Source organism: Faunimonas sp. B44 (assembly GCF_052655945.1).
In genome coordinates this window covers 1-54,672 of the sequence record NZ_JBQYEX010000009.1, presented here as the reverse complement: position 1 = coordinate 54,672, position 54,672 = coordinate 1, and the positions used below count along the sequence as shown (strand labels likewise).

The window sequence follows — 54,672 nt, the reverse complement described above, 5'->3', positions numbered from 1 at the left end:
CGAGCTGCTGGTTCGGCGCCCGGCGCCTGGACCCTTCGGCGGTCGCCCTCGTGAACAATGTCGCATGGGGCGAGGCGGAGGGCTCGGGAACATGAAGGTTCTGTTTGACGCTCTCCGGCGCGGTGAAGTTCTCACTGACGAAGAGGCCGTGACTGCTGCCGCAGCCTACGGACTCAAGATGACGGCTTCGATGTCTCCGGCTGACGCGCGCGCGGCGGTCACGCTCCGCGAAGTGGAGAGGATGTTCGCCGAGAACCACGTCCTCGAGCTCAACCAAGCGAACATGCGGGAAAAGGCGCTGGCGGCTCGCATCGCCGCGCTCGAAAAGATGGCCGAGAAGCCGCGGAAGCGGGTGCCGGCCGGCCGGGGAGCCTCGACGTGACCACGACGACCGCCGACATAGTCCAGGTCGACGCCGTGCTCTGCGAGGATGGCCGCTGCGTCATGCTGATGGGACACGTCGACGGCGAGGACGCTGCTTTCGTCGCGACCTTCCCGCTCCCGGTCCCGATCACCGAAGACGAGTTCCTCCACGCCGAATGGGCTGCGCTTCAGAACGTGCCGTGGAGGCGAACGTGAGAACGTCGTGGTCGCACGAGCCGAAGCCCGGACAGGTCGAGCGGGTTCGCGGCCGAAAGGGCGTGAAGCTCCGGCAGCGGATCAAGCAGGAGGAACCGCTCTGCCGTGAGTGCCTGGCGCGCGGTCACGTCTCGCCGGCCGAGCACGTCGACCACATCGTGCCGCTGGCGCAAGGCGGCACGAACGAGCGGGGGGGGCTGTCGAAAGTCTGTGGTCGTCGGTTGGACACCTGCGGGCGTCCCGGCAAAATCATAAACTGCCAGAATTTCGAGGAGACCGAACCAAATGGGCACACGAGGCCGCCGCTCTTCCGCTGAACTCACCCTCGCGCCCGTCGTCCTCGCCGAGCGGCGCCCCTCGCCGCCGCCGTCACTGACCGATGCCGAGGCGGCGGTGTGGGTGGATGTCGTCGGCGCGATGCCCGCAACCTGGTTCACGAAAGCCGCCCGGCCGGTCCTCGTGAACTACGTCCGGCACGTCGTCCGCGGTGAACTCCTGGCTCAGCAGGTGGCGGCGTTCGATCCTGACTGGCTCGGCGTCGAGGGCGGGCTTGACCGCCTCGACAAGCTGCTCAGGATGGCCGAGCGCGAGACGAAGGCGGCGACGGCATGCGCGCGCGCCTTGCGGCTAACCCCGCAATCGCAGATCCTTCCCCGCACCGCAGGTACGGCGGTCGCCCGGCAACCCGACGGCCCTAGACCCTGGGAATAGGAGGCACGATGCTCGCATCAATCTTCAGCTACGGCCTCGCGCTCGCGGCGGCGATATTCTTGCTTGGGATCGCGACCGGCCTGCTGTGAGCGTGACGCTGTAACCGAAGTCACCCGCAACGGTTCGCTCGCCACGTCGACACTGGCGATTTCCGCGGATAGGTCCCCTTGGCAACCTCGCTGTGAGCGTCAGTCCGTCTGCCGCGCAGTCGACCCGCGTTGTCGGCCGAGGTGTGGACCGAGAAAATCGTCCCCATGAGCCGGATTCAGACCATGCGTTACCCATGCGCAAGGAGACGCGGCACTAACTCCTCATTGAGGACTGCCGTCCAGTAGTCGCCATTCATGTGTATACCGTCCCCGCGGTCGAACTCGGGCCTGGTCGCGAGGTCGTCGGTGACCAAGTAGATCGGTGGTTCGATAAGAACGAGGCGTTGCGCCTTGCAGAACGCGCGGATGCGCTGGAAATAGGCCTGCTTCATCCACAGCGGGGTCGCGCGGTGCTCGGCCCGCGTCGGGTGAGGGTCGTGGATCAGGTAGACGGGACACGAGGCGAGCTGCAGAATCTGATCGAGCGGCTCGTTGTAAAATGGCGAGTCGTCCCAAACCCTTTTGCCATTCAGAGTGTCCCATTTCTTCTTGCCGGTCAGGGTTATGGGGATGTGCCGCAGGATCTCCTCGACCACGGCCGTCGATAATTCGGTCGGTCCACTGTACGCGCGCATGATCTGAACGTACTGCCCGACGAACACGATCGCATCGTAGTTCGTGAGGTCGCGAGGACGATCGCCAACGCCGCCGCCCTGCACGACCGAGCCGCTGACGACGAACTGTCGCCCCGCAGCAGTCGCCTCTTCGAAGCGTGGACCAGCAGTTTCCATAAAGTCTGGTTCCCAGTCGGACAATTCGGCGCCGTGGATCGCGCTGATTATCGCCTTTGCATTCGCGAGATGCGAACCGCCGCACCACAGGAGGCGCTTCATGGCCCGAACGCCTCCAGGAGGGCCTCTTCGCAGACGACATCATCCTCGTCGTCAGGCACGACCGGCGCAGTGGTTTCGGCCGAGACGGGCCGGGACGCCGCGCCGTGGGAGGCTAAAAAGGTGCTCATCACCACGTCGACACCCGCAGGGGTGACAGAACGCAGGTTGGAAGCGAAGAAGCCGCCCCGCGCGGCGGGGTTCGTGATGATCTCGTATGAGGGGAAGTAGTCCACCCGCTGGATGGACTCCGTGAGGGTCGCGGCGACGGAGCGGAGACGCGCCTTCGACAGCGTCGTAGCAGCGAGCACGTGTTGTCCGCTTGCTGTTGCTGTCAGAGGGACCGGCGAGACGGTAAGGAGCACGTTGAAAGGGCGCTTCCCGCGAAGGTCCAAGACGAGCCGCATGAACAGTCGGAAGTCCCGCACCATCTCCGCATGGTCGAAGTTCACGAATTCGAATCGGCTCGGATCAAACCGGCCGGCGATCACGCCTGGCGCAGTCGGAAAGACCGTCCCGGTTTTCTTGTCGCGCCAGGCCTCGGTGAGGCCGAGCGTGAACACGAAGAACTGCATCCGGGAGAACATCTCCCGGACCGCGGCAAGGTGATGAACACGCTGGGCAACAACCTCCTCGGCTGTCGGCAGGCCGTTCGGCTCCACGGCAGGCCGCAACGCATCGTAGAAGCGCCCTTCCTTCTCCCAGACGATTTCCTCGGCTCGGCGGGCACCGGTGGCCTCCTCGGCGAGCTGGAGTAGCTGCCGCACCGTATAGATGTTGCCGTAGCGGGCGGAGTATGTGGCGTAGCCGTATCGGGCACACTGGTCCGCCAGCAGGCCTCGGGGCGGCGGCTCCGTGTCGAGCACGCGATGGCCGGCTTTGCCAAGCGCGCGCGCAACGTGCTGCGCGAAGCAGCTACCGGCCGTGGCGACGGGCATCTTCGAAGTGAGGCGGACCTTCGGCGTGTAGATGTTCGCGATCTCGGCTGCAGGCGTCCCCGCGACAGCGGTCGACCAGAATGCAGCGGACGGCAGGTCGGCGTAGGGGTGCGGGCTCTTCACAACCTGATCCATGACGATCGCCTCCGTTGTAACTATGCTCGTCGATACCGGGACGGCACTCTTGCCGATCGAGCCGCCTTTTGTCGACGCCGCCCCCTCAATCCACGAGACCAACTTGGTGAACCCCATGATGCACATGAAGCGCTCGCCCGCGAGCGGCTGTAGGTCGAAGCGCGAGGAATGGCAATTAGGCCGGGCACTCCCGAGGGGACCATTGGCGCGTGCGCAGAAGGGAGCTTGGGCGCCTTCTTGTTAGCCGGACGTTAGCCTGTCGATGTCAGGCCGCCGCCCAGGCGGCAACAGTATCATCTAACCTGCTGGATTTGTTGGTGACCCCGACAGGATTCGAACCTGTGACCCTCAGATTAGGAATCTGATGCTCTATCCTACTGAGCTACGGGGCCTCAGCAGCGTGGGCCATAGGTAAAGAAGGCGTCGCCGCCTGACAAGGCGAAGGCGGTTTCCGCCCGGCGGGGAAAAAGGCATTGCGAATGCCCGCTTGGTGTCAGGTCGCGGCCCTCAAACCGCGCGAGGGTTCGCCCGCATCGGCGTCCGCCATCGCATTGCGGAAATAAGCGATTGTCCGCTTGAGGCCCGCCTCGAGCTCGACCGTCGGCTCCCAGCCGAGGAGCTCGCGGGCGCGGGCGATGTCCGGCCGGCGCTGGCGCGGATCGTCCTGCGGCAAGGGCCGGAGCACGATCTCAGAGGCGGAGCCCGTATACCGGATCGCGAGCTCGGCGAGTTCCCGGATGGTGAACTCGCGCGGATTGCCGAGATTGATGGGGCCGGTCACGTCTGCGGGGGATTCCATCAGCCGGATCAGGCCCTCGATCAGGTCAGAGACGTAGCAGAAAGAACGCGTCTGCTTCCCGCTGCCGTAGACCGTGATAGGCTCGCCCCGCAGCGCCTGCACGACGAAGTTCGAGACGACGCGGCCGTCGTTCGGGTGCATGCGCGGGCCGTAGGTGTTGAAGATGCGGGCAACCTTGATGTTGACCCCGTGCTGGCGGTTGTAGTCGAAGAACAGGGTTTCGGCGCAGCGCTTGCCCTCGTCGTAGCAGGAGCGCGGGCCGATCGGGTTGACACGGCCCCAGTAATCCTCGGTCTGCGGGTGGACCTCGGGGTCGCCGTAGACCTCGCTGGTGGAGGCCTGCAGGATGGGCGCCTTCAGGCGTTTCGCGAGCCCCAGCATGTTGATGGCGCCGTGGATGCTCGTCTTGGTGGTCTGCACCGGGTCGTGCTGGTAGTGGACCGGGCTTGCGGGACAAGCCAGATTGTAGATCTCGTCGACCTCGACGAAGAGCGGGAAGGTTATGTCGTGGCGCATCACCTCGAAGCGCGGGTCGGAGAGGAGATGCGTTACGTTGAGCCGCGAGCCCGTGAAGAAGTTGTCCACGCAGAGCACCTCGTGCCCGCGCGCGAGCAGCGCCTCGCAGAGATGCGAGCCGAGGAAGCCGGCGCCGCCGGTGACCAGCACCCGCTTGTGTGATCGCTGCATGGAGAATGCCTTTCCGAGCCGGCCGAGACGAAACCACCATAGGAACGCCGCTGGGGTGGAGCAATGTTCCCTCAGCCGGCGCAAGACGTCGTCCGGCGGCTTCGCGGCGGCGGGCCGGCGAGCCGCGATCGGCGCGGCGCTGTGCATCCTGGGACTTGTCAGCGGTCCGCACGCGGCGGTCTCGTCGCCGGTCGAGTGCGCCGCCGGACTCGCCCGCGGACTCGCCGTCGACGCAGCAGACGCGCGCACGCTGCGCCTCGAGGACGGCCGCCTTCTGCGCCTCGAGGGAATCGAGCCGTTCTCGCTGCTCGAGCCCGATCTCGCGGATGCGGAGCAGAAAGCCGCCCGAGCGCTCGCCGAGCTCGGCCTCGGGCCGGTGCGCTACCGGGCGGTCGCCCGCAAGCCGGACCGCTACGGCCGGACGCGCGCGCTGGTCTTCACCGCCGACGGCTTCCTCAACGCGCGCCTGGCGGAGGAAGGCCTCTTCGTCGCGGTCCCGCCGCTCGACCACAATGCCTGCGTCGCCGAGACGATGGCGGCGGAGGAGCGTGGCCGGCGGGCGAAGAAGGGCTTCTGGGAGAACGGGGCGCGCCGTTTCGTGCGGCGCCCGAGCGACGTCCGAGGCGGCGTGACGGACTTCGTCATCGTGGAAGGCATGATACGGTCTGTTGGAGCCCGCCCCCGGCGTACCTATCTGAATTTCACCGGCGCCCGCGAAGCAGGGCTCTCGGCGGTGATCGAGGGGAAGGACCGTGACCGTTTCGGAAGCGCGGAGGCGATCGACCGGCTTGCCGGCCGCGTCGTCCGCGTGCGCGGATTCCTCTCCGGCGCCGAGCGGCCGGCGCTTTCTGTGCGCTCGCCGCTACAGGTCGAGACTTTCGGCGCCGCCGCTCCCGGCGAGGGTTACGGAGACCTTGATTCGCGTCCGGAAGGAGGGCAAGGCAACCCGCATGGGTTCTAGACTGCTCCTCCTGCTGGCGTCTGCGCTCGCGCTTGCCGGGTGCCAGATGGCCGCCACGCCGTCCGTGCCTCAGCACGTGGAGGCGGTCGCCGTCACGCCGAAGCGCCTGCCGTCGCGCGTCGAGGAAGTGATCGGCCAGCGCGAGAACCCGCGCGTCGTGGCCGAGTATGGCGGCGTCTATTCCAATCCCAAGGTCGAGGCCGCCCTGGTCGGCGTCGTCTCGCGCCTGGTCGCCGCGTCCGACGATCCGTCCCGGCGCTACAAGGTGACCATCCTCAACTCGCCGATCGCCAATGCCTTCGCCCTGCCGGGCGGCTATCTCTACGTCACGCGCGGCCTGCTGGCGCTCACCAACGACAGTTCGGAGCTCGCCGCCGTGCTCGCCCACGAGATCGCCCACGTGATCGCGAACCACGCGCTGGCGCGCGCACGCATCATCGAGCAGGCGGACATCGTGGAGAAGGTGGCGACCGACGTCCTCAGCGACCCCTCGGCGCAGCAGGCGGCGCGCAGCCGATCGCGGCTCGGCCTCGCCCAGTTCTCGCGCGACCAGGAGGTCGAGGCTGACCGGATCGGGATCATGATCTCCGGCCGGGCCGGGTTCGACCCCTTCGCGGCCTCGCGTTTCCTCAACAGCCTGGAGCGGTATGCCGAGTTCCGCTCGGCCATCGGCAGCCGCAACGACGCCAAGAGCTTCCTCGCGTCCCATCCGGCAGCGCTGGAACGCCGCGAGCTCGCCATCAAGGCGGCCCGCCAGTTCGGCGCTCCGGGGATCGGCAAGCAGGACCGCGACGCCTACCTGATGGCGCTCGACGGGATCATCTACGGCGACGATCCGGCGGAAGGCTTCACGCGCGGCCGCGAATACCTGCATCCGCGACTCTCCATAGGCTTCCGCGTGCCTACGGCGTTCCGGCTGGAGAACACCAAGGAGGCGGTTCTGGCGGCGGCCGGCCAGAACACCGCGATGCGGTTCGACGGCGTGACCGCCGACCCCAACACCTCGCCGGCCGACTACCTCGCCTCCGGCTGGGTGAACGGGCTGGTCGAAGGCTCGATCCGCGAGACGACCGTGAACGGCCTGCCGGCCGCAACCGCCGAGGCCCAGGCGGGCGACTGGTTCTTCCGGATCGGCGCGATCCGCGTCGGGACCAGCATGTACCGCATGATCTTCGCCGACCGCTCGAGCGACGAGACGATCGCCGCCGCGCTCGACGAGACGCTCGGCACGTTCAAGCGGCTCACGCCCGCCGACGTGGCGCGGCTACGTCCCCTCACGATCAGCATCGTGACCGCGAAGTCCGGCGACACGGTCGCGAGCCTCGCCGCCCGCATGCAGGGAACCGAGCGCCGGCTCGAGCTCTTCAGGCTCCTGAACGGGCTGGACGCCCAGGCCACGATCGAGCCTGGCCAGAAGGTGAAGCTGACCGTCGGCTGACCGCCCTCAGGCGCCGTCCTCAGGCACCGACCGGCTTCAGGCACCCTCCTCAGGCACCGGCCGGCGCGCCCGCCGCGAACGGCGCGAACTCGACCGCGACGCGCTCGTAGACGGGCCGCTTGAACGGAATCACCAGCGCGGGGACGCGCGCGAGCGGCTCCCACCGCCAGTCGCTGAACTCGGCCTTGTGGCCGCCGGGCGCCGCGACGTCGATCTCGTCCTCGTCGCCCTCGAAGCGGAAGGCGAACCATTTCTGCGTCTGGCCACGATAACGGCCGCCCCAGACGCTGGCCGCGGCGGCTCCCGGCAGGTCGTAGCAGAGCCAGTCCGGCGCCTCCCGGAGCAGCGCGACGGACCTGATGCCGGTCTCCTCGAACAGCTCGCGGACGGCGGCCTCGTAGGGGCTCTCGCCCGGGTCGATGCCGCCTTGCGGCATCTGCCACTGGAACCGGCTGCCGTCGGTCTCGACGCTCCCTTTCCGCCGGCCGATGAAGACCCGACCGGCCGGGTTGAACACCGCCAACCCGACGCAGCGCCGGTACGACGGATGAAGCGGATCGACCGTCATTCCGATTGGGCTAGGGCAGCGCTGATCGGGACGAAGGTGATGCCCCGCGCTTCGGCCTGCGGGATCCATTCGGCCAGGCCGGCGATGGAAGCGGGAAAGGCACTGGCGATGCCGACGGCAAGGCCGCGCTGACGGGCAAGCCGCTCCAGGTCGAGAAGCTGCCGCGCAATCGCCGCCGGCGAGCGGTCGGCATCGACGATCCGGTCCGCCACCACCACCGGCGCATCGATCTCCTCGCCGAGGTCGCGCGCGAGGCTGTGCGGCGACGACCCGTCGTCGACATAGGCGAGACCGCGGCCGGCGACCTCGCCGAGCAGCGACCGCATGGCCATCTCGTCGCTGGTGAACCGGGCGCCCATGTAGTTCATGACGGCGGTGTAGCTGGTGATCCGGCTCATCACCCAGTGCAGGTCGCGCATGTTCGACTCGATGTCGGCGCCCGTCAGGAGCGTGTGCTCGCCGGGATCGGTGTCAGGGTAGCCGACCGGCTCGAGCGGCACCTGCAGGGCGACCTCGTGCCCGGCCTCCCGCGCGCGCGTGACCCAGCGCCCGAGGCTGCTGCCGTAGGGCGCGAAGGCGAGCGTGACGTCCTCGGGAAGGCGCTGGATCGCGTCCTGCGTGCCGGTCTGGCTGATACCGAGGCCGCCCAGCACGATCGCGATGCGCGGGCCCTGGACCGCGGCCGCGGGCCGCGAATAGGCGTCGATGGGGCGGAGGCCGTCCTCGGCGATCTGCGGCAGGGGCCCGAACCGGCTCTCCTCGATCAGGCGGTCGAGGGGCTGCGAACCCGCGCGCACGAGCCCCGGCGACGGCGAGCCGGCGAATGCCACGGCGAGGCGACCGGCATCGGCGGCCGGCGGCTCGGGTCGATGCGTGGCGCGGCGCGGCTGGCCCAGGGCGGCGGTGGTCGGCGGTTCGGCCTCGGTGATCGGCACGGCGATCCTGAATCGGCCGCCTTCCGGCTCGTCGACCACGGCGACCCAGACCAGCGCGATCGCGGCGACAAGGCCGGCAAGGGTCAGGATGACGGGAACGATCGCACCGCCGACCGGCCGGCGGGTCCGGCGGCCGGGATGCCGTAACGGCCGATTGAGATCGTTAGCCTGCATTCACCCCTGACAAGGATCCGGCGGGCGATTCGCCCGCCGGCCGATTCGTCAGTTAGGTATACCCTGTGACGGGCTCGCCGGGAATCGGCTGTTCACCTGGATGCCGCGGAGAAGGTCGAAGGCGTAGATCAGCTGCTTGTCGTCCTTCGGATCGGGCGGGATGTAGGCCGACGATCCGCCGCCCCCGGCCTCGTTCTCGCCGTCTTCCTCCGCGGCGGCATCGGCCTGGTCCTGCGCCGCAGCCTCCTCGTTCGCCTTCTTCTCGAGCGCCTTGCGCTCCTCCTCGCTGAGGAGGTGGCCCCGAAGACGCGCCTCGCTCGTGGTGTCGACCTTGCCCTTCAGCTCGTCCGGGATGTCCTGCACGATCTCGATGTCGGGATCGATGCCCTTCGCCTGGATGGAGCGTCCCGCGGGCGTGTAGTAGCGCGCCGTGGTGAGGCGGATCGCCCCGTCGCGGCCGAGCGGGATGATCGTCTGGACGGAGCCCTTGCCGAAGGACCGCGTCCCGACCACCGTGGCACGGCGATGATCCTGCAGGGCGCCGGCCACGATCTCGGACGCGGAGGCCGAACCGCCGTTGACCAGCACGACGATCGGCTTGCCGCTCGTCAGGTCGCCGGCACGCGCCGAGAAGCGCTGCGCATCCTCGGCCTTGCGGCCGCGGGTCGAAACGACCTCGCCCTTGTCGAGGAAGGCGTCGGTGACGGACACCGCCTGGTCGAGAAGCCCGCCGGGATTGTTCCGCAGGTCGACGACGAAGCCCTTCAGCTTGTCTGCCGGCACGCTCTTCCTGATGTCGGCGAGCGCCGTTTCCAGCCCTTCGGAGGTCTGTTCGTTGAACTGGCTGATGCGGACGTAGCCGACATCGTCCTCGACGCGGTACTTGACCGACTTGATGCGGATGATGTCGCGCGTGACCTTCACCTTGAGCGGCTCGTCGGCGCCCTCGCGCCGCACCGTCAGGGTGATGGCGGAGTTCACCGGCCCGCGCATCTTGTCCACCGCCTCGCGCAGCGTGAGGCCCTGGACCTGCTCGCCGTCGAGATGGGTGATGATGTCGCCGGCCAGCACGCCCGCCCGCTGGGCCGGCGTGTCGTCGATCGGGGTCACGACCTTGATGAGATCATTCTCCATCGTGACCTCGATCCCGAGCCCGCCGAACTCGCCGCGGGTCTGCACCTGCATGTCCCGGAAGTTCTTGGCGTTCAGGTAGCTCGAATGGGGATCGAGCGAGGTCAGCATGCCGTCGATCGCCTTCTCGATCAGCTGCGCCTCGTCGGGCTGCTCGACGTAGTTGTTGCGGATGCGCTCGAACACGTCCCCGAACAGGTTGAGCTGCCGGTAGGTGTCCGTTCCCGCAGCGGTCGCATTGCCGAGGCCGGCGACCTGCGAGGCGCTTCCGACGGCGAGGGCGCCGATCACCGCGCCGGCGGCCAGGAGTCCAACTTTCCGCATCATCCTCTCACCTCGTCGTCGCCGTCCCGCCTCCACCAAGGCGTGGGATCGATCGCGCCACCATCCTTACGGAATTCCACATATAGTAATGGTTGGGCAGAATTCGGGTCGAAGTCACCGATGCTCGCAAGTTTTTGCGATCCCATCACTGCGACCGGTTCTCCCGAGAGAACGAACTGACCCAGTGCCGCATCGATCCGTTCCATGCCGGCCAGGACGATATGATAGCCGTCGCCGGCATTCAGTATCAAGACCTGTCCGTAGGTCCGGAACGGGCCGGCATAGACTACCCAGCCGTCGGCCGGCGCCACCACGCTCGAGCCCGGCCGGGCGGCGAGCGAAAGGCCCTGCGCCTTCCCGCCCAGACCGTCCGGAGCGCCGAAGGTCAGGCGGGTCTCGCCCGTCACGGGCTTGGCGAGAAGCCCCTTGGCGTCGGCGAAGCGCACGGTCGGCGCCATCCGGCTCGTGTCCTCCATTCGCCGGCGCGCTTCGGCCTGATCCTTCGGCTTGCTGAGCGCGGCGGTCTTCGCCGCCTCGTCGCGCGCCGAGGCGGCCGCGCCGACCTCCTTCTCGATCGTCCCGATCAGCTGGTTCAGGCTCTCGGCCTTGGCGGCGAGCGCGCCGGCCTTCTCCTGCTCGGCCCTGAGGGCGGCCTCGGTCTGCCGGCGCTGGTCCCGCTTGGTGCGCACCAGCAGGTCGATCCGGCTGCGCTCCTCCCCGAGTGCGGCATAGCGGGCCCTCAGCCGGTCGCGGTCCTGCTGGATCCGGGCGGTCAGTTGCGTCAGTTCCTGCAGATCGGCCGCCAGCGCCTCGGCCTCGACGCGGATGTCCGGAAGCACCGCGCTCGCCAGGATCGACCCGCGGATCGCCGCCAGGGCGTCTTCGGGGCGCGAGACCAGGGCCGGCGGCGGGGTGCGCCCCATCCGCTGCAGGGCCATCAGCACCTCGACGAGGACGCCGCGCCGGTTCTTGAGCGACTGGCGCACGCCGTCTTCGTTGGCGTGCAGCCGCTCGAGGCGCTCCTCGATCGCGGCGATCTCCGATTCCGTCCGCCTCAGCCGCTCGGCAGTCGCGATCAGATCGGCGCTGAGGCGGGCGCGATCGTCCTCGATGCCCGCGATCTCCTCCTGGAGCGCGGCCTGCCGCTTCTCCGAAACCTCGATCGAGCGGCGGATCGATTCCAGCTCCGACTGCCGAACGCGCTTGCGCTCCTCGGCCGTCAGCGCGGCCGCGTCGCTGCCGTCCGGCACGGCTGCCCCGCCCGCAGGGGCCGGATCCGGCGCGGTCCGCGCGGCCTGCGCATGCACGATGCCCGCGACTGGCGCGAGGAGCAGCGCGCCGGCCAAAACGGACAGGACTGGCAGCAGCGGGAGCCGATTCGTCATCTCGTCCAGTTTGCCACCGATTCGATGTGCCGCGTACGGGGCCTGCATTCACGCCCGATGATACGGGTGCCCGGCGATGATCGTCACCGCACGATAGAGCTGTTCGGCGAGCAGAATGCGCACGATCTGGTGCGGCCAGGTCATGCGCCCGAACGAAAGCGTCAGGTCGGCCCGCTTCAGGACGGCGGGGCCGAGGCCGTCGGCGCCGCCGATGACGAACCGCACGCGCTTGCAGCCGGCGTCCGACTGCCTGCGCAACAGAGCGGCGAAGGCCTCGCTCCCCAAGGCCTCGCCCGCCTCGTCGAGGCAGACGAGGAAATCCTCGGCGGCGACGGCGGCGGCGAGCGCGTCGGCTTCCTGCGCCTTGCGGTCGTCGGGCCGGGTGGCGCGGGATTCCGCGAGCTCCGTCACGGCGAAGCCGCGGAAGCCGAAGGCACGGCCGGCCGCGCGGGCGCGGTCGAGATAGCGCCCGCAGAGATCCGCCTCCGGGCCGGACTTCAGCCGCCCGACGGCGAGGAGCGCGATCTCCATCCGCTCAGGCGGTCGCCCGGCGCTCCGAATAGGGCTCGGCCGCCCACATCTTCTCGATGTTGTAGAACTCTCGGACCTCGGGCCGGAAGACGTGGACGATCACCTCGCCGACATCGATCAGGACCCAGTCGCAATGCGGCAGGCCTTCGACCCGGACGGGCCCGAAGCCGGCGGCCTTGAGGTCCTTCACGAGGTGGTCGGCGATCGCCCCGACATGGCGGTGCGAGCGCCCGGAGGTCACGACCATGTGATCCCCGAGGGAGGATTTCGCAGCGATGTCGATCTGGATCGTGTCTTCGGCCTTGGCATCCTCGAGGCTGGCGAGGATGGTTGCCAGAGGGCTGTCCGGGGCATTCAGCGCGCCCGGTATTGCCGCAGAAGGCGTATGGTTCAGGACGCCTTCCTCAGATTGGGCAGTAGTCAGGGTCTGGTCCTCTTTCGTCGTACCCTTGAACGTGGCACCGCGCCACTGCGGTAAGATAGGTGTTCACCCGTGAACAATTCAAGACGCTGAAGTTCAATCGAGCGTTGCTGCTGCGCGCAGTGCCGTCGAGGACACAGGCGTGCGCGGGCCGTTGAGGAATGTCCAGGCCGGCGGCGCGAGATCGGCGAGGACGTGGCTCGCCGCCTCCGGGATGCGCGCGCGGGCGTATTTCTGCGCGGCGCGGGCCGAGAGCGCGGCGGCGAGCGTGCCGGGACGGTTGACCACCGCGACCGGCATGGTCTCGAAGATCGCGTCGTAGCGCTCCCAGCGGTCGAACTGCACGAGGTTGTCGCTGCCCATCACCCAGACGAAGCGGGTCAGCGGGAAGCGGGCGGCGAGCCAGGCCACGAGATCCGCCGTGTAGCGCGTCCCGATCTCGGCCTCCATGCCGGTCACGGCGATCAGCGGGCTGCGCGCCACCGCCGCCGCCCGCGCCATGCGCGCCTCGAGCGAAGGCAGCCCGCCGACCTCTTTCAGCGGATTGCCGGGCGTGACGACCCACCAGATGCGGTCGAGCGACAGGCGGCGGAACGCCATCAGGCTGACGTGCCGGTGGCCTTCGTGCGGCGGGTTGAACGAGCCGCCGTAGAGCCCGATGCGCTGGCCTGCGCCGTGCGGCGGCGGCCCGCGAAAGATCCGGCTCGCGCGCGTCGGCGTGTTCAAGGACGGGTCTGGCCCGTCCCGCGCACGCGGTACTTGAAGCTCGTCAGCTGCTCGACGCCGACCGGCCCCCGCGCGTGCATCTTGCCGGTGGCGATGCCGATCTCCGCGCCCATCCCGAACTCGCCGCCATCGGCGAACTGGGTGGAGGCGTTGTGCAGGACGATCGCCGAATCGACCTCGCTCATGAAGCGCTCGGCGGCGGCCGCGTCGTCGGTCACGATCGCGTCGGTGTGGTGCGATCCGTGGGTGGCGACGTGCCGGATCGCCGCGTCGAGCCCGTGAACGACCTTCACCGCGATGATTGCGTCGAGGTATTCGGCGTGCCAGTCCGTCTCGCTCGCCGCCTTCGCCTGCGGCAGCGCGGCACGCGTCCGCTCGTCGCCGCGGATCTCGCAGCCGGCGGCGGACAAGGCTTCCACGAGCGGCTTCAGATGCGTGTCCGCGATCGCCGCGTCGACGAGCAGCGTCTCGGCGGCGCCGCAGATGCCCGTTCGCCGCATCTTGGCGTTGACGACGATCCGCTTCGCCATGTCGAGGTCGGCAGGCCCATGCACATAGACGTGGCAGACGCCCTCCAGATGCGCGAAGACCGGCACGCGCGCCTCCTCCTGGACGCGCGCCACGAGGCTCTTGCCGCCGCGCGGCACGATCACGTCGATGGCGCCGTCGAGGCCGCGCAGCATCGCGCCGACGGCGGCGCGGTCGGTGGTGGGGACGAGCTGGATCGCCGCCTCCGGCAATCCGGCCGCCCGCAGCCCCTCGACGAGGCAGGCATGGATCGCGGCGGACGTCCGGTGCGTATCGGAGCCGCCGCGCAGGATGACCGCATTGCCCGCCTTGAGGCAGAGCCCGCCGGCATCGGCCGTGACGTTGGGGCGGCTCTCGAAGATCACGCCGACGACGCCGATCGGCGTGCGCACGCGCTCGATGCGGAGCCCGTTCGAGCGATCCCATGCGGCGATCACGCTGCCGACCGGATCGGGGAGCGCGGCGATCGCCTCCAGCGAAGCGGCGATCCCTTCGATGCGGCCCGGGTCGAGCGTGCCGCGGTCGATCATGGCGCCGCTCGCGCCGCCGGCGCGCATCGCGGCGACGTCCCCGGCATTGGCCGCCAGCAGCGCGGCCTGGCTGCGCCGGAGCGCCGCGGCCGCTTCCTTCAGCGCGCGGTCCTTGGCTTCGGTCGGGGCCGTGGCGAGCGTCGCGGCCGCCCGCCTCGCATCGGCGCCGATCCGGCGCATGACCGCTTCGACGGCTTCCGTTTCGGCTATGGCGTGAGCGCCGCGGCTCGCTTGCATCGTCATCTCGAGGGCCGGTCTTCGCTGTTGCGGCCCCTATAGCGCAGCGCGCCGGCGCTGTCGCGTCCGGCGCGCGGCCTGCCTTCGCGGATGCTTCAGCGGTGCGCGTGCTGCTGGTGACCGCCGCCCTTGTGGTGGGCGCAGCTGACCGTCGGATTGAACTGGGCGAAGACGCCGTCCGGATTGTCCCGCCAGATCCAGACGTGGCGGTCGTAATGCGGCTCGAACATGTGCGCCTCGTCGAGCGGCGTCGCCGGATCGTCGACCATGCTGTCGTAGGCGACGCCCTGGAACGAGGGCGGCGCGTCGTGGCCCGCTTCCTTCCACGCCTTCGCGAAGACGAGGTTCTCGACGGCGACGAGCTCGAGCGAGCCATCCGCCTGCGGCTCGTAGATGAGCACCGACGGCTGCAGGAAATCCGTATGCGTGCCGTTCCCGTCCACGCGCGGATTGGGCGGGGCGGTGATGCCGAGGAGATCCGGGCGGAAGAAGTGGATGCCCATGGCGCCCCGCTCTGCCGGCTGGCCCATAATCTCCGCCGTCTCGCAGATGTCGCCGGGATCGCGCATGAAGCCCTCGGCGAGCGCGACGTTGACGTCGCGATACTTCTCCGTGGCCGCGCGGACCTGATCGAGCGTGGGCTCGCCAAGCGGATCGCACAATTCGTGGGCCAGCGCGCCGGTGGCGGAAAGCAGCGCGAGCACGGCGGCCATCGTCCTGAACTTCGAAGTCATGATCGTTCCTCCAGATTCCCGTGCGGGCCGCCCGATCGTGAAGGAGGGCAGCCGCTCCGAATGGAATGGCGGGCGATCTAGGCTTCGGACGTGAGCGGCGGTTTTCGCGGCGCCGGGAAACGGTTTCTCGCCGAGGCCGCCTGTTTCTGCCGTATCGCGATCGTTTCTTCGTTCCGCGACGGCGTTTCGGCGGCTCACCTGACGATGGTGATCGCCTCGGCGGCACGCGTGATGGCGGTGTAGAGCCAGCGCTCGCGCGTCTCCCGGAACGCCCAGCTCTCGTCGAAGAGCACGATCCGGTCCCATTGCGAGCCCTGCGCCTTGTGGACGGTGAGGGCATAGCCGTAGTCGAACTCGTCGGAGTTCTTCCGCATCTGCCAGGGCACGGCCTCCGCCCCGTCCTCGAAGAGCGCCTTCAGCACGCGGATCCGGGCCGACGGCCCGTGCTTGCCCTCCTCCTCGGAGCGGACCAGCATGGTGAGCGCGGAGCCGGGGCGCGTGCCGAGAGAGGTGACGCGCCACAGCCCGCCGTTCAGCAGCCCCTTCTCGGAATTGTTGCGCAGGCAGACGAGCTTGTCGCCTGTCGCCGGGAGCGGCCCCTCGAAGCCCTTCAGCGACCGGATGCGCTGGTTGTAGAGGCGGCGGGTGCGGTTTGTGCCGACGAGCACCTGGTCGGCCGCGAGCACCTGGTCGGCGTCGATGTCGCGGCGGCCGATGACCCGGCTGTCCCCGTACGTCCCCAGCGCCGGCGTGCCGCCCTGGCGCACCTCGTGGGCGAGCGCGATGATCGGGTTGTCGCGCGCCTGCCGGTGCACCTCGGTGAGGAGGACGTCCGGCTCGTGCTCGGTGAAGAAGCCGCCGCCGCCGTCGGCCGACTTGACCGGCGGAAGCTGGCCGGGATCGCCGAGCACCAGGACGGGCGTGCCGAAGGAGAGGAGGTCGCGGCCGAGCGCCTCGTCGACCATCGAGCATTCGTCGACGACGATGAGCTTCGCCTTCGCGACCGGGCTGGTGCGGTTCAGCGAGAAGGCGGGGGCGATCTCGCCCGTCTCCTCCTCCTTCTCGCCGCGCGGGCGGTAGATCAGCGAGTGGATCGTGCGCGCATTCGCGCAGCCCTTGTTGCGCAGCACCTGCGCCGCCTTGCCGGTGAAGGCGGCGAACAGCACGTCGCCGTCGACGTCCTCCGCCAGGATGCGCGCGAGCGTCGTCTTGCCGGTGCCGGCGAAGCCGAACAGGCGAAAGACCTGCGGCCGGCCGGCCTTCAGCCAGCGCGCGACCGCCTTCAGCGCGTCGTCCTGCTGCGGGGAAAGCTTCAACGGCGAGGCTCAGGCAAGATCGGTCCGGGCGAAATCGTCACCCTTGTAGAGGAGCGCGACGCCGTGGTGCCTCGCCATCGCATAGGCAAAGCAGTCCCCGAGATTGAGTTGCGCAGGATGGCCGCTCCCCTTGCCGTACCGCTCATGCGCCGCCAAGGCCAACACGCCCATCGCGGCGCCGATCGGCTCCACCACGATCTCGGCGCGCCGCGCGAACTCGCGGATTTTCAGGTCGGCGTCTACAACGCCACGCCTGTGCGTGCGCGTGATGGCCAAGGCCGCTTCGAAAAGCGCGATCGGGGAGGTGATCCTCCGTTCAGCGGCGTCCAGCCGGCGCGCCAGGTCCCGGCCATCACCTTCCCCGGCCAGAATTGCCACCAAAGCGGAGGCATCCACGAACATCAGTGATCCTCGCGATCGTAGAGGCTGTCGTAGAACGCCTTGTCGGCCTGGAGCCCCGTTCGGGGCCACGAGGCGATGTCAGCCCGTATGTCCGCGGTGCGGTCCCAGAGAGAGAGCGCTTTCTCTTCCCGTTCGAGCTCGTTGGCGACCGCCTCCCGGATTGCGTCGGTGAGGCCGACACCCTTTCGCCGGGCGAGGCGCCGGACGAGCGAATCCGTTTCCGGATCGCGAACGTGAATGGCCATCAGCAACCCTCGTCTAGAGGCAGCACTACTAGCATCTACACGACAAGAACACAACAAGAACCCTGACTTCCCGGTCTTGTTCCCGCGAGCCGCCGCCTGGATCCTCACTCCACGCGCCGGCAGCAACCCGTGCCCCCCACCTCGCGGGGCGAGGACGTCAGGGCGCCCTGGTTGAAGGTCGCGTTGATGGAGAAGCCGGCGCTGTCGCCGTTCGGCTCGATGCAGGTCTGCTCGGTGATGTTGCCGAGGAGCCCGAGCGGCGCGGCCGTGCTGATCTCGAAATCGTTCGGGCTGCCCTGCAGCAGGCAGCTCCGGATGACGAGCGGCTGCGTCTGCCATTTCGGGTTCTCGGGATCGACGAAACGGATGATCGTGTTCCCGGCCGCGTCCCGGCCGGTGGTGAACTGCCAGTTCGGCTCGAACCCGTTGCACTGGAGCCGCATGTCCAGGCAGAGGTCGGCGGCCGGTGCACGGCCCGCCACCAGGAGGAACGCGGCGAAACACGCCAGCGCGAGGAGCTTGCCGTTCGTCATGTCCGCCTCCGTCCTCGGTTTGCAGCCGATGGCGGAATGATACGCCTCCGGTGGCCGGCCTCAAAGGCGGGCGGTTTCGACATCCGGGCGGGCCCGTCCCGCCTCAGCGCAGCATGGGCCAGAGCGACAGGACCAGCAGTCCGGCCATGCCGATGTTGAACCGTTTGAGCCGCACCGGATCGGACAGCCATGTCCGGAGAGCGACGCCGAAGCCGGCCCAGACCAGGATGGAGGGCACGCCGACCAGCATGAAGATCGCGGTGACGATCACCACGCTCTCGGCATGGTCCTGCGGCGTGGTGTAGGCGGCCATCGCGGCGAGCGCCGCCACCCAGCCCTTGGGATTGAGGAACTGGAAGGCCGAGGCCTGCAGGAACGAGATCGGCCGAGCCGGGCCGTCGGCGTCGCCCATCGAGCGGGCGGTGCCGATCTTCCAGGCGAGGAAGAGGAGGTAGGAGCCCCCGGCGAACTTGAGCACGGCCTGCGCCGCCGGGACCCGCTCGAAGAGCGCGCCGAGGCCGAAGCCGACCGCGAGCAGCAGGGCGCAGAAGCCGAAGGCGATGCCGGCCATGTGCGGCACGGTCCGCCGCAGACCGAAATTCACTCCCGACGCGAGCAGCATCAGATTGTTCGGGCCGGGCGTCACCGAGGCGACCAGCGCGAAGGCGGCGAGCGCCGCCAGGAGGTCCGCCGACATGGCATCACATGGGGTCGGGCCCGCGGTTCATGGCGGCGACGCCGGTGCGGCAGACCTCGACGAGGCCGACCGGCTGGAGGATGCCGATGAACTGCTCGATCTCGCTGCTCGGCCCGGTCAGCTGGAACACGAAATGCTCCGTCGTGGCGTCGACGACGTCGGCCTTGAAGGCGGTGGCGAGCCGGAGCGCCTCGATCCGGTGCTCGCCCGTGCCGCGCACCTTGATGAGCGCGAGCTCGCGCTCGAGCGGCTTCTCCTGGCCGCGGCTGCGCGCGACGATGGTGAGATCCGTCACGCGATGCACCGGCACGAGCCGGTCGAGCTGGTTGCGGATCTGCTCCAGCACGGCGCGGGTGCCGTTCGTCACGATGGTGATGCGCGACAGATGCTTGGCGTGCTCGGTCTCGGAGACGGTCAGGCTCTCGATGTTGTAGCCGCGCCCGGAGAAGAGGCCGATGACGCGGGCGAGCACGCCCGGCTCGTTGTCGACGAGCACGGCGAGCGTGTGCGTCTCGTTCGGGTCGTGCCGCTCCTCGATGAAATAGGCCGAGGCCGGCGGCGTGGAGATCGGGTCCTGCATGATCTTGTTCATAGCCTTTCTCCCGCCGCTCAGACCAGCATCCGGCCTTCGGCGCCGATGGCGTCGGCGACCGCCTCGTCGTTGGCCTCCATCGGCAGGAGCATCTCGTTGTGGGCCTTGCCGGAGGGGATCATCGGGAAGCAGTTCTCGAGGTTCGCCACCCGGCAGTCGAAGATGACCGGCTTGCGGACCTCGATCATTTCCGTGATGGCGTCGTCGAGCTCGGCCGGCGTCTCGGCCCGGATGCCGACGCCGCCATAGGCCTCGGCGAGCTTCACGAAGTCCGGCAGCGCCTCGGTGTAGGAATGCGACAGCCGGTTGCCGTGGAGCAGCTGCTGCCACTGGCGGACCATGCCCATGTACTGGTTGTTGAGGATGAAGACCTTGATCGGCAGCTCGTGCTGGATGGCGGTCGACATCTCCTGCATGTTCATCAGCACCGAGGCGTCGCCGGCGATGTCGATGACGAGGCTGTCCGGGTGCGCGGCCTGGACGCCGAGCGCGGCCGGCAGGCCGTAGCCCATCGTGCCGAGCCCGCCCGAGGTCATCCAGCGGTTCGGCTCCTCGAAGCCGTAGAACTGCGCCGCCCACATCTGGTGCTGGCCGACCTCGGTCGTGATGTAGGTGTCGCGGTCCTTCGTCAGCGCGTGCAGCCGCTGGACGGCGTATTGCGGCATGATCACGCTCCGCGACGGCCGGAAGGCGAGCGAGTTGCGGGCGCGCCATCGGTTGATCTGGCTCCACCATTGGCCGAGCGCCTCCGCGTTCGAGGCCGCCTTCTCCTCCTTCAGGGCCGCGATCATGGCGCGCAGCACCTCGGCGACGTCGCCGACGACCGGCACGTCGACGCGAATGTTCTTGTTGATCGAGGACGGGTCGACGTCGACGTGGATCTTGCGCGAGCCGGGCGAGAAGGCGTCGGTCCGGCCGGTGATGCGGTCGTCGAAGCGCGCGCCGATCGCGACCATCAGGTCGCAATCGTGCATCGCCATGTTGGCCTCGTAAGTGCCGTGCATGCCGAGCATGCCGAGCCAGCTCTTGCCGGAGGCGGGATAGGCGCCGAGGCCCATCAGCGTGGAGGTGATCGGGAAGCCGGTCAGCGCGACGAGCTCGCGCAGGAGCGCGGTCGCCTCCGGGCCCGAATTGACCACGCCGCCGCCGGTGTAGAGCACCGGGCGGCGCGCCTCGCGCATCAGCCGGACGGCGCGGCGGATCGCGTCCTCGCTGCCCTGGCGCGGCGGCTGGTAGCCCTGGTGCCGGCGCGTGCGGCGCGCCGCCTCCGGGCCGACATAGGTGCCGGTGGCGAACTGGACGTCCTTCGGGACGTCGACGACGACCGGCCCCGGACGCCCGGTGGAAGCGACGTAGAACGCCTCGTGCAGGATGCGGGCGAGGTCGTTCACGTCCTTCACCAGCCAGTTGTGCTTGGTGCAGGGCCGCGTGATGCCGACGGTGTCGCATTCCTGGAAGGCGTCGTTGCCGATGAGGTGCGTCGGCACCTGGCCGGTGATGCAGACGAGCGGGATGGAATCCATCATCGCGTCGGTGAGCGGCGTGACCATGTTGGTCGCGCCCGGCCCCGACGTGACGAGGACGACGCCGGGCTTGCCGGTGGAGCGCGCATAGCCCTCGGCGGCGTGGCCGGCGCCCTGCTCGTGGCGGACGAGGATGTGGCGCACCTTGTCCTGCTGGAAGAGCTCGTCGTAGATCGGAAGCACCGCCCCGCCCGGATAGCCGAAGATGTGCTCCACGCCCTGGTCGATCAGGGCCCTGATGACCATTTCAGCACCGGTCATTTGTTCCGACATCGCTGCAACTCCGGTTCCGCGTTCGGGCCTCACCCGTCGAAAGCCATAAAAAAAGGGCCCCGTCGGGACCCTCGGATGCGCACCACCGTTCCGGGCGGCTACATAGCCACCCCGGCAGTGCGCGACGATACGATAAGCTCGCAGTGAGACATGGACGCCCTTCTATGGGGCTGCCGTCCAAACGTCAAGGGCGGGGGTGGTGGGTCAGTCTGAATTCAGGATCGTGAACCGACCTGGGGCGACACGGACGAACAGCTCGGTCGTGCCGCTCGGATTTCCGACCCGGTGCTTGTTGAAGAAATTGCTGTAGGTCCGCTCAGCCCACCCGGGACAAGCGCGTTTGACGGTCTGCGCTGTGAATGGTTGAGCCAACCTCCCTGAACGAACGGCCGAATAAACCTCGGAGGCAAACGCTTTCACGCTGCAATCTCCCGCTTCCGAACGATACGCCTGTCGCGGGTTCACTTTGAGGAACCGGCGGCTTGTGTCATAAGTTGAAATCACACGGGAGGATCGCTATGCCCCACTCGGCTCTACGAGCATTTCAGCACCTGGTAGACCAAGGGTTGATCAGGCTGGAGCCTGATGCTCCTATGCTCCAGGAAAAGCGGAATGACCGTCCTGTGCGTCTCCTCACTGCCTACAGCATAGGCGAGGCGAGACGATCCTCTAGGAACGCCAAGAATGCCAAACTGGAAGCAGGTCGTTCAAGAAATTGAGAATACAAATACCCGCCTGCAGCAGCAGGCAGAGGCCGCCATTGATGTAGTTAGACGAAAATACATGAAGCAGCTGCATGGCAGCACCGGGCGCAACATAATAGCATACTACTCCGGCTGGCTGACTAATCCAGAATTACCCGGTGCGGATGTGAATGACGAGGATAAGAATGCATTTATGATGGCCATTCACGGCCTCGACAAATCCTTAGGACTAGATCTACTATTACACACACCTGGCGGCGGAATTGCCGCTGCGGAATCACTAGTTGACTACCTGCATCGAATGTTTGGCAGCAACATCCGGGCCATCGTTCCTCAAATCGCGATGTCCGCCGGCACAATGATTGCGTGCGCATGCAATTCGATCGTACTTGCAAAGCACTCAAATTTAGGACCTATTGACCCTCAGATTGGCGGCCTACCGGCCGCTGCAGTCAAAAAGGAGATTGAGCGAGCTGTTAAAGAAATAGATCAGGATCGCCGCATGTTGCACCTCTGGCAATTCGTTCTAAGCAAATACAGTCCAACGTTTGTTGGACAGTGTGAGCAGGCAGTCGAATGGGCGCAAGATTTTGTTCGCCGAATGCTTGAAGAGAACATGTTCTCTGGTGATGCGGACAAGGCTGAGAAAGCGGCGCGCGTAGTCAAAGCTCTTTCTGATATAGACGAGAATAAGGCGCACAGCCGGCATATCCATATTGATGCGTGTATGGGTATGGGACTGAAGATTGAGCGGCTAGAGGACGATCCGAAATTTCAAGACGCCGTCCTGACGGTGCATCATTGTTACATGCACAGTATTGCAACCTCCGGCGCCGCGAAGATTGTCGAAAATCACGAGGGCGCGGCCTTCATAAAAGCGCCCGTCTAATCAGATCTTGCTGCCCGCCGCTTCTCTGCCGCATTTCGCGCGCCGCTCCGGCGTGAAGCTGGCGGTGCGCTTCTGCCCGCCTTTGCGCCAAGCTCGACCATGGCTTCGCTCTTCTTTTGCTTGCTTTCGGACTTATACTTCTCCTCCAGGTTGCAATCCGCGTGTCCTTGACGGCGTTGCCGATCACGTCGGCGAGGCGCTTCTGTCCTTTAGATCCGGTGGGCATTGCCTTCTCTCCGTGCTTCGCGAAGCCGGAATGAGGCACATGCCAGGTCGTCTTTTGTGAACTCCTCGGGAAACTTCTCAACTGCCGCTTCTATGGTCCATTCGAGCAAGTTCAGCTTGTGCAGCCTCTTGAAACCACTTTGTAGGTCGGCGCTTTGGACTAGCTTCGAAATCGCTGGGACGGTCCCGAGCGACTGCCGCATCCCAATAAACACAGTCGGATGGTAGCCCTTGGCCCGACCGCGCTTGATCGTCTCATCAATGAACGCTTCAAGTTCGGGGCTAGCCTTCCGCACCGTCGCCTCCCTACTTTGCGCTAAGCATAAAGGAGCGGCTGGCCGGATGCGAGCGTCCGGTCAATCGGTTTGGATTTCAAACTGACCCACGACCAGGCTGTCGATGCTTTGGAGGCTCCACTGCGGGCTGCGGTCAGCGCGCCCGCCGGCGGGCGAGGATCGTCGCGAGCGCTGCCGCCCCAGCGAGCGCGAGGGCGGCGATGGGCACCCAGGCTTGCGGCTCGCCCATGGTGCGGAGCGTGAGGGCGGTCAGCGCGCACCAGAGCACCGGGACAGGCAGCAGGAGCGGGAGCGCGGGGCCGCGGGCAAGGAGGAGGAGGCCGAGGGTCCCGATCGCGGTGGGGTCGGGCGCGATGCCGAAGATTTCTGACGCCGCGAGCGGCCGCCCGGCGAGCGGCGCGAGGAGCGGATAGAGGGCGATGGCGAATGCGGCCAGGAGCCAGCCCGCCCAGGCGGCGGGGCCGCGCCGGTCGAAGCGGAGGCCGCGCGTGAGCGCGGCTCCGAAGAGCAGGGCCGCTTCAAGCGCGAAGGCCGACGCGACGTAGGGCGCGGCCCAGTTGATGCCGGCATAGCGGCTCCAGAAGAACGACCAGGCGACGAAAGCCCAGAGGATCCCGAGGACGGCGCCGCTCCAGAGCGCGTCGCGGCGCGCCTGCGTCGCGACGAGGACCAGCATCAGCGCCCCGACGCCGAGCGCGGCGAGCGGCAGCGGCCAGAGCGCCGCGTTCTGAAGTTCGAACATCCGCCAGTAGACGCGCGGCGAGAAGAGCAGGAAGTCCTCGGGACGGTAGGTCCACCATTCCGACATCAGAGCGCCCGGAGATGGCCGGAGATCCGCTCCCGCAGGCTGTCGTCGGGCAGCGGCCCGGCGGCGGCAGCGACGTTCTCCCGCACGTGGTCCACGCGCGTCGTGGCCGGGATGGCGACGGTGACGGCGGGATGCGCCAGGATGAACTTCAGGATGATCTGCGCCCAGGTGCCGGCGCCGATCCCGGCCGCCCAGTCCGGCACCGGCTCGCGCGCGAGCCGGTGCGTCAGCGCGCCCTGGCGGAACGGGCGGTTCACGATGACCGCGATGCCGCGCTCGGCGGCGAGCGGAAGGAGCCGCCGCTCCGCCTCGCGGTCGAGCGGATTGTAGGAGACCTGCACGAAATCGAGCGGCTCGCGCGCCATGGTGCGCTCGAAGAGATCGTGACGCCGGCCCTCCGACGTGGTGATCCCGACATGGCGCACGGCGCCGGCCGCCTTCATCTCCTGCAGCGTGCCCAGGTGAGCCTCCCAGCCGAGGAGATTGTGGACCTGCAGCAGGTCGAAGCGCGGAACGCCCCAGAGCCGGCGCGACCGCTCCATCTGGGCGGGGCCGTCGGCGCCGGAGGAGGTCCACACCTTGTCGGCGGAGAACAGCGCGCGCGGGCTGCCGAGCCTGCCGAGGCCGTAGCCGACGACGGCCTGCGAGGAGCCGTACATCGGCGAGGAATCGATCATGCCGCCGCCCGCCTCGAAGAAGGCGGCCATGACGGCGGCGCACTCGTCCTTCAGCACGGGATCGTCGCCGACATTGAAGGTGATCCAGGTGCCGAGGCCGATCGCGGGGATCGCCTCGCCGGTCGACGGGATCGTGCGCGTCGCCGGCCGGGCGTCCTGGGCGGCCCCCGCCTGCGGCAGGAGGAGGCCGGCCGCCGCCGCGAGGCCGAGCCGAAGGGCGTCCCGCCGGGTGGTGCTCATCTGGCGCTCCTCGTCATTCAAGGCCGGCGGCGCCGCGCGACGCGACGTGCCGGCCCGGACCCTGCCCTCCCCCCTATCTGGTCGCGGCCGGGGACCCAGCAACCGCCCGAGGCAAGAAACGCAGGGAGCCAAGTCGAGGCGCGCACGGCGGCTTCAACTCACCGGCACGCGCCGCCAGCCGGGCATCTGGTGGCGGAACCAGGTCGACTGCCGCTTGGAATATTGCCGGGTCGCCACGATCATCGCCTCGGCGGCCTCGGTTTCCGTGATGCGGCCGGCGAGGAACTCGCCGATCTCGCGCACGCCGATCGCCTTCATGACCGGCAGGTCGGGCGCCAGTCCCTGCGCGAGGAGCGCGGCGACTTCCTCCGCCGCGCCGGCCGCGAGCATCGCCTCCACGCGCTCCGCGATGCGGCGACGGAGCCAGGCGCGGTCCGGCTCGAGCACGTAGCGGGCGATACCCTCGCCGGCGAGAACGGGCGCGGATCCGGCCTTCTGGAAGGCGGCGAGCGACCGGCCGGTCGCCTCCAGAACCTCGAGCGCGCGCACGATGCGCTGCGGGTCGCTCGGCTCGAGCCGCGCGGCGATCTCCGGGTCGCGCTCGGCGAGAACTGCGTGAAGGGCTTCCGGTCCCTCTTGGGAAAGGACGGTGCGCCAGCGCCGCCGTACCGCGTCCGGCACCGGCGGGATCTCGGCCAGCCCTTCCTCCAGCGCTTTGAAATAGAGGCCGGTGCCGCCGACCAGGATCGGCAGCGCGCCGGCCGCCTCGGCTCCAGCCAGGACCGCATGGATGTCGGCCAGCCAGCGGCCGGCCGAATAGGCATCGGCACCGGGGACGTGCCCGTAGAGGCGGTGCGGCGCGCGCGCCTCGTCCTCCTTCGAGGGGCGGGCCGAGAGCACGCGGAGGTCGGCGTAGACCTGCATGGAATCGGCGTTGACGATCTGCGCGGGCCGGCCGGCGCGCATGGCGGCTTCGGCGAGCGCGAGCGCGAGGGCCGACTTGCCGCTGGCGGTCGGCCCCGCTATCAGCACGGCGCGCCCCTCCGACGCCTCCCTCGGATCGAGAATTCCCGGCAGGTCCATGGCTCTCGTCCTAACCATCATCGGCCACAAAGCGAAGGCGCCGCTGACGGTCGAGCGCGTGGACGGGGTGCGCGCCGCGCTCGGCCATGGGGCGGGCGCGACGGACTGGCTCTCGCCCGGCGAGGCGTGCGACGTGCCCGTCGCCGGCAAGCGCGAGGCGATCCTTCACGCGGCCCGGCACGCGCTGGGGGACGCGCCGTTCGACATCGCCGTCCTGCCGGCCGAGAACCGCCGGAAGAAGCTCCTCCTCGCCGACATGGATTCCACGCTGATCGGGCAGGAGTGCATCGACGAGCTGGCCGAATTCGTCGGCGTCGGGAGCCACGTCGCGGCCATCACCGAACGCGCGATGCGGGGCGAGATCGCCTTCGAGCCGGCGCTGCGGGAGCGCGTCTCGCTGCTCGCCGGGCTCTCGAGCGGCGTCGTGGAGCGCGTGCTCGCCGAGCGCATCACGCTCGATCCGGGCGGCCGCACGCTGGTCCAGACCATGCGGCACGCCGGCGCGCACACCGCGCTCGTCTCCGGCGGCTTCACCGTCTTCACCGGGCCGGTCGCGGAACGGCTCGGCTTCCACCTGAACCGCGCCAACACGCTCATACTCGACGGCGAAGTGTTCACCGGCCACGTCGCGGAGCCGATCCTCGGCCGCGAGGCGAAGGAGGCGACGCTGCGGGAGCTCGCCGCCGAGCTCGGCATCGGGCTCGCCGACGTCGTCGCGGTCGGCGACGGCGCCAACGACCTCGGCATGGTGCGGGCCGCCGGCCTCGGCGTCGCCTATCACGCCAAGCCCGCCTTGCGCGCCGAGGCCGATGCGGCGATCGACCATTCCGACCTCACCGCCCTCCTCTTCCTCCAGGGCTACCGGCGGGACGAATTCGTCTCCTGACCGGCGACGCAAGACCGTCGCATCGCCAGCGTACATTCGCGCGCGCCGACGGATCGGACCGCCTCGGCGACCGTTCTCATGACGCGCGAGGACGATGCGGACCGGCCGGTTCCGGGCCGGCGCGCCGTCCGCGGAGATGGAGACCGAGATGGCCGAGCAGGACGAGAAGCGGATCAGGGAACGCGCCTACCGCATCTGGCAGGAGGAAGGCGCACCCGACGGGCAGGCCGACGACCACTGGCACCGCGCCTGCCGAGAGCTGGACGACGAGGATCGGGCAGCCGCGTCGGATCCGGGTGCGATCGAGTTCGGCGCCGACGAGTCGCTCGCGGACGAGGCGGGCGCCGAAGGCGCGCCGGCGGACGACGCCTCGGCAATGACGGGCGGGGAGGCGCCGGATCCCGGGGAATCGAAGATCAATTCGGGCGGCCGGCCGACGGTGGACGAGTTGACCGCCGAGGAGGCGACCGCGGCCACCATCGAGAAGGGCGGCCGCGCATCGGCGGGACAGGGTCGGACGCAGCGGCGGCCCCCGCTCTAAGACGCGACCACCATCCGCCGGCCGTGATCGGGGTACCGGCGGAGGCGGAAGCGGCCTCGGTCGCAGGACACGCTCGCCTCCCCTCCCCCCGCCGGCAGCCCTGCCACGGCGTCGGCCCTGGCGCCCGCAGCCCGAAGGCGGTGGAGAAGCGCTGCCACGCGCGCCGAGCCGGCGGGATCGCCGGGCACCAGCCGGACGACGCGCGTGCCGCCGGCGGCTTGGGCAAGCAGGGAGCCGAGTTCGGCCGAGCCGGTCGGCAGGCTCCGTTCCCGGACGCGGATGCGGCGTGCCTCCCGGCGGGCGAGTTCGAGCACGGATGCCGGCACGCTTTCGTCGAACAGGATGAGGTCGGCTGCCTGTAGCGCGCGCACCGCCTTCAGCGTGAGGAGCTCCGGATCGCCCGGCCCGGCGCCGACGAAGGTGATCCAGCCGGCCTGCGGTTCGCCGCCTGCGCAGGAAGCGAGGTCCGCCATCACGGCTCCGGCGTCCTCCGGCCCCGGCGCGGTGCCGAAGGCGCGGTCGGCGAAGGCTTCCCAGAACGCCCGCCGCGAGGCCCCGGGCGCCAGCCGCGCGAGCGCGGCTTCCCGTATGCCGGCCGCGAGCTCCGCCCAGCGGGCGAGCGCGATGGGGAGAACGGCCTCGATCCGGCGGCGCACCGCCTGTCCGAGGATCGGTGCCGCCCCGCTCGTCGAGATGCCCACCACCACCGGCGAGCGGTTCACGATCGAGCCGAACCGGAAGGCGCAGAAGGCCGGCCGGTCGATCACATTGACCGGCACGCCGGCCGCCCGCGCCGCGCGAGAGAAGGCCTCCGCCTCCTCGTCGTTCTCCGCGTCGGCGACCGCGACGGCAGCGCCGTCGAAGGAATCCGCCGTCCAGCAGCGGTCGCGATGCTCGATCCGCCCGGCCCCGGCCGGGGCGGCGAGGAGGCGCCGGAATTCGGCCTGGAGCGTCGCTGCCGGCGCGTGGACCAGAACCTGCGCGCCGGCGGCGGCGAGGAGCTCCGCCTTCCAGGCCGCGGCATCGGAGCCGCCGGCGACGAGCGCGCGCCGGCCGCGCAGGTCGAGGAAGACGGGCAGGACGGCGAGCGGCGCGACCCGGGCGGGCGCTTGCCTGCTGCGCGAGAGCGAGACGGCGGGCATGGGTAATCCCCTGCTTTAATGCGACGGATGCGGCCTGGGTGCGGCGAGGCTTCAGGCGGGAGCGGAGGGCGGGGCAACGCTACGCCCCACCGCGCCTTTCGCTTCGGCAGGCTATTCCGCCGGCACCCGTGCGGCCTCGATCATCTCGCGGGAGGGAGGGATGCGCCGGGCGCCGGGCCGGGCGTGCGTCGAGTAGAGCGTCAGCCCGACGAAGGCGAGGCCACCGACGAGATTGCCGATCACCGTCGGGATCTCGTTCCAGATCAGGTAGTCCATGATCGAGAAGTTGCCGCCGAGCATGAGGCCGGACGGGAACAGGAACATGTTCACGATCGAATGCTCGAAGCCCATGTAGAAGAACAGCATGATCGGCATCCACATGCCGAGCACCTTGCCGGAGACGGAGGTCGACATCATCGCGGCCACCACTCCGGTCGAGACCATCCAGTTGCAGAGCACGCCGCGGATGAAGAGCGTCAGCATGCCTGCCGCGCCGTGCTCGGCATAGCCGACGGTTCGCCCCTCGCCGATCGTGCCGATCTTCTGGCCGACCGCGTTCGGCACCTCCGTGAAGCCGTAGGTGAAGGTGATCGCCATCATGAGCGCGACGAGGAGCGCACCGGCGAAATTGCCGACGAAGACCAGCCACCAATTGCGCAGCACGCCCTCGAGGGTCACGCCGGGGCGCCTGTCGATGAGCGCCAGCGGGACGAGGGTGAAGACGCCGGTCAGGAGGTCGAAGCCGAGCAGGTAAAGCAGGCAGAAGCCGACCGGGAAGAGGATCGCGCCGGCGAGCGGCTCGCCGGTCTGCACGCTGACGGTGACCGCGAAGGCGGCGGCGAGCGCCAGGATCGCGCCCGCCATGAAGGCGCGGATGAGGGTGTCCCGGGTCGACATGAACACCTTCGCCTCGCCGGCGTCGATCATCTTGGTCACGAATTCCGAGGGTGCGACATAGGCCATCTGCGTGTCTCCTGAACGAACCTGAATGGGATTTCCTGCCGGTGCGAGCGCGGCCGCTATTCGGCCGCCTCCGCCAGCATCGCGGGCGCTTCCATGAAGATGCGGTCGCCGCTCAGCCGGAGCGCGAAGGTGCGAACGGCGCCCTCGTCGGGGCCTTCCGCCCGTCCGGTCTTCAGCGACAGGACCCAATTGTGGAGCGGGCAGGTGACGGCGGCGCCGTGCACGATGCCCTGGCTCAACGGCCCGCCCTTGTGGGGACAGCGGTCCTCGATCGCGTAGACTTCGTCGGCCGCGGTCCGGAACACCGCGATGCGGCCAAGTGGCGTGGCGACGCAGCGCGCGCCGCGGGGCGGAATGTCCGACAGCCTGCCGATCTCGATCCAGCCGTGCATCGCGCTCATTCTGCCGCCTCCCGAAAGGCGAGGTCGGCCATCGGCCGGAACTCGTGCTTGTCCTTGCCGGAGACGCGCTCCGACCACGGGTCGACCTGCGCGAATTTCTGCGAGAAGACGAAGCGCTCGAAGTACGCCCGGCGGCGCCCGGCATCGTCGACGATCTGGCGGCGGATCTCGGCGACGCCGATCCGCTTCGCCCATTTGTAGATGCGCTCCAGGTAGCGGCCCTGCTCGCGGTACATCTGGACGAGCGCGGCGACGTGCTCGATCGCCTCGTCCTCGCTGCGCACCGTGCCGAGCACCTCGGTGCCCTTGATGTCGAGGCCGGCCGCGCCCGCGAAGTGGATCTCGTAGCCGGAGTCCACGCAGACGATGCCGACGTCCTTGCAGGTCGCCTCGGCGCAGTTCCGCGGGCAGCCGGAGACGGCCATCTTCACCTTGGCCGGCGTCCAGGAGCCCCACATGAACTTCTCGATGCGGATGCCGAGGCCGGTCGAATCCTGCGTGCCGAACCGGCACCAGTCGGATCCGACGCAGGTCTTCACGGTGCGCAGGCCCTTGGCGTAGGCGTGGCCGGAGACGAAGCCGGCCTGGCCGAGCTCGGCCCAGACCGCCGGCAGGTCCTCCTTGCGCACACCAAGCATGTCGATGCGCTGGCCGCCGGTGACCTTCACGGTCGGGATGGCGAACCGCTCCACGACGTCGGCGATCGTGCGGAGCTCCTTCGCGCTCGTCACGCCGCCCCACATTCGCGGCACGACGGAATAGGTGCCGTCCTTCTGGATGTTGGCATGCACGCGCTCGTTGACGAAGCGCGACTGGTAATCGTCGGCGTATTCGTCCGGCCAGTCGCAGACGAGATAGTAGTTGAGCGCCGGCCGGCACTTCGCGCAGCCGCAGGAGGACTTCCACTGAAGCTCCTGCATCACCGCCGGGATGGTCTTCAGCCGCTTCGCCCGGATCAGCCGCCGGACGTCGTCGTGGCCGAGATCGGTGCAGCCGCAGACCGGCTGGACGGCAGCCGGGTTGTAGCGGTCGCCGAGGGCGAGCTTCATCAGCTGCTCGACGAGGCCGGTACAGGTGCCGCAGGACGCCGAGGCCTTGGTGTGCGCCCGCACCTCGTCCAGCGACGTGAGGCCGTTCGCGGCGATCGCGCCGGTGATGCGGCCCTTGCACACCCCGTTGCAGCCGCAGATTTCCGCGTCGTCCGGCAGGGCCGCGACGGCGGCCAGCGGGTCGAGCGGCGCGCCCGCCTGGCGGGACGGGCCGAAGATCAGCGTGTCCCGCATCGCCGAGACGTCGGTCCGTCTCCTCTGGAGGTCGCCGAGCCAGGCGCCATCGGCGGTGTCGCCGAAGAGCACCGCGCCGACGAGGCGATCGTCCTTCAGGACCAGGCGCTTGTAGATGCCGGCCGCGGCATCGCGGAAGACGATCTCGTCGCGATCCTCGCCATCGGCGAAGTCGCCGAGCGAGAAGAGATCGATGCCGGTGACCTTCAGCCTGGTCGGCGTGTCGGCGTGGACGAAGTCCGCCGTCGCGTCGCCGGCGAGCCGGGCGGCGGCGACGCGGGCCATTTCATAGAGCGGCGCGACCAGGCCGTAGACGCGGCCGTCCACCTCGGCGCATTCCCCGATTGCGAGGATCGACGGGTCCGACGTCGCCATGCCGGCGTCGACGACGATCCCGCGGTTCACCGCGAGCTCCGCCGCCCTGGCGAGGGCTGCGTTCGGCTTGATGCCCGCCGCCATGACGACCAAAGTCGCGGGGATCACCGTGCCATCGGCGAGCGCGACGCCCTCGACCCGGCGCTCGCCGAGGATCGCCCTGGTGTCGGCCTTCGTGACGACCCCGATGCCGCGCGCCTCGACCGCCTTCTGAAGGAGGTAGCCGGCGGCGGGGTCGAGCTGGCGTTCCATCAGCGTCGGCATGAGGTGGAGCACGGTGACGTCCATCCCGCGCGCCTTCAGCCCGGCCGCCGCCTCCAGCCCGAGCAGGCCGCCGCCGACGACGACCGCCTTCGCCCGCGCCTGCGCCGCCAGCAGCATGGCGTTGACGTCGTCCAGGTCGCGGTAGGTGAGGACGCCCGGCAGATCGTGGCCGGGCACCGGGATGATGAAGGGCACCGAGCCGGTCGCGATCACGAGCCGGTCGTAGCCCTCCGTCGCGCCGTGATCGGAGGTGACCGTCTTCGCCGCGCGATCAATCGCGACGATCCTGTGGCCCTTGTAGAGGGTGATGCCCCGGTCGACGTACCAGCCGTCGCCGTGGATCACGATCTGCTCGTAGCTCTTCTCGCCGGAGAGCACCGGCGAGAGCATGATGCGGTCGTAGTTCACCCGCGGCTCGGCGTTGAAGATGGTGACGTCGAAGGCGCCGGGCGCTGCCTCGAACAGATGCTCCAGCATCCGCCCCGGTGCCATGCCGTTTCCGATGATGACGAGCTTCTCGGTCATGTCCGCGTCCAGGTCTCCAGTTCGAACCCCGGCCCGGGCCGGGGTCGGCCGAAACGAAAAAAGCCGCCGACCAGAAAGCGCGCCCTTGCGGGTCGCGGTCTCCTGGTCGGCGGCTTTGCCTGCGGCGCCCGCCATTGGACGCCGATGATCGCTTGATTAGCTACAGGTCATTATGCAGGAAGCGTGCCAATCCCTGCTCCTGCACGAATTCCGTTTGGCGCCAGCGGTTTGACCGGCACTCCGGTGCAGCCGGGGAGCGGATCCCCAGCCCATTTCGTAATCGCCCGGCCTGTGCAGCCGCACAAGTTTCGGTCAGGAAGCGCGGCCGAGCTAGGCGCCTTCGGGTGTGGATGCCTGTGCCGCGAGATAGGATTCGATCTGGTCCGGATCGAAGGTCGCGCCGTCGAAGAAGCCGTCGGGCCCGAGCACGAGGCTCGCGCCGGAGGAGCCGACGGGCGTCGGCGCTGCGAGCGCGCCTTCGACCTTCGCGTTCGCGCCCGGCAGCGGCACGCCGAGGGGCTTCAGCGCCGACCGGTAGAGGTCCGGCCGGTAGGTGTCCCGGGCGATCCGTTCCCCGGCCCGGTCGTGCACGACCTGCCCCCAGCGCACCATCTGCGTATAGAACCACAAAGCGTGGCTCTTCCAAGGGAAGGTGGCCGCCCTGGCGAGCGGGATGAAGAAGTCGTCGACCGTGCGCCGCTCGCCCTCACCGGTCGCGATGCGGCCGGAAAGCGCCGGCATGAGCCATTCGACGGGACGTCCGACATAGGCCGGCTCGGCCAGGAGCGAGGCGAGGTCGTCCCGGTTTGCGGGATCCGCGCACCAGCGGGCGGACCGGTAGAGCGCCCGCAGCAGCGCCTCGAGGAGATCGCCGTTGGCGTTCGCCCAGCGCTCCTGCACGCCGAGCACCTTCTCCGGGCTGGAGCGCCAGATCGCCGCCTTCACCGTCGCGATGCGGCCGCGCCCCGACAGCACGGCGGCGGTGTTCCACGGCTCGCCGACGCAATAGCCGTCGATCCGGCCGGCCTCGAGGGCGTCCGGCATCAGCGGCGGCGGCACGATCACGATCTCGATGTCGCGATCGGGGCGGATGCCGCAGGCGGCGAGCCAGTAGCGCAGCTCGTAATTGTGCCCCGAATGGGGGTGGACGACGGCGAAACGCAGCGCCTCTCCCCCGCCCGCCAGCCGCTCGGCGGCTGCCGCCCGCAACGCGGACCCGGCGGTCTTCGGGTCGAGGTCGGGGCGGGCGCCCTTGTCCGCCATGACCGACCAGAGCGCGTTGGAAACCGTGACCGCATTTCCGCCCAGCCCGAGCGCCATCGGCACGATCGTGCGCGCCGCGAGCGGCGTCAGCCCGAGATTGCAGGCGATCGGCATCGGGCCGAGCATGTGCGCGACGTCGAAATGGCCGACGGCCAGCCGGTCGCGGATGTTCGCCCAGGAGGTCTCCCTGAAGAGGCTCAGGTCGACGCCTTCGGCGGCCGCGAAGCCCGCCTCCTTCGCCGCGACGAGCAGCGCGCTGTCGAGGAGCGGCATGAAACCCGCCGCGATCTGGTGCTCGGCCCTCATGGCCTCTTGTCCTCCGGCGGAGCCAGCAGGCCTGCGGCGGTGATGAGGCTCCGGGCGACCTCGCCGATGGTGCGGTTCTCGTTCATCGCCGCCTTTCGCAGCAGCGCATAGGCCTCGCTTTCGGTCACACTGCGCGAGGCCATCAGGATGCCCTTGGCGCGGTCCACCAGCTTGCGGTTCTCCAGCTCGCCGCGAAGCTCCTCGAGCTCGCGCGACATCCGGGAGAAGGCGTTGAACCGGCTGATCGCCATGTCGAGGATCGGCTTCACCCGCTCCCGCTTCAGCCCGTCGACGACATAGGCGGAAACGCCCGCCTCGACCGCGGCCTCGATCGACGCCTGGTCGGAGCGGTCGACGAACATCGCGATCGGCCGCTTCACCACCCTGGAGAGCTGGAACATGTTCTCCAACATGTCGCGGTTGGGGTTTTCGAGGTCGATGACGATGACGTCGGGCGCGAGATCGGCGATCCGCCGCGCGATGCCGTTCACGTCGTGCACGACTGTGACGCGTTCGTGCCCGGCCTCTCGCAGCCCGGCCTCGATGATCGAGGCCCGGATCTGGTTCTCGTCGATCACCAGGATGGAGAGCGCTTTGGCGAGCATGCCTCGATTTTGCGCATGCGAACCGATTGTGCAATGCGGCAGAAGCGGCCTTGTGGATCAGGAGGAGAATTCCTGCCGGATCCGTTCCGAATGCTCGCCGAGGGCGGGCACGGAACCGAATTCCGGAAGGGCACCATCGACGAGTGCGCCCGGGGCGAGCATCCGGACCGGCCCGCTCGGCGTCTCCACCCTGACGTAGCGATTCTGCGGATGCGCGGAGAGCTCTCCAAGGCCGTTCATCCGCCCGAACGCGATGCGCGCCCGCTGCAGCCGCTCCACCATCGTCTCCAGGTCCGACGCCGCGAACGCCGCCTCGACCAGCGCATCCAGCTCGCCGCGGTTCTCCACCCGCCGGGAATTGCTGCCGAAGCGCGGATCGCTCGCGAGCTCCGCCCGGCCGAGGATCTCGGCGCAGAACTGCGCCCATTCGCGCTCGTTCTGGATGGAGATGAGCACGGACCGGCCGTCGCCGCAGGTGTAGACGCCATAGGGCGCGATCGTCGGGTGATTGAGCCCGCTTCGCGCCGGCGCCTTGCCGCCATAGGCGTACTGGAGGTAGGGCACGTTCATCCAGTCGGACAAAGCGTGGAAGAGCGACACCGCGATGTGCCGCCCCTCGCCGGTCCGCTCGCGGGCAAAGAGCGCCTGGAGCACGCTCGCATGGGCGGTCATGCCGGCGGCGATGTCGCACACCGAGACGCCGACGCGCGCCGGGCCGTGCTCGTTGCCGGTGACGGAGGCGAGCCCGCTCTCGGCCTGGACGAGGAGGTCGTACGCCTTCATGTCCCGCAAGGGCCCCTCCTCGCCGTAGCCCGAGATCGAGCAGGTGACGAGGCGGGGATGGCTCGAACGGAGCGCCTCGGCGCCGAAGCCCAGCCGGTCGAGCGCCCCCGGCGCGAGGTTCTGGATGAAGACATCGGCGCGGGCGACCATCCCGGAGAGCACGCGCCGGTCGGCTTCGTCCTTGAGGTCGAGCCGGATCGATTCCTTGCCCCGGTTGAGCCAGACGAAATAGGCGCTCTCGCCGTGCACGACGTGGTCGTATTCGCGCGCGAAATCGCCCTCCGGCCGCTCCACCTTGATGACGCGCGCGCCGGCGTCGGCGAGCCGGCCCGAGACGTAGGGTGCGGCGACCGCCTGCTCGACGGAGACGACCAGGATACCCTCCAGATCTTTCATGGCGCGCCCTTTCTCCCTAGGCTGGTGGCGCAGCGCCACGCTTCGTGCGGACATCCTCGCGCCCGGACGTCGTCACGCGAAGCGGCCAAGGCAGGAGGAAGCACATGGGCGGAGCGACGGAAACCCTCGCCGCCTTTGCCGCGTCGATCCGGTTCGACGACCTGCCGGCCGCCGTCGCGGAACGGGCGAAGCGCCTGACGGTGGACCTCGTCGGCAGCATCGTGCGCGCCGGCTTCGATTCGGAGTCCGCCCCGAGCTTCTTCGCGACGCTGGCCACGCTCGGCCTGGACGGCCCGGGGGCGGCGACGCTCGTCGGCACGGAGCACAGCCTCGCCCCCCCGGTGGCGGCGCTCGCCAACGGCTTTCTCGGCCATTCGCTCGACTTCGACGACACCCACGCGGACTCCTCGCTGCATCCGAGCGCGCCGGTCGTGCCGGCCGCCTTCGCGGCGGGTGAGCTCGTCGGCGCGGACGGACGCGAGGTGATCGCCGCGATCGTCGCCGGGTACGAGGTGTGCTGCCGGATCGGCAACGCGCTCGACCCGACCGAGCATTACGCGCGCGGCTTCCATCCGACCGCCACGGCCGGGACGTTCGGCGCCGCGGCCGCCGCCGGGCGGCTCTACGGCCTTTCTCCCGGGCAGATGGCCGCCGCCTTCGGCGTGGCCGCGAGCCAGGCGGCCGGATCGCTGCAGTTCCTGGTGAACGGCGCCTGGAACAAGCGCTACCAGGTCGGCGCCGCCGCGATGAACGGCGTGATCGCCGCGACGCTCGCCCGCAACGGCTTCAAAGGGTCCTCGGAGGCGCTGGAGGGGCGGCACGGCTTCCTCAAGGGCTACTCCGCCGCGCCGAGGACGGAGATGGCGACGGCGGGTCTCGGCGAGACCTGGGAGACGCTGAGGATCGGCGTAAAGCCCTATCCGAGCTGCCGCTATACCCACGCCGCGCTCGACGGCCTGCTCGCGATCCGGGCCGAACACGGATTGCGGGCGGACGACTTCCGCCGCGTGGAGATCGGGCTGCACCGGAACGGGATCACCCTCACCGGCGAGCCGATCGGCGAGAAGCGGCGGCCGCGCTCGATCGTCGACGGCCAGTTCTCCATGCCGTTCACGGCAGCGGTCGTCATCGAACAGGGCGCCTTCGGCTGGGACGACTACCGGCGGCTCGGCGACCCGGCCCTCTGGGCGATCGCGGACCGGATCGAGGTGAGGCGCGACGCGCGCCTGGAGGGCCGCGCGCATCCCTTCGGCGCGAGCCTCGCGATCGAGACGCCGCAAGGCCGGATTGAGCGCCTCGTTCCCGATCCGAGCGGCGAGCCGTCGCTGTTCCCGGACGACGGCGCGATCGCGGCGAAGTTCGCCTCGCTCGCCCGACCGGCGCTCGCCGGGCGCGCCGACGGGCTGCTCGCGGCGCTGATGAACCTCAATCAGGCGACGGACCTCACGGGCGCATTGCGCGCGGCTGGCCCGGTCCGGCCGGACCAGCGCCGGACGGGACCGCTTCATGGCGACGCCGCCCGCGCGGGTTGAGCTACAGCCCCCGCGCCCGGCGGCTCAGGTCTGACGCGGCCGGAACCGCACGACGCGGTTCTGCTCGGTGCCGGGATTGATCGCAGCCGCCATGGCGCGCGCGAGGTCCTGCTGCGTGAACGGCTTTCCGAGCCGCGGCAGCGTGGCGTCGCGGCTTGCCGGCGCCTCGGCGTAGCCGGTGGCGAGGATGACCGGCAGATCCGGCCGCTCGGCCCTGATGGCGGCGACGAGCTGGGTGCCGAGCATGCCCGGCATGGCCTGGTCGGTTATCACGAGATCGACACCGCCGGCGCGCGCCAGCACGCGCAGCGCCTGCTCGCCGGAACTCGCCTCCAGCACCGCGTGCCCGAGATCCTCCAGCATGTCGGCCGTGTTCATCAGGACGAGCGGGTCGTCGTCCACCACCAGCACGGTGAGCCGCCGCGCCGGGCCGAGCTCGTCCGCCCCCGGCTCCGCCTGCGCCGCCTGCCCCGGTTCGGATGCAGCGACGGGCAGCCATATTTCGGCCCGCGTCCCCTCGCCCTTGCGGCTTTTCAGGACCAGGCGGCCGCCAGACTGCTCGGCGAAGCCGTGGATCATCGAAAGGCCGAGGCCGGTTCCCCGGCCGACGCCCTTCGTCGTGAAGAACGGCTCCACGGCCTTGGCGAGCGTCGCTTCGTCCATGCCCTCGCCCTCGTCGGTGACGGAGAGGCAGACATAGGCGCCGGGCGGGAGGGTCCCGGGCCGCGCCTTCTCGACCGTCTGCTCCTGCGCGGCGATCGTCACCGCGCCGCCCTCCGGCATCGCGTCGCGCGCGTTGACGACGAGGTTGAGGAGCGCCGCCTCGAGCTGGCCGGGATCGACCAGGACCGGCGGGATCCTCAGCGGGAAGCGGGTCTCGATGGTGACCGTGGGGCCGATCGAGCCCTGCAGCATCTCGGCGAGGCCGCGGACGAGGTCCTGCACGTCGACGCATGCGACCTTCAGTTCCTGACGGCGGGCGAAAGCGAGCATGCGCCCCGTCAGCGAGGCGCCGCGCCGGGCGCCCTGAAGCGAATTCTCGACGAGCTGCCGCGCCTTGCCTTCCTCGGGCAAGCGCTTCCGCAAGAGGTCGAGGTTGCCGACGATGACCGCCAGCAGATTGTTGAAGTCGTGCGCGATGCCGCCGGTGAGCTGGCCGATGGTCTCCAGCTTCTGGGACTGGAACAGGGCCGCCCGCGCCTCCTCCAGCGCCCGCTGCGCCTCGTGCTGCAGCGTGACGTCGCGGGTGATCTTGCCGAACCCGACCAGCGTGCCCTGCTCATCGTAGATCGGCTGCAGAAGGGCGTGGGCGCGGAACCGGCTGCCGTCCTTGCGCACCCGCCAGCCTTCCTGCTCGAAACGCCCTTCCCGGATCGCCATCGCGAGCGCGCGGTCGGGAAGGCCGCTCGCCCGGTCCTCGGGCGTGTAGAAGCGGGAGAAGTGTTCGCCGACGATCTCCTGCTCGGTGTAGCCCTTCAGGCGCTCCGCGCCGGTGTTCCAGTTGGTCACGCGGCCGTCCGGCCCGAGCATGTAGATCGCGTAGTCCCTGATCCCCTGCACCAGCAGCTGGAACCGCTGCTCGCTCCAGCGCAGCGAATCCTGGACCGCCTTCCGCTCGGTCATGTCGCGCGTGATCTTCGCGAATCCGACCAGGCGGCCGGCCGGGTCGCGCACCGGATCGATGATCACATGCGCCCACATCCGGCTGCCGTCCTTGCGCATGCGCCAGCCCTCCCGCTCGAACCGGCCTTCGGTCTCGGCGGTCTTCAGGGCAAGCGCGGGCAGCCCCGTCGCGCGGTCCTCCTCAGTGTAGAAGCGGGAGAAGTGCTGGCCGATGATCTCCTCGGCCGTATAGCCCTTGAAGCGCTCGGCGCCGCGGTTCCAGCTCGTGATGGTGCCGTCGGGGCTGAGCATGTAGATCGCATAGTCGACGATCGCGTCGACGAGCATGCGCCAGCGCTGGTCGTCCTGCATCGGAGGCTCAGCGCCCCGCCCTCCTTCGCCCTCGCCCGCCAATCGTCCGTACCCCCCCCACGCGATGTTCGAGCGGCCAACCGGACGAAACGGAAAAGCAGCCGCTCTGTTCCTGCGTCTCTCGCGAAAGGCTCGCCGACCGGCTCCCGGGCACCTTGGGCAGGCCGGCTCGTTTGCTTTCGCCCGTGGAACGAACTAACCGATTCGCGCGGCGCGGACCCCCTCGCGGGGTCGGCACGGGACGCGCGCCGGGCGGCCGGAGCGCCGCGACAGGGACCATCCCCGCGGGATATTGCACAGAGACGATGTCGACGGAGAACGCATGACGACCGACATGAAGATCGAAGGAAGCTACGCCGCGCACGGGGGGACGCAGCACATCGTGCAGCACGCGTCGCACTCGACCGGCACGCCGATGCGCCTGTCCATCTATCTTCCCCCGCAGGCGGCGAGCGCGCCGTGCCCCGCGGTGATCTATCTCTCCGGGCTCACCTGCTCGCCGATGAACGTCACCGAGAAGGGCGAGTTCAGGCGCGCCGCCGCCGAGCGCGGGCTGATCGTCGTCTGCCCCGACACGAGCCCGCGCGGCGAGGACGTGGCGGATGCGCCGCGCTACGATCTCGGCCAGGGTGCCGGCTTCTACCTGGATGCGACGGCGGAACCCTGGTCGCGGCATTTCCGGATGGAGAGCTACGTCGCCCAGGAGCTGCCGGCGCTCCTCCAAAACGGCTTCCCGATCCGGCCGGGCGGGTTCGGCATCATGGGACATTCCATGGGCGGGCACGGCGCGCTGACGCTCGCGCTCAAGCATCCGCAGCTCTTCCGCTCGTGCTCCGCATTCTCGCCGATCGTCGCGCCGACACAGGTGCCGTGGGGACAGAACGCCTTCGCCGCCTATCTCGGCGGCGATGCGGAGGCGTCGCGCCGCTGCGACGCGGTCGCCCTCATCGGGGACGGCGCGCGCGTCCCGGAGCTCCTCGTGGATCAGGGCACGGCCGACGAGTTCCTGTCGGAGCAGCTCAGGCCGGACCTCCTGCAGGAGGCCTGCCGCACGGCCGGCATTCCGCTGACGCTGCGGATGCAGGACGGCTACGACCATTCCTATTACTTCATCTCGACCTTCATGGCGGACCACGTCGCCTGGCATGCGGAGCGCCTCGGCCGCGGGCGCGCCTGAGCCTGCCGCAGGGTCGCCCTACGCGATCGTGCGGCCGTCTGACCGGCCGGCCGGTCAAGCGGGCCGGTGCTCCAAGTGGCGGCTACAATTTGCTTCAAAGGTTTGATCCAGGTCATGCGGGGGATGGCCGGCTCAGGCAGTGTGTGGCCGCGCGCCATCCGCACGCGCGATCCGACCGACATCCGACTACCCGGCCGAGCGGTTTCGGGGCAGGTTTCCGTCGTATCGTTTGAAGAGAGGTCAGGCGATTGGACGGCGAACCACTCCTCAAGGTCACCGCGACGCCCGCGGGAGCCGAACTGACGGCAGCGGGACCGTGGACGGCGAGAAGCGCCGACGCCGCGGACCGGATCGACGCGCGCGTCGACTGCACCGACGGCGGTCGCAAGAGGGTCACGATCGACCTGGCGGCGGTCACGGCCCTCGACACGTTCGGCGCGTGGATCTTCGAGCGCATGCGCCGGAGGGCTGCAGCCTCGGGATGCGAGGCGAGCCTCGTGCAGGTGCCACAGCGCTTCAAGGGGCTTGTGGAGGAAGTCGGCACTCTGAACAGGGCGGAAGCGGGGGAGCGCCGGGAGCCGGCCGGGCTGGCCGCCCTTCCCGCCAGGATCCGCAGCCGCCTGGCCGTGCTGGCGGCAGACGCGACCTCCTTCCTCGCGATGCTCGGCGCGCTCGGAACGGTGGCGGGCCGGCTCGCCATCCACCCGCGCCGGTTCCGCCTGACCTCCACGGTCCACCATCTCGACCGGGTCGGCTGGCAGGCGATCGGCATCATCCTCCTGATCACCTTCCTCATCGGGGGGATCATCGCGCAGCAGGGCGTCTTCCATTTCCGGAAGTTCGGGGCCGACGACTACGTCGTGGACCTCGTCGGCATCCTCGTCCTCCGGGAGATCGGCGTCCTCATCGTGGCGATCATGATCGCCGGCCGCTCCGGCAGCTCCTATACGGCGGAGCTCGGCTCCATGAAGATGCGCGAGGAGATCGACGCGCTGCGGACCATGGGGCTCGACCCGATCGCGGTCCTCGTCGTCCCGCGCATCCTGGCGCTCCTGATCGCGCTCCCGGCCCTCACCTTCCTCGGATCGATGGCCGCGCTCTTCGGCGGCGGCCTCGTCACCTGGCTCTACGGCGACATGAGCCCCGCCGTCTTCCTCGCGCGCCTGAAAGAGGCCGTTTCGACGACGCATTTCGCAGTCGGCATGATCAAGGCGCCCTTCATGGCGTTCGTGATCGGCGTCGTGGCGGCGGCCGAAGGGCTGCGCGTGAAGGGCAGCACCGAGTCGCTCGGGCTCCAGACGACGTCATCGGTGGTGAAGTCCATCTTCCTCGTCATCGTGCTCGACGGTTTCTTCGCCGTCTTCTTCGCCTCGATCGGAATGTGACGTGGCGGGGGAAGCAGTGGCGGGGGAAGCAGTGGCGGCGAAAACAGGCCGGGACACGGTGATCGACGTGTCCGGATTGATCGTCCGGTTCGGCCAGCAGACCGTGCTCTACGATCTGAGCCTCACGGTGGAGCGCGGGGAAATCCTCGGCCTCGTCGGGGGCTCGGGCAGCGGAAAGTCGGTGCTCATGCGGACCATCGTCGGCCTCGTCCGCAAGGCGGCCGGCAGGGTCGAGGTCTTCGGCATCGATACCGATGCCGCGGACGAGGAGGAGCGCCGCGAGCTGCACCGGCGCTGGGGCATCCTCTACCAGCAGGGCGCCCTCTTCTCCTCGCTTTCGGTGCTGGAGAACGTGAAGTTCCCGATGCGCGAGCACCTGCGGATCGCGGAGCCGCTGATGAACGAGGTCGCGCTCGCCAAGCTCGAGATGGTCGGGCTCGGCCCCGGCGACGCGGGGAAGCTCCCGGCGCATCTCTCCGGCGGCATGACCAAGCGCGCGGCGCTCGCGCGCGCCCTCGCGCTCGATCCCGAGATCGTGTTCCTGGACGAGCCGACCTCGGGGCTCGATCCGATCACCGCCGGAGAGTTCGATCGCCTCATCGGCATCCTGCAGCAGACGCTCGGGCTGACGGTCTTCATGGTCACCCACGACGTGGCGAGCCTGCAGCGCCTCTGCACCCGCATCGCCGCTCTCGCCGACGGCAGGATCGTCGCGGACGGGCCGCTTTCGGCGATGCTCGCCTCCGATCATCCCTGGGTCCGCTCCTACTTCCGCGCCCGAAGCACGGTCGACCCGCTCCTTCTTGCAACGTGAGGACTGCGCGATGGAAATCCGCGCCAGGTTTGTTCTTGTGGGCCTGATGCTGCTGGCCGTCGCCGCCGGCGGCTTCGGCTTCGTCTACTGGCTGAAGAACATCGGGGGCCTGGGAGAACGTACGGCATACCGCGTGCGCTTCGAAGGCTCCGTGGCCGGCCTCCTTCTCGGCTCGCCGGTGCAGTTCAACGGCATCAAGGTCGGCGAGGTCATCGCGCTCGACCTCGACCCAGACCGGCCGCGCGAAGTGCTCGTCACGATCGCCGTCGCCAGCCGCACGCCGGTCCGCGCCGACACTGCCGTCGGCCTTACCTATGCCGGCCTGACGGGCGTGCCCGAGATCGTGCTGACGGGCGGCTCCGAGGAGGCGCCGCGGCTTTCGCCGGACGGCGGCGAGCCCCCTCTCCTGGTCGCGCCCGCCGGCTCGAACGTGAACTGGACGGATTCGGCCCGCGAGGCGTTCACGCGCGTCGAGGCCGTGCTCAAGGAGAACGCGCCGGCCCTGAAGAGCACGTTCACCAACCTCGACACCTTCTCATCGGCGCTGTCCCGGAATGCGGACCGCGTCGACGACATCATGGACGGCCTGGCCCGCCTCGCCGGCGCGCGCCCCGGCGCGAAATCGCATGTCGTCTATGCGCTCGGCGCGCCGCCCGGTCTCCCGGTGCCGGACCGGCTGCCCGAAGCCCAGCTCGTCATCAACGAGCCGTCCATTGCGGCCGCGTTCAACACCCCGCAATTCGTGAGCCGGGCCGAAGGCGGCCGGAAGCCGATCTTCGAGGATGCCGTCTGGAGCGACACCGTGCCGAAAGCGGTCCAGGTGGCTCTCATCCGCAGCTTCGAGGAGGCGGGCTACACGCGCGTCGGCCGCGACTTCCAGGGCATATCCGAGGACTACCTCCTCCTGGTGGACATCCTCGCCTTCGATATCGTGCCCGGACCCGCGCCCTCGGCGGAGTTCGCGATCGCGGCGAAGCTCACCACGGCAGACGGCGCGATCGTCGCGGCCAGGCGGTTCGCCGAGACGGCCGCGCTCGCGGCGGTGGAGCCGGCGGCATCGGCGGATGCGCTCGCCGAAGCCTTCGGCGCGGCGGCAGCCCTCCTCGTCCCGTGGGCGATGGAGGCGATGGTGACGGCGGAGACGGAAACGGCGGGCGCGGATCCCGTTCCGGCGGACGAGAGCGAGCAGACGGAGGAAAGCGCGGAATGAACGGCGAGCATGATGTCACGGCACCCCGTGCGGGGCGGGGCCGGCTGGGGATCCTCCTCGCCGCGGCGCTCCTGCTGCCGGCCACGCCGGCCTGGCCGCAGGCCGCGCAAAGCCCGTTCGCCGGCCTTGCTGGCTCCTGGAGCGGCGACGGGACGGTGGTGCTGGCGAACGGCGCGAAGGAGCCGATCCGCTGCCGCGCGACCTACGTCACCGGCCGCGGCGAACGCACGCTCCACAACGAGCTCAACTGCGAACGGGAGCAGCTGCGCTTCGAGATCGTGCTCGATCTCACGCTGTCTTCCGGCCGGATCGCCGGGACATGGCTCGAGCGGACCCGCGACATGCGCGGGACCGTTTCCGGAGAGGCGGCGGCAGGCCGGATCAGAGGCGTCGTCACCGCCCCGAACTACGCCGCTTCGGTCATCATCACGACGCGCGGCAAGCAGCAGTCGGTCCTGATCAGGCCGCAGGAGAACGAGATCGTCGAGGTCGCGATCGAGATGCGCAAGCGGTGACCGGAGGCGGCATGCGGCGCGGCCGGCATTGATCCAGCGCAAGGCCCGCCGGACGGTTTCCGGCATCAATGCGGGAGAACCGACGCGAGGCGGGCCCTCCGGCCCGCCGCCAAGCCGCAGGAAGCCCGTCATGCTCAGGGAAATGCCCGCCGCCGCCGACCTCGCCATCAGCCCGGACAAGGTCTGCTACATCATCGCGAGGGCGCGCGAATTCGACGCGAAGGTCGAGCCCGTCGACACGGCATCGGCTTCGAACCCGGCCGACGACACGAACATCGACGTGCTGGAGGACAATGCCGACGACCCGACGCTGCAGGAGCTGAGCGGCGCGATCGCCGGCCTCAACGAGGACGAGACCGTCGATCTCATCGCCATCAGCTGGATTGGCCGGGGCGATTTCGAGGCCGACGAACTCGAGGAGGCGCGCCAGCTCGCCAACGAGCGCCACCGGCGCAACTCGGCGCGCTACCTGACCGGCATGCCGCTGCTCGGCGACTATCTGGAGGAAGGCCTGTCCGCGCTCGGCTTCGGATGCGAGGACAGCGAGATGGCGCATCTCTGACGGGAGCGCCTCCGCTCCCATCTGGGACGGGCTCCTCGCCGAGAAGGACGTGCGGGGCGAAGATCGCGCCCAGGGCTGCCGCGCCCGGGCGGCGGCGCCGCCGCGACGAAGAGGGGTATCGCCGATGCCGGATCAGGGGCATTACCACGTGGCGTTCTTCAAGACGGTGGAGAACGATCACGGCAGGGATCGGGAGATCTGCCAGCGCTCGATGGAGCTCGTCGCCGACAGCGAGGAGGACGCCGTCAGGCAGGCGATCGAACGGTTCTGCCGGGACGAGCGCATCCGGAGCTGGAAGGACCATGCCGACCGCTATGCGGTGGAGGTCGTGAACGGGCGGGCGTAACCCGGGCAGGCCGCTGCCGGGACGGACCGGCGCGCCGCCCGTCAGGCGGCGTCCTGCGCGGCCGCGGCGGCGCCAGCGGCCGATCCCGCAGGCGCGGCAGGTCCGCGGGCCGGGTCGCGTGCGATCGCCGCGCTTTCGCACACGCGCGGTCCGCCGTGGGCGACGAGATGCTCCACGGGCATGGGCCGCCCCATCAGGAAACCCTGGGCGCCGTCGCAGCGCTCGCTCCTCAGGAGCGCCAGCTGTTCGTCCGTCTCGATCCCCTCGGCCAGCACCGTGATCGCGAGGCTCCGGCCCATGGCGGTGACGGCACGGACGATGGCGAGCGCCTGCGCGTCGGAGCAGACGTCCTCGATGAAGGAGCGGTCGAGCTTGATCTTGTCGAAGGGGAAGGCGCGCAGCGTGTCGAGCGAGGAATAGCCGGTGCCGAAATCGTCGAGCGCGACGCGGACCCCGAGCGCCTTGATCTGCCGGATCGTGTGCAGCGACCGCGCCTTGTCCCTGATGAGCGCCGTCTCGGTCAGTTCGAGCTCCAGGCGCGACGGCGACAGCCCGGTCTCCACCAGCACCTCGTGCACGAGATGCGCGAGCTTGGCGTCGATGAGCTGCAGGGCGGAGAGGTTCACGGCGACCGAATAGGGCGGCTCCCACCGGGATGCATCGCGGCAGGCGCGCCTGAGAACCCATTCCCCGAGCGCGAGGATCAGCCCGCTCTCCTCGGCGAGCGGTATGAACTCCGACGGCGAAACGTTGCCCCTCTCCGGATGGCGCCAGCGCAGCAGCGCCTCGTATCCGATGATCCGGCCGTCCTCGATCGAGGTCTGGACCTGGTAGTCCACCGAGAGGTCGTCCGCCGCGATCGCCTGCCTCAGGTCCTGGGCGAGCTGCCGGCGCTCCCGCACCAGATTGCCGAGCTGCGTGTCGTAGAAGCATATCTCGCCGTCCGCCTTCGCGCGGTACATGGCGAGGTCGGCGTTGCGGGTGAGCGTTCCCGGATCGGTGCCGTCCTCGGGGAAGACCGCCACCCCAATGCTCGCGCCGATGGCCGACCCGTTCTCCTCGAGCGGCAGAGGGGTGAGGACGAGGGCTTCAATCGCGCGCGGGATCCGTGTCAGCGCCTCCCGGTTCGGGAGCGGCGCAACGGCGAAGAACTCGTCTCCGCCGACGCGCGCAAAAACGATGCCGCCCTCGCTGAACGCGCGCATGCGATCGGCGAGCGCGCACAGCGCCCTGTCCCCGGCCTCGTGGCCGAAGGTGTCGTTCAGCTCCTTGAATCGGTCGAGGTCGATGCCGATGACGGCGAAGCGCCGGTTCCGTGGGCCGCACTCCTCGACCAGCCGCTCCAGATGGGCGTTGAAGCTCGTGCGGTTCGGCAGGCCCGTCAGCGGGTCGTGCAGCGCCATGTGGCGCAGCTGCTCCTCCGAATCCGCCCGGGTCCGGGCCTCCAGAAGATAGCTCGTAATCCCGGTCCCGACGATGATGAAGCCGATCAGCGCGACCGCGAGAGCCATGGCCCGGAACGCCTCGCCGTCGGAGCCCGCGCTTGCGCCGGGCATCGGCTGGACCTCGAAGGCCGCCATGCCGGTGAAATGGAGCGAGACGATCGCCAGCACCAGCAGGGCGACGGCGGCGTGCCGCTTCGCACCGTTCCTCCACCGTCCGGCGCTCCACGCGAAGGCCGCGGAAAGGGTGACGGCCAGCACGACCGAAGCGGCGAGATAGTCGGTGCGCCACGACACGAGGCCGTCGACGCGATAGGCGAACATGCCGGTGTAGTGCATCGCGGCGACGGAAAGCCCGACGAGGGCTCCGCCGAACGGCAGCAGCCGGGCGTGCCGTCCCGCGGCCGCGACGGCGAAACCGACAGTCGAGCCGGTGACGGCGACCAGAACGGACAGAATGGTCAGCGTGGCGTCGAAGGATACCGGCGCGGGCGCCATGTAGCCGAGCATCGCGATGAAGTGCGTCGCCCAGATCGCCGACCCCGCGCACACGCCGGTGAGGAAGACCCAGCCGCCGCGCGGCCAGCCCGGGACGTTCAGGGCCTGCCTGAAGAGCCGCGTGGTGGCCAGCGAGCCGAGCAGGCAGACGATGCCGGCCAGCAGCACGAGATAGAGATTGTGTTCGTAGACAAGACAGCCCAGCACGCGCACGGGCTACTCCTCGGCCGCAAGGTTCGCCGTCGCAGACCTACCCTCCCGGAGGTTAACTTTGCGTGGCACTCGTCGGCGCAACTCGCGATCTGCGAGGCAGAGGGCAGGATCGCACGGTACCCGCGCTCAAGCTGCGGGGCTCCGCCAGCCGGGCGCAATCCAGCGTCAGCGGCGGCGTGCCAGGCGCTCCCAAGCCCCGGCGCTCTTGTCACATGAACCCCGTCTTCAACGGGCTGGCGGCGGAACGGGAGTTCAACTAACGTCCGCGCAACGGGACCTGAGCGGCCTCGGGAGGGGCATCAAATCGACATGTCCGCGCTGTCGGAACCGGAGGTCGGGGGCCCGGATGCCCCAACCAAACAGGACCCCTTCAAGGCGTTCGCGCGCGAGCTGCAACGTGCCATAGCTGCCGGGGAGTTCGCGACGGCGCGGGCCATCCTCGACGGCGCCGAACCGAGCTGGCGGAAACGCACTCCGGCCAGGCTGTCCAGCAACGCGTCGAACTACGCGATGGAGGTCGGCAAGGCGATCAGCCGCGAGTATTTCAGGATCAGGAAGCGACCGCTCAATCCCGTTCGCGACCGCGGCTGGATCTTCGACACCCGATCCGGGCAGCTCTGCTAGTCCGGTTCGCAAGGGTCATACCCCCCGGCAAATGTGGCGCCCGTCGATCAGCGCGGACACAAGGGAGAAGTGCTGCTGACGATCACGTCGACTAGCACCGATCGAGCACGACGGCGATGCCCTGGCCGACGCCGATGCACATCGTCACCAGGGCATAGCGGCCTTCGGACCGCTGCAGCTGGCGCGCCGCCGTGAGCGCGAGGCGCGCGCCGGACGCGCCGAGCGGATGCCCGATGGCGATCGCCCCGCCGTTCGGGTTGACGCGGCTGTCGTCGAGCGCCAGGCCGAGCCCCTTCAGGCAGGCGCAGACCTGGGCGGCGAAGGCCTCGTTGATCTCGATGACGTCGATCTCGGCCAGCGAGAGCCCGGCGCGCGCGAGCGCCTTCTGCGAGGCCGGCACCGGCCCGATGCCCATGATGCGCGGCGGGACGCCCGCCGTGGCGCTGGCGAGGACGCGGGCGATCGGCGCCGCGCCAGCCGCCGCGCCGGCCGCCCGCGAGCCGACCAGCAATGCGGCCGCGCCGTCATTGATGCCCGAGCTGTTCCCCGCCGTCGTCACGCCGTCCGGATTGAGCGGCCGGAGCCGCGCGAGCGCCTCCTCATCCGTGCCCGGCCGAGGAAATTCGTCCGACTCCACCGCGCGATCGCCTTTCCGGTCGCGCGTCACGACGGGGACGATCTCCCCGGCGAAGAAGCCGTCCTGCCGGGCCGCTTCGCACTTGGCCTGCGAGGCGGCCGCGAAGCGATCGCAGGCGGCGCGGTCGATCTCGTATTCGCGCGCGAGGTTGTCGGAGGTTTCCGTCAGGGTGTCGGCGCCGAACTGCGCCTCGATGGCCGGATTCGGGAATCGGGCGCCCACGGTGGAGTCGAAGATCTCCACGTTCCGGCTGAAGGCCGCATCGGCCTTGGCCATCACGAAGGGCGCGCGGCTCATGCTCTCCACGCCGCCCGAGATGAAGAGATCGCCCTCCCCGCACGTGACGGCATGGGACGCGGCGACGATCGCGCCGAGGCCGCTGCCGCAATTGCGCTGGACCACGGCGCCCCCGATCCCGACCGGGATGCCGGCGAGAAGCGCGGCGTGGCGGGCGACGCACCTGCTGTCCTCGCCGGCCTGGTTGCCGCAGCCGACGATGACGTCCTCGAGGTCTTCCGCGCTGAACGCGCTCCTGTCGAGAAGGCTGCGCATGGCATGGGCGAGGAGGTCGTCCGGCCGGATGCTTGCCAGCGCGCCGGCCCTCTTTCCGAACGGCGTCCGGATCCCGTCGTAGATGTAGGCTTCGAGCATCTGTCTCGTCCGGCTGGGACCGCCCGCCCGGCCGGGCCGGGCGGGCGGGCGCTCTTCTTACTGGATCAGGCCGAGCTGCTTGATCGTGGTCGTGTACTGGTCGCGCTCCGACCGCAGCATGGCGCTGGTCTTCTCGCTGCCGAGGAATTCGGTCCGCCAGTAGTTCTCCTGCTCGATCGGCTTCCAGGACTCGTCCTCGACCACCTTCTGGAGAACCTCCCCCCAGAACGCGATCTCTTCCGGCTTCATGGACTTCGGGCCGAGAATGCCGCGCCAGGCCGACCACACCACGTCCTGGCCGAGCTCCTGCCAGGTCGGCACGCCGTCGAGCGGCGCCGCCTGACGCTCAGGAGAGGCGACCGCCACGATCTGGAGATCGCCGGACTCGTGATATTTCGCGAAGCTCGCGCAGCCGCTCACGCTGACGTCGACATGGTTGCCGAGCAGCGCCGCGACGCTCTTCGCGGCCGCATCGAACACGGTCGCGCGGATCTTCGTGACGTCGGCCCCGACGGCGTCGGCGAGCTTCGCCATGGCGACGTGCCACTGGTTTCCGGCCGCCACCGCGAAGCCGAAGCGGATCGATTCCGGGCTGGTCTTCAGCGCGTTCACGAGGTCTTCGGCGGTCTTCAGGTTGCCGGTCGGGTTCACGGCGAAGCAGCCGTCCTCGAAGACGAGCGTCGCGATCATCGTCAGGTCCTCGAAGCTGAGCGGGGCCGTGCCGAGGACCTCGTTCGTCACGAGGTTCGGGGAGAAGATCGAGAGCTTCGTCGGCCCGCGGCTCTGCTTGCTGATCTTCGCCCAGCCGACCGCGCCGCCGCCGCCCGGCTCGTAGGTGATGTTGATCGGCACGTCGATCAGGTTCTTGCCCTCGAGGACCGATTCGATCGCCCGCGCCATGCGGTCGTACCCGCCGCCCGGGCCTGATCCCACGACGATCTCCACGGGCTCGGTCGGGCCCTGGGCGAGGGCCGCGCCCCCGCCGACGAAGCAGGCGAGCGCCAGCGCCGCCGGAGCGCTCCGGAGCAGAATGCGGTCAATCATGTCTTTCCTCCCTATCGTGTCTCTGTGTCTGGTCGCGCTAGACCTTGCCGCCCGAGACATGGGCGGGGGTGCGGTGCTGCCGCCAGCGCGCCGTCACGAACGGAGCCGCGACCACCAGGAGCGCGAGCAGCAGGAAAAAGACGGAGATCGGCCGCTCCAGGAACGTCAGCCAATCGCCGCCCGAGAGCGTCAGCGCCTGCCTGAGCGACTGCTCGAGCGTGCGGCTGAGGACGACGCCCAGGATCATCGGGGTGATCGGGATCCGGTACCGGCGCATGACGTAGCCGACGGCCCCGAAGGCGAGCGCGAGCCAGACCTCGAACATGCTGTTGGAGATGCTGTAGGCGCCGGTCAGGCCGAGGACGAGGATGACCGCCGTGAGAAGCTCGGGGGGAATGCGGAGCAGGCGCACCCAGATCCCGATGAGCGGGATGTTCAGGATGACGAGCACGATGTTGCCGATATAGAGGCTGCCGATCACCCCCCAGGTGACCTCCGGATGCTCGGTGAAGAGCCGCGGCCCCGGCTGGATTCCGAACATCAGGAGCGCCCCGAGCAGGACCGCCGTCGCGGAGGAGCCGGGAATGCCGAGCGTGAGGAGCGGCACCAGCGCTCCCGAAACGGAGGCGTTGTTGGCGGATTCGGGGCCCGCGAGCCCCTCGACCGCGCCCTTGCCGAACTGCTCGGGGTGCCGGTGGATCCGCTTCTCGACCGCGTAGGATAGGAGCGTCGCGACCGCGCCGCCGGCGCCGGGCAGGAGGCCGATGACGAAGCCGATCACGGCGCCGCGCACCATCGCGAACCGGACCCGGAGCCATTCCGCCTTCGTCGTGAAGAGCTTGCCCACGGCGGCCGGCGCTTCCCAACGGCCGGACAGCAGCCGCTCCACGGTGACGAGCACCTCGCTGATGGCGTAGACGCCGATGATGACGATGAGGAGGTTCACGCCGTCGAGGAGATCGGCCGAACCGAAGGTGAAGCGGGGCGAGCCGCTCTGGAGGTCGATGCCGACGGTCGCGATGATCAGGCCGAACAGGCCCGACATGAAACCCTTGATCGCCGAGCCCTCGACCAGGCTCGCGGTCGCCACCAGCGCGAAGACCATCAGCATGAAGTACTCGGCCGGCCCGAGACTGAGCGCGAAACGCGCGATCGGCACCGCGAGGAAGGTGAGTCCGAGCAGCCCCAGCGTGCCGCCGACGAAGGATGCGATCGCCGAGATGAAGAGCGCGGCGCCGGCGCGACCGCTTCGCGCCAGCGGATGCCCGTCGAGCGTGGTGATGATGGCGGATGCGTCGCCGGGGATGTTGATGAGGATGGAGGCGATGGCGCCGCCATACATCGCGCCGAAATAGATGCCGCTGAGGAGAATGAGCGCCGAGGTCGGCTCCAGCCCGTAGGAGAAGGGCAGCAGCACCGCGATGGCGGTCGCCGGGCCGACGCCGGGCAGCATGCCGACCCAGGTGCCGATCGCCGCGCCGATGACGACGAAGAGGAGATTGTAGCCGGCAACCGCCTGGCTCAGGCCGAATGCAAGGTTGGTGAGGGATTCCATGACCGGCCCTTACAGTTCGACGCCCGGCAGCTTCACGCCGAGCCAGGTGTCGAAGACGAGGTAGAAGACAGCGGTCAGGAGCAACGACCAGAACACGATCGTCGGGACGCCCCGGAAGCGGACGAGAGCCAGGAAGGCCGCGATCAGGAGAGCGGTCGCGGCGAGATAGCCCATCACGGGAAGCGCCGTCGCGTAGAGGAGCGCTGCCGCGAAGGTGCCGGCCGTGCGGGCCTTGACGTCCCCGGAAAGCGGCCGCTCGTCCGACGGATCGTGCGGCGCGACGATGTCCATGACGATGTTGGCGAGGCAGAACAGGACGAACATGCCGCCAAGCATGAGCGGGAAGAAGCGCGGCCCGAGGCTGTCGCCGATCGGCGGAACCCGGATCTGGAACGCGTGGTAGAGATAGAAGAGCGCGAGCAGGAGGATGGAAAAGCCGATCGTGAGCTGGAGCGGCGAGCGGCGCGCGCTGCGGCTCCCGTCCGGGCCGGATCGTGTTGCCGTTGGATGGCGCATCGCTCTCCTCTCAACCCCTCGCCGAAGCGCTTCTCTGGTCTGCTGCGGCCGTCACGCGACGCCCGAGCGAAGTCCGCCGAATGCCGATCGCGCGCCCGATGCCTCGTGCACGGCGGACCCGGCTTCGCCGTCCGCCCCGCGGCTGCGGGCAATGCCGGCTTCCGCCAGCAGCCCCGGTATGTCGGCGAGCGACTGGGCGATCCTCACCCCCGCGGCGGCGAGCATGCGCTGCTTGGCGCTGGCGCTGTCCTCGTCGCTGCTGATCATTGCAGCGGCATGGCCGAAGCTCATGCCCTTCGGATAGTTCTCCTGAAAGCGGCCGGCGATGACGGCGACCACGGGCTTCGTCAGGCCGTTCTGCCTCAGGTGCTCGGCGACCTCGGCCTCGTTCCGCGATCCGGGCTCGCCATAGACGCAGACGGCGTCCGTGCCGGGATCCGCCTCGAACATCCGCAGGTAGTCCACCATGCGCCGGCCGGTGATCCGGTCGCCGCCCATGGCAATCGCCGTGGAGACGCCGTAGCCGTTCTGCTTCAATGTGAGGGCGAACTCGGCCGTCATGCCGCCCGAGCGCGAGCAGATGCCGATCCGGCCCGGCACGTAGATGTCGGCCGGGTCGACGCCGCCGATTCCGCCGACCTTGGACTGGCCGGGCGAGATGAGGCCGTTCGTGTTGAGCCCCACGAGCGTGACGTCCGCCGCTCTCGCGGCTGCGACGATTTCCGCCGCGCCCTGGCGGGAAACGCCTTCCGAGGTGCCGACGATCAGGCGGATGCCGGCGTCGATCGCCTCGAAGACGGCGTCGCGCACCGCCTGCGCCGGCACGTAGAGCATGGAGGCGTTCGCGCCCTGCGCCTTCACCGCCGCGCGGACGGTGTTGTAGACCGGCACGCCGAGCACCTCCTCGCCGCCGCGGCCCGGGGTCACCCCGGCAACGACCTGCGTCCCGTAGCGGATGCTGTTCTCGGTATCGAGGCGCGCCTGGCGGCCGGTGATGCCCTGCACCACGACGCGCGTGTTCCTGTCGATGAGAATGGTCACTGCGCGCGCTCCTCGGCTGCGAGCTTGCTGGTCAGGTCCACGATCAGCCGCACGCCGTCGGAAAGCGGTGCGCCATGCGGCAGGTAGTGGATGCCGTCGAGCTCGGCCGCGGCCTCCCGGGCCAGCTCCTCGCCGGGCCCGAACATGCGGATGACGACGGGGAAGCGCTTCGGGTCGATGTTGCGCGCCTTGAGCGCCTCGACGACCGGCACGACGCGCTTCTCGATCCGCGCCATCTGCTGGTAGTGCCAGCTGACGAAGAGGCTGCGCACGTTCGGATTGTCGAGGATCGCGTCGACCAGCACGCGCACCTTGTCCGGGTTCACCGTGGAGGCGTCGGTGTGGTTGGCGGGCCGGCCGCCGGCTGCAAGGATCATGTCGTGCTGGACGAGGCCCGCGCCGCCGCCGCCGACCCAGAGGCCGATGTCGCCGTCGAGCTCCGTGTAGCGCACCATGCCGCCCGGAATCCGGGCGTTCGCCTCGATGACCCGAAGCTCGCGCTCGTTGAGCGGGCGGCCTCCGGTTGCGACATCCGAGCCGCCGGATTCCTCGAGGAGCGGGTCCTCGACCGACATCATCGCACCGACGACGACCGGCCCGTCGGCGGTGATTGCGACCGGGTTGAGTTCGAGCATTGTCGCGTCGGCGTCTCGGAACTCGCGATAGAGATCGGCCGTCAGCCGGCCAAGGCCGGCGAGCATCCTGCCGTTCAGTCCGGCCCGCTCCCACAGTTCGATGGCGTCCCAGGCGGGCACCCCGCGCAGCGGGTCGATCTCGACGGCGATCACGGCCTCGGGCCGGTCGCGGTGCACGCTTTCGATGTCGACGCCGCCTTCCGCGCTGATCAGGATCCTCGGCGGAAAATCCTCGAGGTAGAAGGCGAGGTAGAGCTCGCGCTCGATCGCCACCTTCTCCTCGAGATAGACCTCGCTGCAGAGATGGCCGTTCACGACGGTGCCGAGGATCGCCTCGGCGGCCGCAGAGGCCTCGTCCGGATCGTCCGCGAACCGCACCGCGCCGGATTTTCCGCGCCGGCCCGTGGCGACCAGCGCCTTCACGACCACCGGCTTTCCGATCCTTTCCGCTACGGCGCGCGCCTCCTCGGGGGTCGCGGCGGCGCCTCCCGCCGGAACCGGTATTCCACGCTCGCGCAGGCGCGTCTTCACCTTGTCTTCGGTGACGTTCGGCAATGTGATCTCCAGGTGAATGTGGCTCTAGCGTTGCGGGACGGGCCGGTGGCGACTCCGGT

The 54,672-nt window shown here is 69.3% G+C and carries 57 protein-coding genes and 1 tRNA gene (1 of these 58 only partly in view); 19 read left to right on the top strand and 39 right to left on the bottom strand.

The annotated features are described in order from the left end of the window. The 5 genes in view from ACUN0C_RS15220 to ACUN0C_RS15200 are tightly spaced (each overlapping or abutting the next) and all read left to right on the top strand, a layout consistent with a single transcriptional unit that may run on beyond the window. A protein-coding gene (locus tag ACUN0C_RS15220; RefSeq protein WP_445467240.1) for a phage major capsid protein crosses the window boundary here: on the top strand, window positions 1-95 show its 3' portion. Its footprint begins 1,000 nt before the window's first position; only the last 95 of its 1,095 coding nucleotides appear in the window; the start codon falls outside the window, past its left edge; its stop codon occupies window positions 93-95. Further along, window positions 92-382, top strand: a complete 291-nt coding sequence (locus ACUN0C_RS15215) for a hypothetical protein (RefSeq protein WP_445467239.1) — start codon at window positions 92-94, stop codon at window positions 380-382. The genes ACUN0C_RS15220 and ACUN0C_RS15215 overlap by 4 nt, the downstream gene beginning before the upstream one ends. Then, window positions 379-579: a hypothetical protein gene (locus ACUN0C_RS15210; protein ID WP_445467238.1), complete on the top strand. Its 201-nt coding sequence runs from the start codon at window positions 379-381 to the stop codon at window positions 577-579. The genes ACUN0C_RS15215 and ACUN0C_RS15210 overlap by 4 nt, the downstream gene beginning before the upstream one ends. Continuing rightward, window positions 564-896, top strand: coding sequence for an HNH endonuclease (locus tag ACUN0C_RS15205; RefSeq protein WP_445467237.1), 333 nt, complete (start codon window positions 564-566; stop codon window positions 894-896). Before ACUN0C_RS15210 ends, ACUN0C_RS15205 begins: the two co-directional genes overlap by 16 nt. Further along, entirely contained in the window at window positions 865-1,290 is a 426-nt protein-coding gene (locus ACUN0C_RS15200) for a hypothetical protein (RefSeq protein ID WP_445467236.1), read from the top strand. The genes ACUN0C_RS15205 and ACUN0C_RS15200 overlap by 32 nt, the downstream gene beginning before the upstream one ends. Window positions 1,291-1,567: 277 nt before the next feature. On the opposite strand, the gene ACUN0C_RS15195 is transcribed toward ACUN0C_RS15200, so the two are convergent. The 4 genes from ACUN0C_RS15195 to ACUN0C_RS15180 all read right to left on the bottom strand — a co-directional run bounded on the left by ACUN0C_RS15195 (window position 1,568) and on the right by ACUN0C_RS15180 (window position 4,828). After that, complete coding sequence (locus ACUN0C_RS15195; protein WP_445467235.1) at window positions 1,568-2,272, bottom strand: hypothetical protein; 705 nt, start codon at window positions 2,270-2,272, stop codon at window positions 1,568-1,570. Beyond that, window positions 2,269-3,459 carry a GSCFA domain-containing protein gene (locus tag ACUN0C_RS15190; RefSeq protein ID WP_445467234.1) on the bottom strand — a complete coding sequence of 397 codons (1,191 nt, stop codon included), beginning with the start codon at window positions 3,457-3,459 and terminating at the stop codon, window positions 2,269-2,271. Before ACUN0C_RS15190 ends, ACUN0C_RS15195 begins: the two co-directional genes overlap by 4 nt. A gap of 198 nt (window positions 3,460-3,657) precedes the next feature. Further along, window positions 3,658-3,734 (bottom strand) — tRNA-Arg (locus tag ACUN0C_RS15185). Between the two features lie 101 nt (window positions 3,735-3,835). Beyond that, a complete protein-coding gene (locus tag ACUN0C_RS15180) occupies window positions 3,836-4,828 on the bottom strand; it encodes a UDP-glucuronic acid decarboxylase family protein (RefSeq protein WP_445467233.1) in 993 nt (330 codons plus the stop codon). Window positions 4,829-4,883: 55 nt separating this feature from the next. Here ACUN0C_RS15180 and ACUN0C_RS15175 point away from each other — a divergent pair, with 55 nt between their 5' ends. Both ACUN0C_RS15175 and ACUN0C_RS15170 read left to right on the top strand, forming a co-directional pair. After that, a complete protein-coding gene (locus tag ACUN0C_RS15175) occupies window positions 4,884-5,789 on the top strand; it encodes a thermonuclease family protein (protein WP_445467232.1) in 906 nt (301 codons plus the stop codon). Next, entirely contained in the window at window positions 5,779-7,227 is a 1,449-nt protein-coding gene (locus ACUN0C_RS15170) for a M48 family metalloprotease (RefSeq protein ID WP_445467231.1), read from the top strand. The genes ACUN0C_RS15175 and ACUN0C_RS15170 overlap by 11 nt, the downstream gene beginning before the upstream one ends. 49 nt (window positions 7,228-7,276) lie before the next feature. Here the strand turns inward: ACUN0C_RS15170 and ACUN0C_RS15165 are convergent, their stop codons facing one another. The 16 genes from ACUN0C_RS15165 to ACUN0C_RS15090 form a co-directional block, all read right to left on the bottom strand. After that, window positions 7,277-7,795 carry an RNA pyrophosphohydrolase gene (locus ACUN0C_RS15165; protein ID WP_445467230.1) on the bottom strand — a complete coding sequence of 173 codons (519 nt, stop codon included), beginning with the start codon at window positions 7,793-7,795 and terminating at the stop codon, window positions 7,277-7,279. Next, the gene (locus tag ACUN0C_RS15160) at window positions 7,792-8,904 is read right to left on the bottom strand and encodes a divergent polysaccharide deacetylase family protein (RefSeq protein WP_445467229.1); all 1,113 of its coding nucleotides are present in this window, start codon (window positions 8,902-8,904) and stop codon (window positions 7,792-7,794) included. Before ACUN0C_RS15160 ends, ACUN0C_RS15165 begins: the two co-directional genes overlap by 4 nt. A 48-nt stretch (window positions 8,905-8,952) precedes the next feature. Next, window positions 8,953-10,362 carry a S41 family peptidase gene (locus ACUN0C_RS15155; RefSeq protein ID WP_445467228.1) on the bottom strand — a complete coding sequence of 470 codons (1,410 nt, stop codon included), beginning with the start codon at window positions 10,360-10,362 and terminating at the stop codon, window positions 8,953-8,955. After that, window positions 10,359-11,744 carry a murein hydrolase activator EnvC family protein gene (locus ACUN0C_RS15150; protein WP_445467227.1) on the bottom strand — a complete coding sequence of 462 codons (1,386 nt, stop codon included), beginning with the start codon at window positions 11,742-11,744 and terminating at the stop codon, window positions 10,359-10,361. The genes ACUN0C_RS15155 and ACUN0C_RS15150 overlap by 4 nt, the downstream gene beginning before the upstream one ends. A gap of 48 nt (window positions 11,745-11,792) precedes the next feature. Next, complete coding sequence (gene rlmH, locus ACUN0C_RS15145; RefSeq protein ID WP_445467226.1) at window positions 11,793-12,275, bottom strand: 23S rRNA (pseudouridine(1915)-N(3))-methyltransferase RlmH; 483 nt, start codon at window positions 12,273-12,275, stop codon at window positions 11,793-11,795. A 4-nt stretch (window positions 12,276-12,279) separates the two neighbouring features. Further along, on the bottom strand, window positions 12,280-12,669 hold the full coding sequence (gene rsfS / locus ACUN0C_RS15140; RefSeq protein WP_445467298.1) for a ribosome silencing factor: 390 nt from the start codon (window positions 12,667-12,669) through the stop codon (window positions 12,280-12,282). A gap of 123 nt (window positions 12,670-12,792) precedes the next feature. Then, a complete protein-coding gene (locus ACUN0C_RS15135) occupies window positions 12,793-13,422 on the bottom strand; it encodes a nicotinate-nucleotide adenylyltransferase (protein WP_445467225.1) in 630 nt (209 codons plus the stop codon). After that, a complete protein-coding gene (locus ACUN0C_RS15130) occupies window positions 13,419-14,717 on the bottom strand; it encodes a glutamate-5-semialdehyde dehydrogenase (RefSeq protein WP_445467297.1) in 1,299 nt (432 codons plus the stop codon). The genes ACUN0C_RS15135 and ACUN0C_RS15130 overlap by 4 nt, the downstream gene beginning before the upstream one ends. A 95-nt stretch (window positions 14,718-14,812) precedes the next feature. Beyond that, a complete protein-coding gene (locus tag ACUN0C_RS15125) occupies window positions 14,813-15,451 on the bottom strand; it encodes a hypothetical protein (protein WP_445467224.1) in 639 nt (212 codons plus the stop codon). A gap of 194 nt (window positions 15,452-15,645) precedes the next feature. After that, entirely contained in the window at window positions 15,646-16,767 is a 1,122-nt protein-coding gene (locus ACUN0C_RS15120) for an ATP-dependent DNA helicase (protein ID WP_445467223.1), read from the bottom strand. Window positions 16,768-16,776: 9 nt separating this feature from the next. Continuing rightward, window positions 16,777-17,169 (bottom strand): type II toxin-antitoxin system VapC family toxin, encoded by a 393-nt coding sequence (locus tag ACUN0C_RS15115; RefSeq protein ID WP_445467222.1) that lies wholly within the window; start codon window positions 17,167-17,169, stop codon window positions 16,777-16,779. Next, window positions 17,169-17,414: a type II toxin-antitoxin system VapB family antitoxin gene (locus ACUN0C_RS15110; protein ID WP_445467221.1), complete on the bottom strand. Its 246-nt coding sequence runs from the start codon at window positions 17,412-17,414 to the stop codon at window positions 17,169-17,171. Before ACUN0C_RS15110 ends, ACUN0C_RS15115 begins: the two co-directional genes overlap by 1 nt. A 104-nt stretch (window positions 17,415-17,518) precedes the next feature. After that, complete coding sequence (locus ACUN0C_RS15105; protein WP_445467220.1) at window positions 17,519-17,947, bottom strand: hypothetical protein; 429 nt, start codon at window positions 17,945-17,947, stop codon at window positions 17,519-17,521. A 103-nt stretch (window positions 17,948-18,050) separates the two neighbouring features. Next, window positions 18,051-18,644, bottom strand: a complete 594-nt coding sequence (locus ACUN0C_RS15100; RefSeq protein ID WP_445467219.1) for a LysE family translocator — start codon at window positions 18,642-18,644, stop codon at window positions 18,051-18,053. A 4-nt stretch (window positions 18,645-18,648) separates the two neighbouring features. Continuing rightward, complete coding sequence (gene ilvN, locus ACUN0C_RS15095; RefSeq protein WP_445467218.1) at window positions 18,649-19,236, bottom strand: acetolactate synthase small subunit; 588 nt, start codon at window positions 19,234-19,236, stop codon at window positions 18,649-18,651. A gap of 17 nt (window positions 19,237-19,253) precedes the next feature. Continuing rightward, a complete protein-coding gene (locus ACUN0C_RS15090) occupies window positions 19,254-21,020 on the bottom strand; it encodes an acetolactate synthase 3 large subunit (RefSeq protein WP_445467217.1) in 1,767 nt (588 codons plus the stop codon). A gap of 696 nt (window positions 21,021-21,716) precedes the next feature. Here ACUN0C_RS15090 and ACUN0C_RS15085 point away from each other — a divergent pair. Beyond that, entirely contained in the window at window positions 21,717-22,625 is a 909-nt protein-coding gene (locus ACUN0C_RS15085) for an SDH family Clp fold serine proteinase (RefSeq protein ID WP_445467216.1), read from the top strand. Window positions 22,626-22,834: 209 nt separating this feature from the next. Here ACUN0C_RS15085 and ACUN0C_RS15080 read toward each other — a convergent pair whose 3' ends face one another. From ACUN0C_RS15080 to miaA, 4 genes are all read right to left on the bottom strand, one after another. Next, window positions 22,835-23,146, bottom strand: a complete 312-nt coding sequence (locus ACUN0C_RS15080) for a hypothetical protein (RefSeq protein WP_445467215.1) — start codon at window positions 23,144-23,146, stop codon at window positions 22,835-22,837. Between the two features lie 133 nt (window positions 23,147-23,279). Continuing rightward, entirely contained in the window at window positions 23,280-23,954 is a 675-nt protein-coding gene (locus ACUN0C_RS15075) for a DUF6064 family protein (protein ID WP_445467214.1), read from the bottom strand. Beyond that, the gene (locus tag ACUN0C_RS15070) at window positions 23,954-24,871 is read right to left on the bottom strand and encodes an aldo/keto reductase (RefSeq protein ID WP_445467213.1); all 918 of its coding nucleotides are present in this window, start codon (window positions 24,869-24,871) and stop codon (window positions 23,954-23,956) included. The genes ACUN0C_RS15075 and ACUN0C_RS15070 overlap by 1 nt, the downstream gene beginning before the upstream one ends. Window positions 24,872-25,024: 153 nt before the next feature. Then, window positions 25,025-25,954 (bottom strand): tRNA (adenosine(37)-N6)-dimethylallyltransferase MiaA, encoded by a 930-nt coding sequence (gene miaA, locus ACUN0C_RS15065; RefSeq protein ID WP_445467212.1) that lies wholly within the window; start codon window positions 25,952-25,954, stop codon window positions 25,025-25,027. Between miaA and serB the strand changes: the two genes are divergently transcribed. After that, on the top strand, window positions 25,953-26,840 hold the full coding sequence (gene serB / locus ACUN0C_RS15060) for a phosphoserine phosphatase SerB (protein WP_445467211.1): 888 nt from the start codon (window positions 25,953-25,955) through the stop codon (window positions 26,838-26,840). The two genes, miaA and serB, sit on opposite strands and share 2 nt — an antisense overlap. Before the next feature lie 148 nt (window positions 26,841-26,988). Next, window positions 26,989-27,381, top strand: coding sequence for a DUF2934 domain-containing protein (locus ACUN0C_RS15055; protein WP_445467210.1), 393 nt, complete (start codon window positions 26,989-26,991; stop codon window positions 27,379-27,381). Here ACUN0C_RS15055 and ACUN0C_RS15050 read toward each other — a convergent pair. The 7 genes from ACUN0C_RS15050 to ACUN0C_RS15020 form a co-directional block, all read right to left on the bottom strand. After that, window positions 27,378-28,523 (bottom strand): SAM-dependent methyltransferase, encoded by a 1,146-nt coding sequence (locus ACUN0C_RS15050; RefSeq protein ID WP_445467209.1) that lies wholly within the window; start codon window positions 28,521-28,523, stop codon window positions 27,378-27,380. The genes ACUN0C_RS15055 and ACUN0C_RS15050 overlap by 4 nt on opposite strands. A gap of 111 nt (window positions 28,524-28,634) precedes the next feature. Next, the gene (locus ACUN0C_RS15045; RefSeq protein WP_445467208.1) at window positions 28,635-29,486 is read right to left on the bottom strand and encodes a formate/nitrite transporter family protein; all 852 of its coding nucleotides are present in this window, start codon (window positions 29,484-29,486) and stop codon (window positions 28,635-28,637) included. A gap of 56 nt (window positions 29,487-29,542) precedes the next feature. Further along, complete coding sequence (nirD, locus tag ACUN0C_RS15040) at window positions 29,543-29,887, bottom strand: nitrite reductase small subunit NirD (RefSeq protein WP_445467207.1); 345 nt, start codon at window positions 29,885-29,887, stop codon at window positions 29,543-29,545. Further along, window positions 29,884-32,334: a nitrite reductase large subunit NirB gene (gene nirB / locus ACUN0C_RS15035; protein ID WP_445467206.1), complete on the bottom strand. Its 2,451-nt coding sequence runs from the start codon at window positions 32,332-32,334 to the stop codon at window positions 29,884-29,886. The genes nirD and nirB overlap by 4 nt, the downstream gene beginning before the upstream one ends. Before the next feature lie 330 nt (window positions 32,335-32,664). Further along, complete coding sequence (locus ACUN0C_RS15030) at window positions 32,665-33,903, bottom strand: CmpA/NrtA family ABC transporter substrate-binding protein (RefSeq protein WP_445467205.1); 1,239 nt, start codon at window positions 33,901-33,903, stop codon at window positions 32,665-32,667. Then, window positions 33,900-34,508, bottom strand: a complete 609-nt coding sequence (locus ACUN0C_RS15025; protein ID WP_445467204.1) for an ANTAR domain-containing response regulator — start codon at window positions 34,506-34,508, stop codon at window positions 33,900-33,902. The genes ACUN0C_RS15030 and ACUN0C_RS15025 overlap by 4 nt, the downstream gene beginning before the upstream one ends. 57 nt (window positions 34,509-34,565) lie before the next feature. Further along, the gene (locus tag ACUN0C_RS15020; RefSeq protein ID WP_445467203.1) at window positions 34,566-35,687 is read right to left on the bottom strand and encodes a CaiB/BaiF CoA transferase family protein; all 1,122 of its coding nucleotides are present in this window, start codon (window positions 35,685-35,687) and stop codon (window positions 34,566-34,568) included. Between the two features lie 104 nt (window positions 35,688-35,791). Here ACUN0C_RS15020 and ACUN0C_RS15015 point away from each other — a divergent pair, with 104 nt between their 5' ends. Next, on the top strand, window positions 35,792-37,219 hold the full coding sequence (locus ACUN0C_RS15015) for an MmgE/PrpD family protein (RefSeq protein WP_445467202.1): 1,428 nt from the start codon (window positions 35,792-35,794) through the stop codon (window positions 37,217-37,219). A 24-nt stretch (window positions 37,220-37,243) separates the two neighbouring features. On the opposite strand, the gene ACUN0C_RS15010 is transcribed toward ACUN0C_RS15015, so the two are convergent. Then, window positions 37,244-39,193, bottom strand: coding sequence for a PAS domain S-box protein (locus ACUN0C_RS15010; protein ID WP_445467201.1), 1,950 nt, complete (start codon window positions 39,191-39,193; stop codon window positions 37,244-37,246). Window positions 39,194-39,515: 322 nt separating this feature from the next. On the opposite strand from ACUN0C_RS15010, the gene fghA reads away from it, so the two are divergent. From fghA to ACUN0C_RS14975, 7 genes are all read left to right on the top strand, one after another. After that, the gene (gene fghA, locus ACUN0C_RS15005) at window positions 39,516-40,370 is read left to right on the top strand and encodes an S-formylglutathione hydrolase (RefSeq protein WP_445467200.1); all 855 of its coding nucleotides are present in this window, start codon (window positions 39,516-39,518) and stop codon (window positions 40,368-40,370) included. A 248-nt stretch (window positions 40,371-40,618) separates the two neighbouring features. Beyond that, on the top strand, window positions 40,619-41,755 hold the full coding sequence (locus tag ACUN0C_RS15000) for an ABC transporter permease (protein WP_445467199.1): 1,137 nt from the start codon (window positions 40,619-40,621) through the stop codon (window positions 41,753-41,755). Window positions 41,756-41,786: 31 nt separating this feature from the next. Then, window positions 41,787-42,569, top strand: a complete 783-nt coding sequence (locus ACUN0C_RS14995) for an ABC transporter ATP-binding protein (protein ID WP_445467198.1) — start codon at window positions 41,787-41,789, stop codon at window positions 42,567-42,569. 10 nt (window positions 42,570-42,579) lie between these two features. After that, window positions 42,580-43,779 (top strand): ABC-type transport auxiliary lipoprotein family protein, encoded by a 1,200-nt coding sequence (locus tag ACUN0C_RS14990; RefSeq protein ID WP_445467197.1) that lies wholly within the window; start codon window positions 42,580-42,582, stop codon window positions 43,777-43,779. Continuing rightward, complete coding sequence (locus ACUN0C_RS14985) at window positions 43,776-44,294, top strand: hypothetical protein (protein ID WP_445467196.1); 519 nt, start codon at window positions 43,776-43,778, stop codon at window positions 44,292-44,294. Before ACUN0C_RS14990 ends, ACUN0C_RS14985 begins: the two co-directional genes overlap by 4 nt. 130 nt (window positions 44,295-44,424) lie before the next feature. Further along, window positions 44,425-44,856, top strand: a complete 432-nt coding sequence (locus tag ACUN0C_RS14980; RefSeq protein ID WP_445467195.1) for a DUF3775 domain-containing protein — start codon at window positions 44,425-44,427, stop codon at window positions 44,854-44,856. Between the two features lie 124 nt (window positions 44,857-44,980). Next, window positions 44,981-45,202: a hypothetical protein gene (locus ACUN0C_RS14975; protein ID WP_445467194.1), complete on the top strand. Its 222-nt coding sequence runs from the start codon at window positions 44,981-44,983 to the stop codon at window positions 45,200-45,202. A gap of 41 nt (window positions 45,203-45,243) precedes the next feature. On the opposite strand, the gene ACUN0C_RS14970 is transcribed toward ACUN0C_RS14975, so the two are convergent. Further along, a complete protein-coding gene (locus tag ACUN0C_RS14970; protein ID WP_445467193.1) occupies window positions 45,244-47,349 on the bottom strand; it encodes a putative bifunctional diguanylate cyclase/phosphodiesterase in 2,106 nt (701 codons plus the stop codon). Between the two features lie 315 nt (window positions 47,350-47,664). Between ACUN0C_RS14970 and ACUN0C_RS14965 the strand changes: the two genes are divergently transcribed. After that, window positions 47,665-47,979 (top strand): hypothetical protein, encoded by a 315-nt coding sequence (locus tag ACUN0C_RS14965; protein ID WP_445467192.1) that lies wholly within the window; start codon window positions 47,665-47,667, stop codon window positions 47,977-47,979. A gap of 91 nt (window positions 47,980-48,070) precedes the next feature. On the opposite strand, the gene ACUN0C_RS14960 is transcribed toward ACUN0C_RS14965, so the two are convergent. The 6 genes from ACUN0C_RS14960 to ACUN0C_RS14935 are packed head-to-tail and all read right to left on the bottom strand — an operon-like array spanning window position 48,071 to window position 54,613. After that, window positions 48,071-49,267, bottom strand: a complete 1,197-nt coding sequence (locus ACUN0C_RS14960) for an acetyl-CoA C-acyltransferase (protein ID WP_445467191.1) — start codon at window positions 49,265-49,267, stop codon at window positions 48,071-48,073. Window positions 49,268-49,324: 57 nt separating this feature from the next. Next, the gene (locus ACUN0C_RS14955) at window positions 49,325-50,311 is read right to left on the bottom strand and encodes a Bug family tripartite tricarboxylate transporter substrate binding protein (RefSeq protein WP_445467190.1); all 987 of its coding nucleotides are present in this window, start codon (window positions 50,309-50,311) and stop codon (window positions 49,325-49,327) included. 37 nt (window positions 50,312-50,348) lie between these two features. Next, complete coding sequence (locus ACUN0C_RS14950) at window positions 50,349-51,866, bottom strand: tripartite tricarboxylate transporter permease (RefSeq protein ID WP_445467189.1); 1,518 nt, start codon at window positions 51,864-51,866, stop codon at window positions 50,349-50,351. Window positions 51,867-51,875: 9 nt separating this feature from the next. Continuing rightward, on the bottom strand, window positions 51,876-52,382 hold the full coding sequence (locus ACUN0C_RS14945; RefSeq protein ID WP_445467188.1) for a tripartite tricarboxylate transporter TctB family protein: 507 nt from the start codon (window positions 52,380-52,382) through the stop codon (window positions 51,876-51,878). A gap of 51 nt (window positions 52,383-52,433) precedes the next feature. Next, a complete protein-coding gene (locus ACUN0C_RS14940; protein ID WP_445467187.1) occupies window positions 52,434-53,423 on the bottom strand; it encodes a succinate--CoA ligase subunit alpha in 990 nt (329 codons plus the stop codon). After that, window positions 53,420-54,613, bottom strand: a complete 1,194-nt coding sequence (locus tag ACUN0C_RS14935) for an ATP-grasp domain-containing protein (RefSeq protein ID WP_445467186.1) — start codon at window positions 54,611-54,613, stop codon at window positions 53,420-53,422. Before ACUN0C_RS14935 ends, ACUN0C_RS14940 begins: the two co-directional genes overlap by 4 nt. Window positions 54,614-54,672: the final 59 nt, after the last annotated feature.

Excerpts from the sequence above, each read along its gene's own strand:
- ACUN0C_RS15215 (WP_445467239.1), top strand. The coding sequence starts at position 92 with ATGAAGGTTCTGTTTGACGCTCTCCGGCGCGGTGAAGTTCTCACTGAC.
- ACUN0C_RS15200 (WP_445467236.1), top strand. The coding sequence starts at position 865 with ATGGGCACACGAGGCCGCCGCTCTTCCGCTGAACTCACCCTCGCGCCC.
- ACUN0C_RS15195 (WP_445467235.1), bottom strand. The coding sequence starts at position 2,272 with ATGAAGCGCCTCCTGTGGTGCGGCGGTTCGCATCTCGCGAATGCAAAG.
- ACUN0C_RS15190 (WP_445467234.1), bottom strand. The coding sequence starts at position 3,459 with ATGGGGTTCACCAAGTTGGTCTCGTGGATTGAGGGGGCGGCGTCGACA.
- ACUN0C_RS15180 (WP_445467233.1), bottom strand. The coding sequence starts at position 4,828 with ATGCAGCGATCACACAAGCGGGTGCTGGTCACCGGCGGCGCCGGCTTC.
- ACUN0C_RS15170 (WP_445467231.1), top strand. The coding sequence starts at position 5,779 with ATGGGTTCTAGACTGCTCCTCCTGCTGGCGTCTGCGCTCGCGCTTGCC.
- ACUN0C_RS15165 (WP_445467230.1), bottom strand. The coding sequence starts at position 7,795 with ATGACGGTCGATCCGCTTCATCCGTCGTACCGGCGCTGCGTCGGGTTG.
- ACUN0C_RS15160 (WP_445467229.1), bottom strand. The coding sequence starts at position 8,904 with ATGCAGGCTAACGATCTCAATCGGCCGTTACGGCATCCCGGCCGCCGG.
- ACUN0C_RS15155 (WP_445467228.1), bottom strand. The coding sequence starts at position 10,362 with ATGATGCGGAAAGTTGGACTCCTGGCCGCCGGCGCGGTGATCGGCGCC.
- ACUN0C_RS15150 (WP_445467227.1), bottom strand. The coding sequence starts at position 11,744 with ATGACGAATCGGCTCCCGCTGCTGCCAGTCCTGTCCGTTTTGGCCGGC.
- rlmH (WP_445467226.1), bottom strand. The coding sequence starts at position 12,275 with ATGGAGATCGCGCTCCTCGCCGTCGGGCGGCTGAAGTCCGGCCCGGAG.
- ACUN0C_RS15130 (WP_445467297.1), bottom strand. The coding sequence starts at position 14,717 with ATGCAAGCGAGCCGCGGCGCTCACGCCATAGCCGAAACGGAAGCCGTC.
- ACUN0C_RS15125 (WP_445467224.1), bottom strand. The coding sequence starts at position 15,451 with ATGACTTCGAAGTTCAGGACGATGGCCGCCGTGCTCGCGCTGCTTTCC.
- ACUN0C_RS15115 (WP_445467222.1), bottom strand. The coding sequence starts at position 17,169 with ATGTTCGTGGATGCCTCCGCTTTGGTGGCAATTCTGGCCGGGGAAGGT.
- ACUN0C_RS15110 (WP_445467221.1), bottom strand. The coding sequence starts at position 17,414 with ATGGCCATTCACGTTCGCGATCCGGAAACGGATTCGCTCGTCCGGCGC.
- ACUN0C_RS15105 (WP_445467220.1), bottom strand. The coding sequence starts at position 17,947 with ATGACGAACGGCAAGCTCCTCGCGCTGGCGTGTTTCGCCGCGTTCCTC.
- ACUN0C_RS15100 (WP_445467219.1), bottom strand. The coding sequence starts at position 18,644 with ATGTCGGCGGACCTCCTGGCGGCGCTCGCCGCCTTCGCGCTGGTCGCC.
- ilvN (WP_445467218.1), bottom strand. The coding sequence starts at position 19,236 with ATGAACAAGATCATGCAGGACCCGATCTCCACGCCGCCGGCCTCGGCC.
- ACUN0C_RS15090 (WP_445467217.1), bottom strand. The coding sequence starts at position 21,020 with ATGACCGGTGCTGAAATGGTCATCAGGGCCCTGATCGACCAGGGCGTG.
- ACUN0C_RS15085 (WP_445467216.1), top strand. The coding sequence starts at position 21,717 with ATGCCAAACTGGAAGCAGGTCGTTCAAGAAATTGAGAATACAAATACC.
- ACUN0C_RS15075 (WP_445467214.1), bottom strand. The coding sequence starts at position 23,954 with ATGTCGGAATGGTGGACCTACCGTCCCGAGGACTTCCTGCTCTTCTCG.
- ACUN0C_RS15070 (WP_445467213.1), bottom strand. The coding sequence starts at position 24,871 with ATGAGCACCACCCGGCGGGACGCCCTTCGGCTCGGCCTCGCGGCGGCG.
- serB (WP_445467211.1), top strand. The coding sequence starts at position 25,953 with ATGGCTCTCGTCCTAACCATCATCGGCCACAAAGCGAAGGCGCCGCTG.
- miaA (WP_445467212.1), bottom strand. The coding sequence starts at position 25,954 with ATGGACCTGCCGGGAATTCTCGATCCGAGGGAGGCGTCGGAGGGGCGC.
- ACUN0C_RS15055 (WP_445467210.1), top strand. The coding sequence starts at position 26,989 with ATGGCCGAGCAGGACGAGAAGCGGATCAGGGAACGCGCCTACCGCATC.
- ACUN0C_RS15050 (WP_445467209.1), bottom strand. The coding sequence starts at position 28,523 with ATGCCCGCCGTCTCGCTCTCGCGCAGCAGGCAAGCGCCCGCCCGGGTC.
- ACUN0C_RS15045 (WP_445467208.1), bottom strand. The coding sequence starts at position 29,486 with ATGGCCTATGTCGCACCCTCGGAATTCGTGACCAAGATGATCGACGCC.
- nirD (WP_445467207.1), bottom strand. The coding sequence starts at position 29,887 with ATGAGCGCGATGCACGGCTGGATCGAGATCGGCAGGCTGTCGGACATT.
- nirB (WP_445467206.1), bottom strand. The coding sequence starts at position 32,334 with ATGACCGAGAAGCTCGTCATCATCGGAAACGGCATGGCACCGGGGCGG.
- ACUN0C_RS15030 (WP_445467205.1), bottom strand. The coding sequence starts at position 33,903 with ATGAGGGCCGAGCACCAGATCGCGGCGGGTTTCATGCCGCTCCTCGAC.
- ACUN0C_RS15025 (WP_445467204.1), bottom strand. The coding sequence starts at position 34,508 with ATGCTCGCCAAAGCGCTCTCCATCCTGGTGATCGACGAGAACCAGATC.
- ACUN0C_RS15020 (WP_445467203.1), bottom strand. The coding sequence starts at position 35,687 with ATGAAAGATCTGGAGGGTATCCTGGTCGTCTCCGTCGAGCAGGCGGTC.
- ACUN0C_RS15015 (WP_445467202.1), top strand. The coding sequence starts at position 35,792 with ATGGGCGGAGCGACGGAAACCCTCGCCGCCTTTGCCGCGTCGATCCGG.
- ACUN0C_RS15010 (WP_445467201.1), bottom strand. The coding sequence starts at position 39,193 with ATGCAGGACGACCAGCGCTGGCGCATGCTCGTCGACGCGATCGTCGAC.
- fghA (WP_445467200.1), top strand. The coding sequence starts at position 39,516 with ATGACGACCGACATGAAGATCGAAGGAAGCTACGCCGCGCACGGGGGG.
- ACUN0C_RS14990 (WP_445467197.1), top strand. The coding sequence starts at position 42,580 with ATGGAAATCCGCGCCAGGTTTGTTCTTGTGGGCCTGATGCTGCTGGCC.
- ACUN0C_RS14985 (WP_445467196.1), top strand. The coding sequence starts at position 43,776 with ATGAACGGCGAGCATGATGTCACGGCACCCCGTGCGGGGCGGGGCCGG.
- ACUN0C_RS14980 (WP_445467195.1), top strand. The coding sequence starts at position 44,425 with ATGCTCAGGGAAATGCCCGCCGCCGCCGACCTCGCCATCAGCCCGGAC.
- ACUN0C_RS14975 (WP_445467194.1), top strand. The coding sequence starts at position 44,981 with ATGCCGGATCAGGGGCATTACCACGTGGCGTTCTTCAAGACGGTGGAG.
- ACUN0C_RS14965 (WP_445467192.1), top strand. The coding sequence starts at position 47,665 with ATGTCCGCGCTGTCGGAACCGGAGGTCGGGGGCCCGGATGCCCCAACC.
- ACUN0C_RS14960 (WP_445467191.1), bottom strand. The coding sequence starts at position 49,267 with ATGCTCGAAGCCTACATCTACGACGGGATCCGGACGCCGTTCGGAAAG.
- ACUN0C_RS14955 (WP_445467190.1), bottom strand. The coding sequence starts at position 50,311 with ATGATTGACCGCATTCTGCTCCGGAGCGCTCCGGCGGCGCTGGCGCTC.
- ACUN0C_RS14950 (WP_445467189.1), bottom strand. The coding sequence starts at position 51,866 with ATGGAATCCCTCACCAACCTTGCATTCGGCCTGAGCCAGGCGGTTGCC.
- ACUN0C_RS14945 (WP_445467188.1), bottom strand. The coding sequence starts at position 52,382 with ATGCGCCATCCAACGGCAACACGATCCGGCCCGGACGGGAGCCGCAGC.